Here is a 55,728-nt window from a genome sequence, read left to right on the forward strand (position 1 = left end):
AGCCCGGTGGTCAGCTCGTCCAGCACGACCACCCGCGGGTTGCCGACGAGGGCCAGCGCGATGAACAGCCGCTGCCGCTGCCCGCCGGACAGCCTGGCGAACCGGGTGCCGAGCTTGGCGGTGAGGCCGAGGCGCTCGGCGAGCGGCCGCCAGTCGGCGGCGTCCGGGTGGAAGGAGGCGTACAGCTCCAGCGCCTCGCGCACGGTCAGCTTGGGCTGCAGCTCGCTCTGCTGGAGCTGGGCGCCGAGGATCCTGGCGACCTCGTCGTGGTCGGCGACCGGGTCGAGACCGGCGACCCGGACCCGGCCGGCGTCGGGCACGCGCAGCCCCTCGACGCACTCCACGGTGGTGGTCTTGCCGGCGCCGTTCGGGCCGAGGATCCCGAAGACCTCGCCCTCCTCGACGGCGAAGGAGACGCCGTCGACGACGGCCCGGCCGCCGTACGCCTTGCGCAGATCGGTGACTTCGATGACGGATGGCATGCTCCGAGAATCCCGGGCGTCAGGGGCCCGGCACATCGGCCGCCTCGCTCGAAGCGGCATCGTCCGATCGGTTGATGCCGGCTACGACCTCCGTGTCCGGGTGCTCGAACAGGCAGGTCGTAGGACCAACGGCGGACCCGGGTCCGGCCGAAACTCAGTGGGCGATGTCAGTGCCGGTCCGTACGCTCGCGAGTGATGCCCACGACACGTGCAACCACCGAGGACCGTTCCGCCGTTCGTACCCTGCTGCGGCTGTGGCCGTACGTCCGCCCCGTGCGGGCACGGCTGTTCACGGCCGCGTTCGTCGCGATCGTCGCCTCCTGCACCGGCCTGGTGATCCCGCTCGTCCTGAAGTGGATCGTGGACGGACCGGTCGCCGACCGGGACCCGGCGGGAGTCTGGCTCGGGGCGCTGTATCTGCTCCTGCTCGGGATCGCCGAGGCGGTCCTGTTCGGCATACGGCGCTGGCTCGTGGCCCGTCCGCTGTCGCGCGTCGAGGCGGAGATGCGGGCAGGCCTCTACGGCCATCTGCAGCGGCTGCCCGTCGCCTTCCACGACCGCTGGGCCTCCGGCCAGCTGCTGTCGCGCGGCACGACCGACCTGATGCTGGTGCGCATGTTCCTCGCCTTCCCGCTGACCTTCCTGCTGGTCAACGCGGTCACCATCCTGGTCGGCGTGGTGATCATGCTGATCCAGGACTGGGTGCTCGGGCTGGTCATCCTCGGTCCGGCCATCCCCGTGATGTGGACCTGCGCGGTCTTCGAGCGGCGCTACGCCCTGGTGGCGCGGCGCGCGCAGGACCAGGTCGGCGACCTGACGACGGTGGTCGAGGAGAGCGTGCTCGGCATCCGCATCATCAAGGGCTTCGGCCGGCACCGCAGCCAGGCCCGGGCGTTCCGCGAGCTGGCGGTCACCCTGCGCGGCACCGAGCTGCGCAAGGCGCGGCTGCTGGCGGTGATCTGGGGTGTCATCGTGACGCTGCCGGAGCTGGCGATCGGGGCGGCGCTGGTGCTGGGTGCGGTACAGGTGGCCGACGGGGGGCTGTCGGCGGGCACGCTGGTCGCCTTTCTGAGTACGGCACTCGCGCTGCGGTGGCCCGTGGACTCGATCGGGTTCCTGCTGGCGATGAGCCAGGAGGCGGCGACGGCCACGGAACGGTACTTCGAGGTGATGGACGAGGTGCCGGAGGACCGGGGCACCCCCGCGGCCCGAGCGGCACGACGGCCCGCGGCCACGTACGGACTCCGGTTCGAGAACGTCTCCTTCCGCTACCCCGATGCACCCCCCGGCTCCCCGCCCCTCCTCCACGGCATCGACCTCCACATCCGCCCCGGCGAGTCCATGGCCCTGGTCGGAGCCACCGGCAGCGGGAAGACGACGCTCACCGCCCTCGTCCCCCGCCTGCACGAGGTCACCTCGGGCCGCATCACCCTCAACGGCGTCGACATCGCCGCGATGCCCCGCGAGGAACTGCGCGCCAAGGTCGCCGTCGCCTTCGAGGAACCCACGCTGTTCTCCACGAGCGTCGGCGGGAACGTGCTGATGGGAGCCCCGGACGGCGCCGCGAAGCCGGACCTCGACCGGGCCCTCGCCGTGGCCCAGGCCGACTTCGCGCACGCCCTCCCCCAGGGCACCGACACCCGCGTCGGCGAACAGGGCCTCAGTCTCTCCGGCGGCCAGCGGCAGCGCCTCGCGCTGGCCCGCGCGGTGGTCGGCAGACCGGAGTTCCTGGTGCTGGACGACCCGCTGTCCGCCCTGGACGTCCACACGGAGGCCGCCGTCGAGGCCGCGCTGCGGCAGGTCCTCGCCGACACCACCGCGCTGATCGTGGCCCACCGCCCGTCGACGGTGCTGCTCGCCGACCGGGTCGCCCTGCTCTCGGGCGGCCGGATCGCCGCCGTCGGCACCCACCAGGAACTGCTGCGCTCCAACCCCGAGTACGCGCATCTGATGTCCGGAGACTTCGAGGACACGGAGGACTCCCGTTGACCACCACCACCGCCTCCACGCCCACCGCCGAGGACGACGAACTCCCCGGCCCGCAGGGGCAGGGCACCGGCAACGACTCGGGCGACGTCTTCGACCGGGACGTACTGCCCGCCCCGCCCGGCGCCACGGCCGCCCTGCTGCGCTCCCTGCTCGCGCCCCTGAAGGCCCGGGCCGTGGTCACCACGCTCCTGCTGCTGTTCCAGCAGGCGGCGGTCCAGGTGGGCCCGCTGCTGGTGGCGTACGCCATCGACAACGCAGTACCGGCGTTCCGGGACCACCGGTACGGCCCGCTGACCGCGGTCGCCGTCGGCTATCTGCTGTGCGCCCTCGCCTCCGGCCTGCTGCAGTTCGCGTTCATCGAGGCCTCCGCCCGGGTCAGCCAGGACGTGCTGCTCGATCTGCGGGGCCGGATCTTCCGGCACGCTCAGGCACTGAGCATCGACTTCCACGAGCGGTACACCTCCGGGCGGCTGATCTCCCGCTCCACCACCGACGTGGAGTCGCTGCGCGAACTCCTCAACGACGGGCTCCAGGAGCTGGTGACCGTCGTGCTGTCCTTCGTCTACATCTCGGCGATGCTGCTGTGGCTGGACCTCTCGCTGGGCGCGGTCGCGGTGGCCTCGTTCGTGCCGCTGTACCTGCTCGTCCGCGTCTACCAGCGCCGGGCGGGGCGGGTGTACCGGGCGCGGTCGACGGCGATCGCGGCGGTGATCGTGAAGTTCGTGGAGACGATGAACGGCATCCGCCCGGTGCGCGCCTTCCGCCGGGAGGCGGCCAACGACGCCGAGTTCGCCGTGCTCAACAGACGGCACGAGCGGACGAACGGCGACGCGCTGCTGGAGATGGCCCGCTATGTGGTCGGCTCCCGGCTGGTCGCCAACACGGCGGTCGCGGGGATCGTGCTGTGGGGCGCCTACCGGGTGGCGTCCGGCTCTTTGGAGCTGGGGGTGCTGGCGGCGGCGGTGCTGTATCTGCGCCGGCTGTACGACCCGATCGACCGGCTGGGGATGTTCCTGAACTCCTACCAGTCGGCCGCCGCCTCGCTGGAGAAGGTCGCCGGGCTGCTGGCCCAGACCCCGTCCGTGCCGGAACCGGCGGCACCCCGTGAACTGCCGCCCGTCGAGAGCGGCTTCCCCGGCCGCGAGGTCGTCTTCGAGGGGGTCCGGTTCGGCTACCGCACCGGCGGCGAGGTGCTGCCCCGCTTCGATCTGACCCTGCCGGCCGGTCAGACGGTCGCCGTGGTCGGCTCCACGGGCGCCGGCAAGTCCACGCTCGCCAAGCTCCTGGCCCGCTTCTACGACCCCTCCGACGGCCGCGTGCTGCTGGACGGCGTGGACCTGCGCGAGCTGCCCGTGCCGGAACTGCGGCGCGGGGTGGTCATGGTGACCCAGGAGGCCTTTCTGTTCTCGGGCACGGTCGCCGACAACATCGCCATCGGCCGGCCCGACGCCACCCGGGAGGAGATCGAGCGGGCGGCGAAGGCGATCGGCGCGCACGAGTTCATCAGCGCCCTGCCCGACGGCTACGACACCGACGTCCGCAAGCGCGGCGGGCGCATCTCGGCGGGGCAGCGCCAACTGGTCTCCTTCGCCCGCGCGTTGCTTGCCGACCCGGCGGTGCTGATCCTGGACGAGGCGACCAGTTCGCTGGACATCCCGGGCGAGCGGGCCGTGCAGCGGGCGATGTCGACGGTGCTGCGGGGCCGTACGGCGGTGGTGATCGCACACCGGCTGTCGACTGTGGAGATCGCCGACCGGGTGCTGGTGATGGAGCACGGCAGGATCGTCGAGGACGGCCGACCGGAGGAACTGATCGGCGGCACGGGCCGGTTCGCGGATCTGCACAAGGCGTGGCGGGACAGCCTGGCGTAGGTGTGCGGTTCAGCTGGTGTTCACGCGGGCTGTGATGGGTAGTTGACGAGTGATCACGCCCGCGCCGGCGCCCGCCCGGGCCGCTCCGCCGGGTGCGTCGTCAAGCCCGCGTCAAGGGCTCGCCTCGCGCTGTCCTCACGTGGATAAACGTTCAATCAAAGGGGCTCTCGGTCGGGCAAAGGGGTCTACTCGCATAGACGATCCCGGTGCTGTCATGCTCACGACCGCCCGGACCTCTGCCGGGCACCGCACCGGGAGACCCCCACATGTCCCGAATACCGCGCCCCCTGGTGACCACCCTCTCCAGCCTCGTCCTCGCCGCCGCGGGCCTCACCGTCACCACCGGCTCCGCCCACGCCGCCGGCTGCAGCCAGGACTACCTCCCCCTGCCCGACCCGGTCTGCACACCCGGCGACCTCAACCCCGACGTCACCCAGGACACCATCGACTCGACCATCTGCGTCTCCGGCTGGACCGCGACCGTACGGCCGCCCAGCTCCTACACCACCGCGCTGAAGAAGCAGCAGATCGCCGAGTACGGCTACTCCGACACCAACCTCTCCGACTACGAGGAGGACCACTTCGTCCCGCTCGAACTCGGCGGCGCCCCGAGGAGCGAGGAGAACCTCTGGCCCGAGCCGCACTACGGCGACGGGACCTCCGCGGACAAGGACACCGTCGAGAACAAGCTGAAGAGGGCCGTGTGCGCCGGTGACATCGGCCTCGCCGACGCGCAGAACGCCATCATGACCGACTGGACGACCGCCCTGTCCAGCCTCGGCCTGAGCTGAGCCTCCCCTTCCCGCAGGGACCGGTGACCTTCTTCCCGGGCAGCCGGCCCCTGCGGGATCACGGCACCCCCAGCTCGAACAGGGCATACCCCGCGTACGACCCGGAGGCGAGCGCGGCGATGCCGAGCAGGGTGCACTGCACGGGCAGGCTCAGCCGGCGCATCGCGACCGCGAGCGGCAGGAACAGCGGGAAGCAGGGCAGCAGATACCGGGAGACGTTCGCGAAGATCTGCTGGCTGCCGAGGACCAGGGCGAGGGTGAGCACGGTGTGCACGACCAGCACCGCCGGCGGGCGCAGGCGCAGCAGCAGGGGGAGCAGGGCGAACGCGAGCAGGACCACACCGACGCCGATGACGTCCGCGAAGGGGTAGGCGAACAGATAGCCGCCGAAGTGGCCCACCGGTACGGACGTCAGCACCTCCAGGGTCTGTCTGCCGTAGTCGAACTCGTGCGCCCAGGCACCCGACTGCAGCTTGAAGTAGCCGCCCAGATCGCCCATGCGGTCGCCGACCCAGACCAGATAGCCGATCAGCCCGAGCGGGGCCAGGGCCGCCGCGAGCAGCGGGCGCAGGCTGTCGTCCGTCTGGCGGCGCAGGGAGAGCAGCGCGGCGACGCCGACCCCGGCGATCAGCGCGGCGGCCGTGGGCCGGTTGAGGCCGGCCGCGAAGGCGAGGACTCCGGCGGTCACCCAGCGGCGGGTCATGACGGCGTGACAGGTCCAGGCGGCCAGGGCCACATAGAGGGAGTCCGAGTAGACCGCCCACTCCACGCCCGAGCCCGGCCACACCGCCCACAGCCCGGCCGCGGCGAGTCCGGCCCGCCGCCCGCCGAACCGTTCGGCGACCGCGTACACGCCGAGCGCGGCGGCGAAGGAGGCGAGGACCGACACCAGCAGGCCGGCGCCGTACGGGCCGAGGCCGGTGACGGCCATGACCATCCGCATCAGCGCCGGGTACAGCGGGAAGAACGCCGCCGAGTTGCCCTCCAGCGTGATCAGCCCGGTGGCGCCCGGGACGTGGACGAGCCTCGGGTCGTAGCCGTGCAGGGCGATCTGCTGGTACCACCAGCCGTCCCAGGTGGCCAGCACGTCCCAGGCGTGCGCACCGCCCCCGAACCGGGGGTCCTTGGTGCGGTAGTCCCCGGCCGAGGACAGCAGGTACAGGAAGGAGAGGAAGCCCGTCAGCTTCAGCGCGCCGAACAGCGCGAGCACGGGGCCGTGCCGGCGGGCGGCGGCCCGCAGCCGGGAGCCGGGCGCGGGCGGTGCGGGGGAGGGCTGTATCCGGGGCAGGGTCACGGTCATGACGCGACCGGTCCGCTACGGCGACGGCGGCGGGCCGGGGTGCGCAGCATCCGGGCGATCCCGCGCAGGTCGGCCAGCGCGGTGGCGACGATGTCGACACTGCTGTCGGGGTCGTCGACCCAGTCCACCGGGACCTCGTGGATCCTGAGGCCCGCCCGCTCGGCCAGCACCAGCAGTTCGGTGTCGAAGAACCACTCCCCGTCCCGCACCTGGGGCAGCAGCCGCTCGGCGACCTCGCGGCGCACCGCCTTGAAGCCGCACTGCGCGTCGGAGAAGCCGACGGCGAGCGTGCAGCGCAGCAGGACGTTGTAACAGCGGGAGATGATCTCGCGCTTGGCGCCGCGCACCACCCGTGCGCCGGGCGCGAGCCGGGTGCCGATGGCCAGGTCGGAATGGCCGGATATCAGCGGTGCGACCAGCGGCAGCAGCGCGGCGAGTCCCGTGGACAGGTCCACGTCGAGGTAGGCCAGCACGGGCGCCCGGGAACCCGACCAGGCCGCCCTGAGTGCCCGGCCGCGGCCCTTCTCGGGCAGCCGCAGCGAGACCACCTCGGGCAGGTCGCCGGCGAGCCGGGCGGCGATGTCCGGGGTGCCGTCGGTGCTCGCGTTGTCGGCGACGGTGATCCGGAAGGGGTAGGGGAAGGTGTCCCGCAGATGCGAGTGCAGCCGCCGGACGTTCGGCTCCAGGTCCTTCTCCTCGTTGAACACCGGTACCACCAGGTCCAGGACGGGCTCGCCCACCTGCGACGGCAGGGGTGCGCCCTGGGGCGCCTGCGCCAGGGACGAAGGCCGGCTCCGTTGGAGTTTCATCACATTGTTCCCCGTTTGTGCTTGTTTGTCGGGCATGCCGAAGGCACGCGGGTGGGATGGGGTGGCGCGGATCAGTCGGTCGGGCTGACCACCGACGAGGGGGTGTACGACGGGTCGGCCGGGTGGCTCGCCGGAGCCGAGGCCGGCGCGGTGGTGGCGGTGCCCTGCGAGGTCGCGGTGGCCGTGGCGGACGGCGGAGGCCCACCGGTGGAGGCCGAACTCCCGCCGGTCACGGGCGCATTGGAGGTCGAGGAAGTCGAGTCCGGCGTCGGGGAGTCCGTCGTCGTGGGCGTGGACGTGGGCGTGGACGGGGGTCCGCTCGGCGGCTCCGACGAACTCGGTGACGTGCTGGGCGCGGTGGTCGGCAGGGGGGTCGGGCTGATCGCAGGCCGCGGGCGCGGAGCGGTGGGCCGGTCGTCGGTGTGGCCGTGCGGCCACAGGAACAGGCCGAGGCCGAGCCCGGCCGCCGCCAGCACGGCACCGGCCGCCCGGCGCGCCGCGCGCACCCGGCGCCGGGCCCGCACGCCCGCGTACAGCGCCTCCCGGTGCCGGGGTTCGTAGCGCGCCGGTTCCTGCGTGCCGTGCATGAGCCGCGTCAACTGTCGCTCGAAGTGATCCATGTGCTCGGTGTCGTCCAAGTGCTTCACGGGTCCCCCTCACCCCACCGACTCGATGACGTCGGCCAGCAGCCGGCGCAGCCGGGCCACCCCGCGCGCGGCATGGGACCGGGCGGTGCCCACCGGGCAGCCCAGAATCTGCGCGACCTGCCGGTCGGGCAGGTCCTGGTAGTAGCGCAGCACGACCGCGGCCCGCTGCTGCGGGCTCAGCTGGGCGAGCGCCGCCTCCAGCCGGGAGCGCTCGACCACGGTCGCCGACATGTCGCCGGCCGCCGCCACCTCGGGCAGCTCCTCCACGGGCCGCTCGCCCCACCAGCGCCGGCGGGCCGAACGGGCCGCGGCCCGCGCCAGCACCTTGCGCACATAGGCCTCCGGCGCCTCGTCGGCGACCTTCGGCCAGACGAACCACAGCTTGACCAAGGACTCCTGCAACAGATCCTCGGCCCGGTGCCGATCCCCTCCGGTGAGCAGACGGGCCAGATGGAACAACACCGACCAGCGGGCCGCCACGAACGCGTCGTACTCACCGGCCCGAGCCTGCTCCATCCTCACGGTCCCCGTTCTCGCCGGCAGTTTCTCCACCAGGAGAAAGACTCTGGAGGCCCGGGAACGCTGCACCGGCCGAACGTGATCCGCGTCACGCACAGCCGTCACACAGGGGCGACCCGCAGGAGCAGTACGGACCGGCCCGGCACGGTGATCTCCGCGCCCGCCGGGTGGACCGTGCCCGGAGGCTCGGTCTGGTCCTCCCGGGAGGTGTCCACGACGACCTCGTACCGGTCCGCCCAGGGCCGGCCCGGCAGCGCGAAGACCGCCGGGCCCTCGCCCGCGTGCAGGATCGCCAGGAAGCTGTCGTCCGCGACCGGTGCGCCCCGCTCGTCGCGGCCCGGGATGTCCCGGCCGGAGAGGTACATGCCGAGCGTGGCCGCGGGGGCGTACCAGTCGTCCTCGGTCATCTCGGTGCCCCGCGCGGTGAACCAGGCCAGATCCCGCAGCCCGTCCGCAGAGTGGGCGCGGCCGGAGAAGAAGGCGCGGCGGCGCAGCACCGGATGCCGGTGGCGCAGGGCGATCAGTCGCGAGGTGAGGTCGAACAGGGGCCGCCAGGCCGGGTCCTCCAGCAGCGACCAGTCCAGCCAGCTGATCTCGTTGTCCTGGCAGTAGGCGTTGTTGTTGCCGCGCTGGGTGCGGCCGAGTTCGTCGCCGGCCACCAGCATGGGCACGCCGGTGGACAGCAGGAGCGTCGTCAGCAGGTTGCGCAGCTGACGGCGGCGCAGGGCCCGTACCCGCTCGTCCGCCGTCTCGCCCTCGACCCCGCAGTTCCAGGAGCGGTTGTCGTCGGTGCCGTCGCGGTTGTCCTCGCCGTTGTCCTCGTTGTGCTTGCGCTCGTACGACACCAGGTCGCGCAGGGTGAACCCGTCGTGCGCGGTGACGAAGTTGACCGAGGCGTACGGGCGCCGGCCGCCCCAGGCGTACAGGTCGCTGGAGCCGGACAGGCGGTAGCCCATCTCCCGCACGTCCGGCAGGGCGTGCCGCCAGAAGTCGCGGACGGCGCCCCGGTAGCGGTCGTTCCACTCCGTCCACAGCGGCGGGAAGGCCCCCACCTGGTAGCCGCCCGAGCCGATGTCCCACGGCTCGGCGATCAGCTTGACGCGCCTGAGCACCGGGTCCTGGGCGATCACCGCCAGAAACGGGGACAGCATGTCGACGTCGTGCATCGAGCGGGCCAGCGCCGCCGCGAGGTCGAAGCGGAAGCCGTCCACGCCCATCTCGGTCACCCAGTAGCGCAGCGAGTCGGTGATCAGGCGCAGCACCTGGGGCTGGACGACGTGCAAAGTGTTGCCGCAGCCGGTGTAGTCGGCGTAGCGGCGGGCGTCGTCCTGCAGGCGGTAGTAACCGCGGTTGTCGATGCCCTTCAGGGACAGGGTCGGGCCCAGCTCGCCCGCCTCCGCCGTGTGGTTGTAGACCACGTCGAGGATGACCTCGATGCCGGCCGCGTGCAGCGCGCGCACCATCCGCTTGAACTCGCCGACCTGCTGGCCCGTCGTGCCGGAGGCCGCGTAGGCGGCGTGCGGGGCGAAATAGCCGATGGAGTTGTAGCCCCAGTAGTTGCGCAGGCCCCGGCGCAGCAGGTGGTCCTCGTGGGCGAACTGGTGCACGGGGAGCAGCTCGACGGCCGTGACGCCCAGCTTCACCAGGTGCTCGATCGCCGCCGGGTGCGCGAGGCCCGCGTAGGTGCCGCGCAGCTGTCGAGGGATGCCCGGGTGGAGCTTGGTGAAGCCGCGAACGTGCAGCTCGTAGATGACGGAGTCCGCCCAGGGCGTCTTGGGGCGCCGGTCGTCGGACCAGTCGTCGTCATCGTGCACGACGACGCCCTTCGGGACGTACGGCGCCGAGTCCCGGTCGTCGCGCACGGTGTCCGCCACCTGCTGCTCGGGCCAGTCCCGGACGTGCCCGTACACCTCCGGCGGCAGCCGGCTGTAGTCGTTCCCCGCGGCGCCGTCCACCGCGCGCGCGTACGGGTCCAGCAGCAGCTTGGCCGGGTTCCAGCGGGCGCCGGTCCACGGGTCCCAGCGGCCGTCCACCCGGTAGCCGTACCGCTGCCCCGGCATCACACCCGGCACGAAGCCGTGCCAGATCTCGTGCGTAAGTTCGGTCAGCCGGACCTGGGTCTCCCGGCCCCGCTCGTCGAACAGGCAGACCCGGACCGCCTCCGCCCCGGCCGCCCACAGCGCGAAGTTGGTGCCCGCGACCCCGTCCGGGCCGACCCGGAACCGGGCCCCCAGCGGTGTCGGGGCGCCCGGCCACACCACCGGGGCCGGCACCGCGGCGCGCCGGGCGCCGTTCACCACGGCCTGCTGCCCGGTCCCGGCGGCCGGCTCCCCGGCCGGTGCCCGCTGCTCGGCTGCGCTCGTCACCTGTCGGCCCCTCTTTCAGTGGCTCGCCCCGGGGCGGCGCGGCCGGCCGCACCGAAGGGCCGAGGCTGCCCCGCAGCACCCTCGGCCGCCCGGTACGGCTGCGCCCCGACGGCCGGGGGCGCCCCCTGGATCGCGCTTGACGTCCCTTTCAGCCGATCCGATCCAAGAGGGCGCCCCCCTCCGGCGCGGGCGCGGCGGCTCCCCAGCGTGTCGTCCTTCCCTCTGTTCTGCCCAGTGCGTGCGTCGCACTCACGTTTCCCCGGAGCGGGCCCGGTCGTTGAGCCCCGCGTGAGGCACGTACAAGGACGCGCGCGGCGCACGGGGGTCGCGCCGGCCGCCGTACTGACATGGGCGGCACTGCTGGCAGGGTGCTCCTTCGGGGGCTCCGGAACGACGGGGCCGGACGGAGCGCCCGGCAAACCCCCGGCACCCGAGGACGTCATCCACGTCACCCCCGACGACGACAGCAAGGCCGTCCGCCCCGGCCGGCCGCTGCGGGTCGACGTACCCGACGGACGGCTGCAGAAGGTGACCGTCGTCAGGTCGCAGGACGCGCAGGAATCCCCGGTGCCCGGGCACATCGGCGCCGACGGCCGGACCTGGCGGCCGGACGAGGACCGGCTGGCGCTCGCCGCCACGTACACCGTCGACGTCGTGGCGCTGGACTCCGACGGCCGCCGCTCCGCCCGGCACACGACCTTCACCACGTTCGTCCCCGGCCAGCGGTTCATCGGCTACGTCACCCCCGAGAACCGTGCCGTCGTCGGCACCGGCATGATCGTCTCGATCGACTTCGGCCGAAGGATCGCCGACCGGGCCGCCGTCGAACGTGCCGTCCGGGTCAGCGCGCGGCCCCCCGTCGAGATCCGCCCGCACTGGTTCGGCGCCGGCCGTCTCGACTTCCGCCCCGAGCGGTACTGGAAGCCCGGCACCGAGGTCACCGTCGACCTGAACCTGCGGGACGTCCAAGGGGCGCCCGGCGTCTACGGGTTGCAGGACAAGACGTTCGCCTTCACCGTCGGCCGCAGCCAGACCTCGCTGGTCGACGCCGCCACGCACACCATGCAGGTACGCCGGGACGGCCGGCTGCTCGCCACCGTGCCGATCACCGCGGGCTCCCCGCGGAACCCCACGTACAACGGCAAGATGGTGGTGATGGACATGCGGGACGTCACCCGCATGAACGGCCGCACGGTCGGCTTCGGCGGCGAGTACGACATCCCCGACGTGCCGCACGCCATGAAGCTCACCGACTCCGGCACCTTCGTGCACGGCAACTACTGGTCGCCGGACGCCCCCGGGCGGATCAACGTCAGCCACGGCTGCGTGGGCCTCAGGGACGTCAAGGGCGGCAGTCCGGCCACCCCCGCCGGCTGGTTCTTCGACCGCAGTCTCGTCGGCGACGTCATCGAAGTGGTGGGCAGCACGGAGAAGACCGTCGCACCCGACAACGGCCTCGGAGGATGGAACATGACCTGGAAGGAGTGGAAAGCCGGCAGCGCGGTGAAGTAACCAGGTGAGGGACCCGGGTTCGGGCGGCGGTGCGGGCGGAAGTTGCGACGGAACGGTGACATTCGCCTGACACCTCGCTCAAAACCAGGCGGTTAATATGCGCGCACCAGTGTGGCGGGGAGCGGGCCTGACCTGGCCCGGCGAGGGGAGAACAAATTGAATACGCGGCCTATATCGGGGGCGTCGGTGGCGGGGCGGCGAGGCCGCAGGGGGCCGGCACTCATAGCCGGCGCCCTGGTGCTCTCCCTCGCGGCGTGCGGCGGGGGCGGTGACAAGGTTTCGGAGGGCAAGGGCAAGGACTCCAGCACCCAGCAGGGCAAGCAGCAGTCCACCGCCGCCGTCACCGTCTCGCCGAAGTCCGGTGCCACCGGCGTCGACACCAGCGGCGCGCTCAAGGTGAGTGTCGCCAAGGGCAAGCTGACCGAGGTCACCGTCAAGGACGCCAAGGGCGCCACGGTCGACGGCACCATGACCGGCGGCGGCACCTCCTGGACGCCGTCGACCCACCTGGCCGCGTCCACCAAGTACACCGTGCACGCGGTCGCCAAGGACTCCCAGGGCCGCGAGGCCGCCGAGGACTCCACGTTCACCACCCTGACCCCGAAGAACACCTTCCTCGGCTACTTCACCCCCGAGGACGGCTCGACCGTCGGCGTCGGGATGCCGTTCTCCATCAACTTCACCCGGGGCATCACCCACCCCGACGCCGTCGAGAAGGCCGTCAGGATCAGGACCGAGCCCGCCGTCGACGTCGAGGGCCACTGGTTCGGCAACGACCGCCTGGACTTCCGCCCCCAGCAGTACTGGAAGGAAGGCACCAAGGTCACCGTGGACCTGAACCTCGACGGGGTCGAGGGCCGCGACGGCGTCTACGGCAAGCAGCACAAGACGATCAAGTTCACCATCGGCCGCAACCAGGTCTCCGTCGTGGACGCCAAGAAGCACACGATGAAGGTCACCCAGGACGGCAAGGTCATCAGGACCATCCCGGTCACCACCGGCAAGCCCGGTTACGACACCTGGAACGGCCAGATGGTCATCAGCGAGAAGCTGACCGTCACCCGCATGAACGGCGAGACGGTCGGCTACGGCGGCGAGTACGACATCAAGGACGTCCCGCACGCCATGCGCCTGACCACGTCCGGCACCTTCCTGCACGGCAACTACTGGGGCGGCGGCGCCTTCGGCAACTACAACGCCAGCCACGGCTGTGTCGGCCTGCGCGACGTGCGCGGCGGCTACGACAGCTCCACCCCGGCCGCCTGGATGTTCAACCACTCGATCATCGGCGACGTGGTGGTCGTGAAGAACTCCCACGACCGCACCGTGGACCCGGCCAACGGGTTCAACGGGTGGAACATGTCGTGGGCGGACTGGACGAAGTAGACCCTGACCGACGTACGGACCCGGTGCTGTGAGGTACGGCACCGGGTCCGTTGCCGTTAGTGCCCGTTAACCTGCCTCCATGACCGTGAATCTCGAAGTCGCCGAAGGCGTCGGAACCCTGCGCCTCGACCGCCCGCCGATGAACGCGCTGGACGTCGCCACCCAGGACCGGCTGAAGGAGCTCGCCGAGGAGGCCACGCGCCGCGACGACGTGCGCGCCGTGGTGATCTACGGCGGCGAGCGGGTGTTCGCGGCGGGCGCGGACATCAAGGAAATGCAGAACATGGACCACACCGCGATGGTCCTGCGCGCCCGCGCCCTGCAGGACTCCTTCACGGCCGTGGCCCGCATCCCCAAGCCGGTCGTCGCGGCCATCACCGGCTACGCCCTCGGCGGCGGCTGCGAGCTGGCCCTGTGTGCCGACTACCGCATCGCCGCCGACAACGCCAAGCTCGGCCAGCCCGAGATCCTGCTCGGCCTGATCCCGGGCGCCGGCGGCACCCAGCGGCTGCCCCGGCTGGTCGGACCGTCCAAGGCCAAGGACCTCATCTTCACGGGCCGTCAGGTCAAGGCCGACGAGGCCCTCGCCATCGGCCTGGTGGACCGGGTCGTCCCGGCCGCCGAGGTGTACGGGCAGGCGCACGCCTGGGCCGCGAAGCTCGCCCAGGGTCCGGCGATCGCCCTGCGCGCGGCGAAGGAGTCCGTCGACACCGGCCTGGAGACCGACATCGACACCGGCCTCGCCGTCGAACGGAACTGGTTCGCGGGCCTGTTCGCCACCGAGGACCGCGAGACCGGCATGCGCAGCTTCGTGGAGGAGGGCCCCGGCAAGGCCAAGTTCCGCTGAGTGTCAGCGGTGTGAACTTCCCCCTAACTCCCGTGGGGGCACCTGCAATTGACGCGTCGTCTCATCCGGGTCCCTCGATGGGGCGGTTTATGGGAGCCTTAAGGCAACCTTAAGCCTGCCTCGTCGAGGGAGCCTGACGATTGCCCCGAAGTGAGTCGTCTCCCCAGGTCAACCGGGCTGTACCGGCCAGTGACATGACGTCGGCATATGCCGGTCGATCGGTGGAGAACAGGGGCGTACAGGGGGCGTATTCCTCCGGAACGGCCCCCAAGACGGCTCCGGACCGCCATCATGGGGGCATGGCGGGGCTGGAGGGCATCGATCAGCCGCGGGGACACAGCCGTGCGGCCGCGGCTCGCTGGTCGCCCGCGGTCGAGGACGAACAGGCGCTCAAAGCGCTCGAACTGTTCGGCAACCCGACGGAGGCGGAGGTACCACTGCCGTCCCGCCCGGAATCCGCGGCGACCGCCCGCCGGCTCGCCCAGGTCGTGGTGCTGCGCACCTGGCGGCTCACCCCCAAACTCACCGAGGACGCCGTCTTACTCGTGTCCGAACTCGTCGGCAACGCCGTACGGCACACCGGCGCCCGGGTCTTCGGCCTCCGGATGCGCCGCCGCCCCGGCTGGATCCGGGTGGAGGTCCGCGACCCCTCGCGCGGCCTGCCCTGCCTGATGCCGGTCCAGGAGATGGACGTCAGCGGCCGGGGCCTCTTCCTCGTGGACAGGCTGTCAGACCGGTGGGGCGTGGACCTCCTGCCGAGGGGCAAGACGACGTGGTTCGAGATGCGGATCGTGGACCGCTAGCGACAGAACGGCATTCACCCGCGGCGACCCGAAATCGTACCCCTTTCGGGCCAATCGGAGGTTTTCTTACCTAACGCCCCTTAAATGGTGCGGGTGACCACGACCAACCGACGCGGGGTGCTGCGCGCGGGCGCCGGGCTCGTCGCCGGCGGTGCGCTCGCCGCCGGTTGCGGCGCAGGCCAGGCCGCCCCGCCCAACGCCCCGGACTCCGCGTCCCCGTCCGCGTCCCCGTCCGGCACCCGCCCGGCCCCCGCCCCCCGCGCCTACCCCGGTCAGCCCGCCCAGATCACCCACGGCCCGCGCACCCGCCCCCGGATCGCTCTCACCTTCCACGGCCAGGGCGACCCCGGCCTCGCCCACTCCCTGCTCGGCACGGCCGAGCGGCACGGCGCCCGCCTCACCGTGCTCGCCGTCGGCACCTGGCTGGACGAACACCCGGACATCGCCCGCCGGATCCTCGACGGCGGTCACGACCTCGGCAACCACACCCAGCGGCACATCTCCATCAACGGCATGGCCGAGGCCGACGCCCGCAAGGAGATCAGCGACTGCGCGTACCGGCTGGAGCGGCTCACCGGCTCCATCGGCACCTGGTTCCGCCCCTCCCGCTCGCCGACCGCCTCCCCGCTGGTCGCCCGGCTCGCCCGCGCCGCCGGCTACCCGCATGTGCTCTCGTACGACGTCGACTCGCTCGACTACACCCGCCCCGGCGCCGCCGCCGTCACCCGCAGGGTTCTCGCCGATGTGCGCAACGGGTCGGTCGTGAGCCTGCACTTCGGGTACCCGGACACGGCCGCCGCCCTGCCCGACCTCCTCCCCGAACTCGACCGTCGCGGACTGCGCGCGGTCACCACCACGGAGCTGCTGAGCTGATGCGAACCACGAAAGCCGCGCGCCTGCTGGCCGCCGGTGCCGCCCTCACCGCCCTGACGCTGCTCTCCGCGTGCAGTTCGGGACCTCGGCACGACCGGAACGAGGCCCTGGTCAGCAAGGCGCCGGCCCAGCCCGGCAACGGCAAGCGGCAGGTGAACGTGCTGCCCGGGATGCCCCCGGTCGAGAACCCCAAGGACCTCTACTCCGCCGACCGTCCGAACCAGCTCTCCCCGGTCGTCCGGGACTTCCCCTCCCGGGTGTACGTCCCCAACACCAACTCCGACACCGTCACCGTCATCGACCCGAAGACCTACCGGGTCATCGGCACGATCCCGGTCGGCCACCAGCCCCAGCACGTCGTGCCCTCCTGGGACCTGAAGACCCTCTGGGTCAACAACGATCTCGGCAACAGCCTCACCCCCATCGACCCGAAGACCGGCAAGGCCGGAAAGCCGGTCGCCGTGCACGACCCGTACAACCTGTACTTCACGCCCGACGGCAAGTACGCCGTCGTCATGGCCTCCAGGGACCGCCAACTGGTCTTCCGCGACGCGCACACCATGAAGGTCGTCAAGACCGTGCCGGTCAGCTGCTACGGCGTCAACCACGCCGACTTCTCCCCGGACGGACGGTACTTCATCGTCTCCTGCGAGTTCAGCGGCGAGATCCTCAAGGTCGACACCGCGAAGATGAAGGTCGTCCGCGAGGAACGGCTGCCGTACGAGGGCGCCATGCCGCAGGACGTCAAGATCTCCCCGGACGGCAAGCTGTTCTACATCGCCGACATGGTCGCGAACGGCGTGTGGATCCTCGACGGCGACAAGTTCACCAAGCCCCGCTTCCTCTACACCGGCAAGGGCGCCCACGGCCTCTACGTCAGCCGCGACTCCCGCGAGATGTACATCTCCAACCGGGGCGAGGGCACCATCTCCCTGTTCGACTTCACCAAGAAGAGGCTCACCAAGAAGTGGCACCTGCCCGGCGGCGGCAGCCCCGACATGGGCGGCGTCTCCGCCGACGGCAAGGTGCTGTGGCTGTCCGGCCGCTACAACGCCGAGGTGTACGCCATCGACACGCAGACCGGCAAGGAACTGGCCCGCATCAAGGTCGGCAACGGCCCGCACGGCCTCGCCGTCTACCCGCAGCCCGGCCGCTACTCGCTCGGCCACACCGGCATCTTCCGCTGAGGCCGGGGCGGTTGGCCACGCCGACGATCGGGCGGTGATCCACACGCCACGCGCCACGCCTGGTCAGCCTTCGTCGTGCGGCGCGTGACTGCTTGAGTCTCCACCCACTGGAAGGCCCAGACTCGTCGACATGACCGAAGACGGCACCGGACTTCTCACCATCGGCGAGCTGGCCCGGGCCACCGGGCTGACCGTGCGCACCATCCGCTACTGGTCCGACGAGGGCGTCCTCACCCCGGTGACCCGGTCCTCCGGCGGTTACCGGCTCTACGACAGCGCCGCCGTGGCCCGCCTGGAGCTGATCCGCACCCTGCGCGAGCTGGGGCTCGGCCTGGACGACGTACGCAAGGTGCAGGCCGGGGAACGGACGGTCGCCGAGGTCGCGGCCACGCACGTCGCGGCCCTGGACGCGCAGATCCGGTCCCTGAGGGTGACCCGCGCGGTGCTGTCGACGGTCGCCCGACGAGGCTCGACGGCGGAGGAGATGACCCTGATGAACAAACTGGCGCGGCTGTCGGCCGCGGAGCGGCAGCGGATCGTGGACGACTTCGTGGAGGAGATCTTCCACGGGCTCGACACGGCCGACCCCTGGATCCGCGAGCGAACTCGCGGCATCGGCGTGAGCCTGCCGGACGACCCCACCCCGGAGCAGGTCGACGCCTGGGTGGAGCTGGCGGAACTGCTGCAGAACCCGGACTTCCGGGCCGCGATGCGCCGGATGATCGAGTTCAACGCCGCCGACCGTACCCCGGACACCCCGGCGGGCGCCTCGGCGATGTTCTTCAAGCGGCTGGTGGAGCTGGTCGGCGCCGCGCGGGAACGCGGGGTGTCCCCGCAGTCTCCCGAGGGTGACGCCGTACTGACCGAACTGCTCGGCGCGGACACCGACCGCGCGGCCGTGCTCCGGCGTATCAACCTCGGTAACGAGGTCGCCCGCTACCGGGAGTTGGCCGCCGCGATCAAGGGCGAGCAGGAGCCCCCGAGGTTCCAGGAGGAGTTCGGCTGGGTGGTCGCGGCACTGAAGGCCTGGCCGGGCCGTTAATCTGACCAGCGTCAGTACGCCAGCACGGCATGAGAAACACGACCAAAAGGGGCGGATCGGTGGCGGACATCGAGGAAGCACGCAAGCAGTTCCAGCGGATCGACGCGGACGGTGACGGATTCATCACCGCCGCCGAGTTCAAGTCCGCGCTGGCTCAGGAGGGTGACTGGAACGTCACGGAGTCGGTCGCCGAGGCCATCATCAAACAGCGCGACCTCAACGGCGACAAGGTTCTGTCCTTCGACGAGTTCTGGACCTACCTGAACAAGTGACGTGCTGAGAGGGGCCCTCACACCGGTGAGGGCCCCTATTTTTCACAGCTGGAGGAGAGTCCCCGGAGTCGCTGCGGGGCAGCCGCCGGCTCAGCGGACACCCCGTCGGTACCGGCCCGGCGCCACCCCGTACTCCCGCTTGAAGGCCTTGGCGAAGGCGAACTCCGAGACGTAGCCGACGCGCCCGGAGATCTCCCGCAGGGAGAGGTCGTCGTGGCGCAGCAGCCGGCCCGCCGTCGTCATCCGCCACCAGGTCAGATACGTCAGCGGCGGCTCGCCCACGAGCGCCGTGAACCGGCGCGCGAACGCCGCCCGGGACAGCCCGCCGCGCGCGCCCAGCTCCGCCACCGTCCAGGCGCGCGCCGGATCGCCGTGGATCGCGCGCAGCGCCGCCGCGACCGCCGGGTCGGCCAGCGCCGCCGCCCAGCCCCGCGCCCGCCCCGCCGCCCGCTCGCTCTCCCACCAGGCCCGCAGGATGTACAGCAGCAGGGTGTCCAGCAGCGAGGTGACGATCGCGTCGGTGCCCGGCCGCTGCTCCTCCAGCTCCATCCCGAGCAGTTCCACCGCCGCCCGCAGCGAGCGGTGACCGCCGACGGTGGCGGGCAGATGCACGATCTCCGGCAGCTCGGCCAGCAGCCGGTGCGCCCGGTCCCGGTCCAGCCGGTAGGTCCCGCATAGCGTGATGGTGTCCGGGCAGCCCTCCCTCGGCTCCTCGGGCGGCGCCCCGCTCCAGGTGCCGTCGGGCTGCAGCCGTACCTCGTGCGTGGCCACGCCGGGCGCGCTGACCAGGGAGTGCCCGGCCCCGTGCGCGAGGAAGACGACGTCACCCGGCGCCAGCGCGAACGGCTCACCGTCCTGCGGGATCAGCCAGGCCGAGCCGCGCAGCACCACATGGAACCCGGCCTCGTCGGAGTCGGCCCACCGCATCCCCCAGGGCGCGTACTTGTACCGGCGCGCGGAGTGCGGGCGCCCGGTGCGCATCGCGGCGACGACGTCGCTGAGCACGTCCATGCGGACACCGTAGCGCCCGGCCCATCGTGCGAGACGATCGGACATGAATTGGAGATCAGTGGGCATGGAGCGTCTCGCACCTGCCGCATAGCGTCGACGGCATGACGACAACGTCCGCACGCACAGTGCTCTTTCACGAAATCGGCGGCCCCGACATCCTCACGGTCGAGGAGGTGGAACTGCCCGCGCCCGGGCCCGAAGAGGTGCTGGTGAAGGTCGAGGCGCTGGGCCTCAACCGGGCCGAGGCGATGCTCCGGTCCGGCACGTACTACTACCAGCCGACCCTGCCCGGCTCCCGCATCGGCTACGAGGCGGCCGGCGAGGTCGAGGCCGTCGGCGCGGGCGTGACCGGCTTCGCCCCCGGCGACAAGGTGCTGTCCGCCGCCAACTTCCCGCTCAGCAGTCACGGCGTCCACGCCGAGCGGGTCGTCCTGCCCGAGGGCTCCCTCGTCCCGCGCCCGTCCGGAGTGGACGCGGTCACCGGCGCCGCCGCCTGGCTGACCTACACCACCGCCTACGGCGCCCTCGTCGAGCGGGCCGGGCTGGTGCCGGGCCACCGGGTGCTGATCACCGGCGCGTCCAGCGGGGTCGGCACGGCCGCGATCCAGGTGGTGCGGCGGGCCGGAGCCGTCCCCATCGTCACCACGCGCACCGAGGGCAAACGGCAGCGGCTGCTGGAGCTGGGCGCCGAGCACGTGATCGTCAGCGACAGCGAGGACGTGGTCAAGGAGGCCCGCGGGCTGACCGGCGGCCGGGGCGTGGACATCGTCCTGGACGCGATCGGCGGGCCCGCCTTCGCCGAACTGGGCGGGGCGGTCGTCCCCGACGGCACCCTGGTCGTCTACGGCTGGCTCGACGACCAGCAGCCCATCCTGCTGCCCCGCCAGTGGCCGCTGACCGTCCACGGCTACGCCAACATCACCGCGCTCACCGGCACGCCGGAGGGCCGCCACCGCGCCGCCCACTACCTGGGCTCCGGCCTCACGGACGGCACGCTGCGCCCGGTGATCGCCGAGGTGTACGACGGCCTGGACCGCATCCGGGACGCGCACCGCCTGATGGAGTCGAACCGGCACACCGGCAAGATCGTCGTACGGCTCTGAGCGCATTCACCCGATTGCCGCGGTGACGGAATAGCGCCCGCCGCCACGGGGTTGTCGCCCACGACAGACGCATGCACATGCATACAAGGATCCCGGAGGGCCTGTCATGAAGATCGGCATCATCGGCGCGGGCAACATCGGCGGCAACCTCACTCGGCGGCTCACCGCCCTCGGTCACGAGGTCTCCGTGGCCAACTCCCGCGGCCCCGAGACGCTCAAGGAGCTGGCCGAGGAGACCGGAGCGACCGCGGTCCGCGCCGAGGACGCGGCCGATGGCGCCGAGGTGGTGGTCGTCACCGTCCCGCTGAAGGCGGTCCCGAACCTCCCCTCCGGCCTGCTGGACGGCGCGGCCGAGGGCGTGGCGGTGATCGACACCAACAACTACTACCCGCGGCAGCGCGACGGCCGGATCGCGGCCATCGAGGACGAGGGCCTGACCGAGAGCCGCTGGACCGAGCGGCACCTCGGCCACCCGGTGATCAAGGCCTTCAACGGCACCTACGCCCAGGACATCCTGGACCGCCCCCGCCCCGCGGGCGACCCCGAGCGCATCGCCCTGCCCATCGCCGGCGACGACGAGGCGGCCAAGGCGAAGGTCCGCGCCCTGATCGACGAACTCGGCTTCGACACGGTCGACGCGGGCGGCCTCGACGACTCCTGGCGCCAGCAGCCCGGCACCCCTGTCTACGGCCTCCGCGCGGACGTGGAAGGCGTGCAGAAGGCCCTCACGGCGGCCTCCCCGGAACGCCCGGCGGACTTCCGGGGCTGACGCCAACCGTTTTCCGCTCCCCGCGTATCGCCCAGTACGGCTGATTCAGCGTTATGCCCCGTCAGCCCAGTCCTTGAGCGCTGCCTTACTCGCGAAGGCGGCCACGTCCTTGTCGTGGGGCTCGCTGGTGTACTGGTGGAAGAGCCACTTCGCCTTGATGCGGGGCTTGCCCGCGGTGACGTAGTCGGCGATCCAGAGGCCGTCGCCAGCGTAGGAGGTCGTGTCGACGGTCAACCAGAAGTCCCTGTTCGCGTAGAGCACGACCCGGTGGTGTGGCCGCAGATGCTTCACCTTCTTGATGAAGGTGTCCTTCTCCGCGTTGCTCGCGTGGGTGCCCTCGCCGGTGGTCTCCCAGTCGACCGCGAGGATGTCGCCCGCCCTGGACGGGGCGGCGGTCACGAAGTGCTCCGCCTGGGCGGTGAGGTGGCCCGGCCACAGAAAGTGGTAGAAGCCCACGACCAGGCCGGCGTCACGCGCGGTCTTCGCCTGGGCGGTGGCGTGGGGGTTGACGTAGGAACGGCCCTCCGTCGCCTTGATGAAGGCGAAGGAGAGGCCGCTCGTGTCGTACGAGGACGACTGGTACGCGCTGACGTCGATGCCGCGGAGCATGTGGGGACTCCTCGAGGTGCCGGTGGGGGGAAGGGAGTTGCTGGTTGAGTGATGCCCCACGATGGCACTCCCGATCCGTCACGGACGGGGGAACGTCAGCTCCGGGTGACCACCGAACTGAGTACCGACGCCGGCTTCGCCGACCAGTCGGAGGTGATGAGGCTCGCGTGGTTCTTCGCCAACAGGTCCAGACGGGCGGCGACTTCGGCGTCCGTGGGGTTGGTGGAGGAGATCGCGGGGGAGACGTTGTAGGCGTCGGTCATGATCGAGATGTAGTGGTTCGTGGAGTAGAACGACGTGTCGTAGCCGTTGTTGACGTACGTCGCCGCGTCACCGTCGAAGAACACGAACCAGGGGCGGATCGAGGTGTCGGAGGCCCAGCGGGTCGAGCGCGGGTCGCCGCCCGCCGCGCCCAGCACCGCCGGGAAGGCCTCGGCCTGTGCGATGTTCCCGGCCGTGTACAGGTCGCGCAGGTGGTCGCCGTACTCCTGGTCCGTCCAGTAGTGGTCGAAGGGGTTGTTCATCTCCACGGTGCCGGGGATCACCTCGAAGAGGAACTTGCCCTTGAGGGAGTCACGGCTGGGCCAGGCGTTGGCCTTGGCCGCCGCATCCAGCGTGGAGTACGACGAACCCAGCAGGTCGGACGGCTTGTAGACGCTGCTGCCGAGCTTCTGGCGGACGAGCGTGTCGAACTCGTCCGGACCGAGCCCGGCGTTGTTGTTGAAGCCGACCTTCATCTCGATCTTGAAGACGATCGGCGGGTGGTCGGGGTGGAGCTGGTTCCAGGCGGCGATGTTGTCCAGGCAGCTGCCGAAGTCCTGGTTGCGGCTCTTGCTGTACAGCTCGCCCGGGGTCTTCGCCGCCTCGCAGTTGTTGTCGTTGCCCAGCGGATTGCTGTGGCTGACCCGCCAGCGGTGACTGATGCTGTCCACGTACACGTCCAGCTCCAGCAGTGAGGCGCCGGAGTCCAGCGCCTGTGCGAAGTAGGTGTACTTGGCCTTGTCGTACGCGTTGTGCGTCCCGATCGCCGTCGTCTCGGAGAACTTCGGCGCCGCCGCGTGGGCGTTGCCCGGCACCATGATCAGCAGAGCGCCGGCGCCCACGAGCGCCGCCAGCCGTCTCACCACATCCATTGCTCAACTCCCCTTTGCTGTCGCTGAGTTGGCGGCAGCGTAGGAGTGAGCGGTTACTGCGCGGTAGCCCCCGGAGGAACATCAGCCGCTTTCCGGCCGTCGAGCGGTCCGTCGTCGCTGGCGGCTAGTTTGCTAGCATGCTAGCCTCGAAGGGTGGGTGATGAGGATGTCAAGCAGTTCAACGTGTACCTGCCGATCGGACTGATCAAGCAGGTCAAGTACCGCGCCATCGAGTCGGGCATGTCCTTGTCGGCGCTGGTCGCAGAAGCGCTGCGCGCCTACCTCGACGACGCCCATGGACAGGAACAGCAGTCGACCGAGAAGGAGAGCTGACATGGCATCGAGGCCGTGTTCCTGGAGACCCACAACTGGGGCAGGGCGGCGAAGTTCTTCCAGGCGCTCGGTTACGAGCTGGAGTTCGCGACCGACCACAACTCCGGCCAGTTCCGCATCGGTGACGGGCCGTACGTGTTCATCGCCGAGGTCCCCGAGGACCGCGAGCCGCAGACACAGATCGTGCTGAAGGTGCCGGACGCGGACGCGTTCCGCGCCGATCCCGCCGTCGAGGTGGTCACGCCGTTCGAGGACACGCACTTCGGGACCCGGATGATGACGGTCCGCGACCCCGACGGGCGGCTGTGGAGCCTCCAGGCCCCCGCGGCGAAGTGACGGGGACGGTAAGCGCCGTGACCGACGAGCGAACCGGGGCCCCGGACAACACCGCCGTGCGGTGCGCCCTGTGGCGGGCGATGCACGTCCAGATCGATCCGCCGCCGCACGTCCTTGAGGACGAGGTCGGTCTGCGGCTCGTGGACCCCGGCGACGGCTGGCGCGACCGCCCGGACATGGACCCGGAGGCCACCCGCGGATTCCGGGCCGCCATGGTGGCCCGCGCCCGCTTCATCGAGGACCTGGTCGCCGTGGAGGCGGACCGGGGCGTCGACCAGTACGTCCTGCTCGGCGCCGGCCTCGACACCTTCGCCCAGCGCAGACCGGAGACCGCGTCCCGGCTCCACGTCTTCGAGGTCGACCGGCCCGGCACGCAGAACTTCAAGCGCCGGCGCCTCGCCGAACTCGGCTACGGCGTCCCCGACCGGCTGCACCTGGTGCCGGTCGACTTCGAGACGAGCGCGGGGAGCCGGCCGGAGCGGCTCGCCGCGGCCGGATTCGACCATTGCCGGCCGGCGGTGGTCGCCTCCACCGGCGTCACCATGTACCTCACCAAGGAGGCCACGGCGGCCACCCTGCGCCGGCTCGCCCGGCTGGCACCCGGTTCGACCCTGGCCCTGACCTTCCTGCTCCCGGAACACCTCGTGGACGAGCGCGACCGCGCCGGTCTCAGGGCGAGCGAGGCGGGCGCCCGGGCGTCCGGCACGCCGTTCCTCAGCTTCTACACCCCCGACGAGATGCTGACCCTGGCCCGGGAGGCCGGCTTCAAGGAGGCCCACCACATCCCGGGCGCCTCCCACGCCGAGCGCTACTTCACCGGCCGCACCGACGGCCTGCGCCCGTCAACCGGGGAGGACGTGCTGCTGGCCCGGACCTGACGGCGTCAGCACTCGATGATGTTCACCGCCAGCCCGCCCCGCGCCGTCTCCTTGTACTTCACGGACATGTCCGCGCCGGTGTCCTTCATGGTCTTGATGACCTTGTCCAGGGACACCTTGTGGGAGCCGTCGCCGCGCATGGCCATCTTCGCCGCGGTGACCGCCTTGACCGCGGCCATGCCGTTGCGCTCGATGCACGGGATCTGGACCAGGCCGCCGACCGGGTCGCAGGTCAGGCCGAGGTTGTGCTCCATGCCGATCTCGGCCGCGTTCTCGACCTGCTCCGGGGAGCCGCCGAGGACCTCGGCCAGCGCGCCCGCGGCCATCGAGCAGGCGGAGCCGACCTCGCCCTGGCAGCCGACCTCGGCGCCGGAGATGGAGGCGTTCTCCTTGAAGAGCATGCCGATCGCGCCGGCGGCGAGGAGGAAGCGGACCACTCCGTCCTCGTCGGCGCCGGGGACGAAGTTGATGTAGTAGTGCAGGACCGCCGGGATGATGCCGGCCGCGCCGTTCGTCGGGGCGGTCACCACCCGGCCGCCGGCCGCGTTCTCCTCGTTGACGGCCATCGCGTAGAGGGTGATCCACTCCATGGCGTGGGCCAGTGCGTCGCCCTCGGCGCGCAGCTGGCGGGCGGAGACGGCCGCGCGGCGGCGCACCTTCAGGCCGCCGGGCAGTATGCCCTCGCGGGACATGCCGCGCCCGACGCACTCGCGCATCACCCGCCAGATCTCCAGCAGGCCCGCGCGGATCTCCTCCTCCGTGCGCCAGGCCCGCTCGTTCTCCAGCATCAGGGAGGAGATCGACAGACCCGTCTCCTTCGTCAGGCGCAGGAGCTCGTCGCCGGTGCGGAAGGAGTACTTCAGGACCGTGTCGTCCAGCTTGATCCGGTCCGCGCCGACCGCGTCCTCGTCCACGACGAAGCCGCCGCCGACCGAGTAGTACGTCTTCGACAGCAGCTCCGCGCCCGAGGCGTCGTACGCCCACAGCGTCATGCCGTTGGCGTGGTACGGCAGGGCCTTGCGGCGGTGCAGCACGAGATCCTTGTCGAAGGAGAAGGGGATCTCGTGCTCGCCGAGGAGGCTGATCCGGCCCGCGGCCTTGATCGCCTCCACGCGCGCGTCCGCCGTCTCCACGTCCACCGTGCGCGGCGAGTCGCCGGTCAGGCCGAGCAGGACGGCCTTCGGGGTGCCGTGGCCGTGCCCGGTCGCGCCCAGGGAGCCGTACAGCTCCGTCCGGACGGTGGCGGTCTTTTCCAGCAGCCCTTCGTTGCGCAGGCGGCGGGCGAACATCCGCGCCGCGCGCATCGGGCCGACCGTGTGGGAGCTGGACGGGCCGATGCCGATCGAGAACAGGTCGAAGACCGAGATGGCCACGGTCACTCCTCAAGACGGGGGGTGGCGGGGCACCCTCCGGCGGTCTGCCGTCGGGTACCCCACCGGGGACTTACTTGTCCGGACCTACTTGTTCAGGCCCGGGTACAGCGGGTGCTTGTCGGCGAGCGCCTTCACGCGCGCCTTGAGGGCCTCGGCGTCGTAGGACGGCTTCAGCGCCTCGGCGATCACGTCCGCGACCTCGGCGAAGTCCTCGGCCGTGAAGCCGCGGGTGGCGAGGGCGGGCGTACCGATCCTGAGGCCCGAGGTGACCATCGGCGGGCGAGGGTCGTTCGGGACCGCGTTGCGGTTGACCGTGATGCCGACCTCGTGGAGGCGGTCCTCGGCCTGCTGCCCGTCCAGCTCGGACTCGCGCAGGTCCACCAGGATCAGGTGCACGTCCGTGCCGCCGGACAGGACGTTCACGCCGGCCTCGCGGGCGTCGGCCGCCGTCAGACGCTCGGCCAGGATGCGGGCGCCCTCCACTGTACGACGCTGGCGCTCCTTGAAGTCCTCGCTCGCGGCGACCTTGAAGGAGACGGCCTTGGCCGCGATCACGTGCTCCAGGGGGCCGCCCTGGAAGCCCGGGAAGACGGCGGAGTTCAGCTTCTTCGCGAAGTCCTTGCCGCGGGCGAGGATGATGCCGCCGCGCGGACCGCCCAGCGTCTTGTGCGTGGTCGAGGTGACCACGTCGGCGTACGGCACGGGGTTGGCGTGCAGACCGGCCGCGACCAGGCCCGCGAAGTGCGCCATGTCGACCCACAGGTAGGCCTCGACCTCGTCCGCGATCCGGCGGAAGGCGGCGAAGTCCAGCTCACGCGGGTACGCCGACCAGCCGGCGATGATCACCTTGGGGCGGTGTTCCTTGGCGAGCCGCTCGACCTCGGCCATGTCGACCAGGCCGGTGGCGGCGTCCACGTGGTAGGCGACCACGTTGAACTGCTTGCCGGAGAAGTTCAGGCGCATGCCGTGGGTCAGGTGGCCGCCGTGTGCCAGGTCCAGGCCGAGGATGGTGTCCCCGGGCTGGGCCAGCGCGAACAGGGCCGCCTGGTTGGCGGAGGCGCCGGAGTGGGGCTGGACGTTGGCGTACTCGGCGCCGAACAGCTCCTTGACCCGGTCGATGGCGATCTGCTCGGCGACGTCGACGTGCTCGCAGCCGCCGTAGTAGCGGCGGCCCGGGTAGCCCTCGGCGTACTTGTTGGTGAGGACGGAGCCCTGCGCCTCCATCACCGCGAGCGGCGCGAAGTTCTCGGAGGCGATCATCTCCAGCGTGGACTGCTGGCGGCCGAGCTCGGCGTCGACCGCGGCGGCGATCTCCGGGTCCAGCTCGTGCAGGGACGTGTTCAGGACGGTCATACGGCTACGACTCCTCAGCCGGCGGTCTCGGCGGTGTACTCGTCGGCGGAGAGCAGGTCGGCCGGCTCCTCCGCGACGCGCACCTTGAACAGCCAGCCGCCCTCGAAGGGGGCGGAGTTCACCAGCGACGGGTCGTTGACGACGTCCTCGTTGATCTCGGTGACCTCACCGGTGACCGGCGAGTACAGGTCGGAGACCGACTTGGTGGACTCCAGCTCGCCGCAGGTCTCGCCCGCGGTCACCGTGGAGCCGACCTCGGGGAGCTGGGCGTAGACGACATCGCCGAGCGCGTTGGCCGCGAACTCGGTGATGCCGACCGTCGAGACGCCGTCCTCGGCGGCCGACAGCCACTCGTGCTCCTTGCTGTAGCGCAGCTGCTGGGGGTTGCTCATGGCCTGAATTCTCCTGTACGCGCGGGAGTGCTGATGAAGGGGGGACTGCGGAAGCCGCTGTGAGCAGCGGAAACGTGCGCGGGGTCACACAGTGACCGCGCCCAGTGTCTACTTCTGGCGCTTGTAGAACGGCAGCGCCACGACCTCGTACGGCTCATGGCTGCCCCGGATGTCCACGCCGACGCCCTCGGTGCCCGGCGCCGCGTGCGCCGCGTCGACGTAGGCCATGGCGATCGGCTTGCCCAGGGTGGGGGAGGGGGCGCCGGAGGTGACCTCGCCGATCACCTCGCCGCCGGCGACGACGGCGTACCCGGCACGCGGCACCCGGCGGCCCTCGGCGATCAGGCCGACGAGGACGCGCGGCGGGTTCTGCTCGGCCCTGGCGGCGGCCTCGGTGAGCGCCTCGCGCCCGACGAAGTCGCCTTCCTTCTCGAACTTCACCACCCGGCCGAGCCCGGCGTCGAAGGGGGTGAGCGAGGTGGTCAGCTCGTGCCCGTACAGCGGCATGCCCGCCTCCAGGCGCAGGGTGTCCCGGCAGGACAGGCCGCACGGGACCAGGCCTGCGCCCTCGCCGGCCTTGGTCAGCGCCTGCCACAGCTCGACCGCGTGCTCGGGCTTCACGAACAGCTCGAAGCCGTCCTCGCCGGTGTATCCGGTGCGGGCGATCAGGGCCGGGACGCCGGCGACCGTGCCGGGCAGGCCGGCGTAGTACTTCAGGCCGTCCAGGTCGGCGTCGGTGAGGGACTTCAGGATGCCGGGGGACTCCGGGCCCTGGACGGCGATCAGCGCGTAGGCGTCCCGGTCGTCGCGCACCTCGGCGTCGAAGCCGGCGGCGCGCTCGGTCAGCGCGTCCAGCACCACCTGGGCGTTGGAGGCGTTGGCGACGACCATGTACTCGGTCTCGGCGAGCCGGTAGACGATCAGGTCGTCCAGGATGCCGCCGTCGGCCTGGCAGATCATGGTGTAGCGGGCGCGGCCCACGCCGACGGTGGCGATGTTGCCGACCAGGGCGTAGTCGAGGAGGGCGGCGGCCTCCGCGCCGGTGACGGTGATCTCGCCCATGTGGGAGAGGTCGAAGAGACCCGCCTTCGTCCGCACGGCGAGGTGCTCGTCGCGCTCGGAGCCGTAGCGCAGCGGCATGTCCCAGCCGGCGAAGTCGGTCATCGTCGCACCGAGCGAGCGATGCACGGCATCGAGCGCGGTGTGACGGAGTTCGGTACTGCTCATCGGTCGGTCGTCTCCCAGGACGCAGCGGGACGGGCGAGGAACGTTCCTCCCCATCTGTCATCGGAACCTGAGAGGTTCGCCACGACCGCCACCGGGACGATCACGGCTTGCACCTTGGGTGGAGCCACTGACGCAGCGGCCCGCTTTTCAGATGTGCCTCGCCCGCGCGGTAACGGGGCCTGAGAGATTCAAGGGAGGGACTTGCTCCTTCGGCGCCCCAGCGAAGGCTGCTGGGGACTCTCCCGCGCGGATTCAAGCGGCCGGTATGCAGTTGGCGGCCACATCATTGCACGGCGAGCGCCCTTTTGTAACCGACCTGTGGCACGACCCGGACCCTGCAGGCGACATCCTCCATTACCTTCTCTTTGCGTACGGCGGGAACGAATATTACCGAGCAGGCAGGGGAGGACGACCACGGTGAACAGGACTCCGGTGTACGCCACCGTCACCACCGGCATCGCGGTGCCGGGGCAGCGCCCTGCCCCGGCCGCGGTCGTCCGGGACCTGCGCGACCGGGCCGGCCACGGCCCGCGCGCCCTGCTCTTCGGCCCCCGCGACCTGGTCGTGATCACCGGCCTGCCCGGCAGCGGCAAGTCCACCCTGATGCACCGCGCGGTCGCCGGCCGCCGCGTCGACTCCCAGGACACCCGCGACCGCTGGGACGCCCGCGCCCCCCGCCTCCTCCCCTACGCCCTCTACCGCCCCCTGGTCCGCCTCGCCCACTACGCCGGCCTGCGCCGCGCCCTGCGCACCGGCGAGGGCGTCGTCGTGCACGACTGCGGCACCCAGCCCTGGGTGCGCGCCTGGCTCGCCCGCGAGGCCCGCCGCCGGGGCGGCACCCTCCATCTGCTCCTGCTCGACGTCACCCCCGAGACCGCGCGCAAGGGCCAGCGCGAGCGCGGCCGGGGCGTCTCGGCCTACGCCTTCCGCCGTCACCGCCGGACGACCGCCCGGCTGCTCGCGGCGGTCGAGCGCGGTGAGCTGCCCGCGGGCTGCGGCGCGGCGGTGCTGCTGGACCGGCCGGCGGCGGACGCCCTCCAGCGGATCGCCTTCGTGGGACGAGGCTTCACAAGGTGAGGCCCTGTCACAGCCACCCGCTAGCCTTCATGGACACAGCAGTGGTTCCCAGCAGGCGGTAGGCAGATGGACTTCCCGGCGGACATTCCCGCGGACTTCCCGGCACAGGCGCACCCCCAGCCGCACGGCGGCTGGCCCGGCAACGAGCTGGAGGAGGTGCTCTCGGCCTCCCTCGGCATACCCGCGGCGGCCGGCCGGATCATCGAGGTGCTGGGCCGCAGCCTGCTCTGGATCCCGCTGCCCAACGGCGGCGGTCCGGACAGCGGCCCGCTCGACCTGCCCTCGCTGGACATCGAGGGCCAGGCGTACGTCCCGGTGTTCAGCTCCGAGGAGCAGCTGCGCCAGGCGGCCGGCCCCCACATGCCGTACACCATCGCCCCCGCCGTGGAGTTCGCCCGCGGCCTGCCCCCGCAGATCGGCCTCGCGGTGAACCCCGACGCGCTGGTCGGCATCCCGCTCCCGCCCGCGGCGGTGGCCGAGCTGTGCCGGATCGGCCGTACCCCGCTGGACGGCCCGAACACCGGCGCCCGGGTCCGCCTCTTCGAGCCCGACTGGCAGGACGACCCGGTCGACTTCCTCTCCGCCGCGTCCGCCGAGTTCGCCGGGACCGGCGTGGTCCGCACCGCCCGCCGCTGCCTGGCCGCCATCGAGACGGACGACCCGGTCATGTTCGTGGGCGTCGAGCTCTCCCAGTGGGAGGGCGACCTGCGCAGCCTCCCCCTGCAGGCCCTCGGCAAAGCTCTCGGAAAGATCCCGGTGCAGTGGCCGGTCAACCTGGTCCTTCTGGACGTGACGGACGACCCGGTGGCCGAGTGGCTGAAGGCGAACGTCCGCCCCTTCTATCAGTACGGCCACTGAAACACCTCGAGGGGCGCACACACCCAGGGCCCCGGGCCGGTAGGCGCATAAGCTGTCTCCCGACACCGGGGCACAAAAAGAAGGGCACGACAGGTGAGCGCGAGCCACAGCGGCAGCGTCAGCGTGGAACATGCGCTGCGCCAGGTCACCCCCGGCCGCTACGACGCCTACGAGGCCCTGCTCCGCGCCCTCGCCACCCCCTCCTCCGGCCAGATCTGGATGCTCCTGTGGCACGGCCAGGCCGGCTCCCCGGACGCCCAGTACGGGAACATGGAGGTCGACGGCTTCCAGTACGCCCCCTGCGTCACCTCCGCCCAGGAGCTCTCGGCCAGCGGCTGGAACCGCTCGTACGAGGTCGTCGACGGCCTTGACGTGGCCCGCACCCTCTACCCCGACCACTACGGCCTCTGGCTCAACCCGCACGCCCCGGGCGGCGGCGTCGGCATCCCCTGGCTGGATCTGCGCCGCATCGCCACCGGCCTGGACCGCCAGCCCGCGGGCCCCCTCCGGCTGACCGAACCCGGCATCGAGATCCCCCAGTTCTACGCCCTCCTCACGCAGAACGCCCACCGCACCCCGGCCCTGCGCTCCCTGCGCCGCGCCTGGGTGCAGCCGGCGCTCGGCGCGCCGTACCTCGCCATCGGCCTGGACGTGTACGACACCTCCCCGGCCGCGGTCGACTCGGTGCGCGCGATGATGCAGCAGTCCATCGGGGCGGTCCCGGAGGGCCTGCCGGTGTCGACGGTCGCGATGACCGACGACTATGACCCGGTCGTGATGTGGATGCGGGCCGGCGCCCGCCCGTTCTACGACCGCGAGGCCCACGCGGCCCCGCCCCAGCTCCAGACCTCGCCCCAGCCGCCGGCCGCGGGCTACGGCTATCCACCGGTGCACGGCGGCTACTGACGCTGCTGACCTGGGGATATCGCCCGTAAAGGCCTCCGGCGCACCCGTATGTCCGGCCCGGCTTCGTCCGGTCCCCGCGACTTCCTGTCCGCATAACAGGAAACGCCAGCTTGCATCACGGTTGCGCATCCATTCCCCGTCAAGGCTGGCGGCTGATCGCGCAAGCGTTGAAGACTCCCCCTTCAAGGGGTTCGCCCCTGTGTACGACGGACTGATTGAGGCCGCTACCAGCGGCAAGCGCGGGCCGGCCACCGCCGGTTGAGAGGGGTCCCTGCCAGATGACGGCACCATTGCACGAGCCGACTGCGGAAACGGCCCCGAGCGCGGCCGAAGAAGCCGCGGCTGTCGCTGCCGGAGAGAAGGCCGTACAGGGGCGTTCCCTGGGCCGGATCGCCTGGGAGCGTCTCAAGCGGGACAAGCTCGCCCTCACGGGTGGCGTCGTCGTGCTCGTCCTCATCCTGGTCGCGTTGCTCGCGCCGGTGATCACCAATCTGCTCGGGCAGGACCCGGACGTCTTCCACGAGGACATGATCGACCCGCTGTTCGGCACCCCCAAGGGGTCGCTGGGCGGTGTCAGCGGCGACCACCTGCTGGGCGTCGAGCCGGTCAACGGACGGGACATCTTCGCCCGCGTCCTCTACGGTGCCCGGATCTCGCTCCTGGTCGGCTTCCTGTCCGCCATGGTCGCCGTGGTCCTCGGCACCGTCCTGGGTATCCTGGCCGGCTTCTTCGGCGGCTGGGTGGACTCCGTCATCAGCCGCGTCATGGACGGTCTGCTGGCCTTCCCACAGCTCCTCTTCACCATCGCCCTGGTCTCTGTCATGCCGAACGACCTGCTCGGCCTGACCGGCTCCAACGTGCGGGTGTTCGTGATGATCCTGGTCATCGGATTCTTCGGCTGGCCGTACATCGGACGCGTGGTGCGCGGACAGACCCTCTCGATGCGTGAGCGCGAGTACGTCGAGGCCGCCCGGTCGCTGGGCGCCGGGCGGTTCTACATCCTCTTCAAGGAACTGCTGCCCAACCTCGTCGCGCCCATCGTCGTGTACACGACGATGATGATCCCGACCAACATCCTCACCGAGGCGGCACTCAGCTTCCTGGGCGTAGGCGTCAAGCCGCCTACGGCCTCCTGGGGGCAGATGCTTTCGAGCGCGATCGACTACTACGACTCGGACCCCATGTACATGGTGGTCCCGGGTGTGGCGATCTTCGTGACCGTTCTTGCCTTCAACCTCTTCGGCGACGGCGTGCGGGACGCGCTCGACCCGAAGGGCTCCCGCTGAACCGTCTTACCCCAAGCGTCCCGTGGCATTGGCACGGGGTCTCTCATCAATATCCGGAGGATCCGAGATCGTGACTACCCAACGCACCTCAGGGCGGCGGAAGCAGGCGTTGGCCGCTGCTGCCGCGGTCGCCGCGCTGCTGACCACGGCGGCGTGCGGCGGCGGCGACAGCGACAACGGCGACAAGGGCTCGAAGACCGGCGCGGCCGGCTTCGACGCGGCCAACAACAAGGTCGCTCAGGCCTCCCTGGCCAAGAAGGGCGGCACGCTGCGCTTCGGTGGTGCCCAGGACGCCGACTCGTGGGACACCACGCGTGGTTACTACGGCTTCATGTGGAACTTCGCGCGCTACTACAGCCGTCAGCTCGTCACGGGCAAGACGGAGCCCGGCAAGGCCGGCGCCGAGCTCACTCCGGACCTCGCCACCGGACTCGCCAAGGTCACCGACGGCGGCAAGACCTACACGTACACCCTGCGTGACGGCGTGACGTGGGAAGACGGCAAGGCGATCACGTCCAAGGACATCAAGTACGGCATCGAGCGTGTCTGGGCGCAGGACGTGCTGTCCGGCGGCCCGGTCTACCTGAAGGACATCCTCGACCCCAAGGGCGAGTACAAGGGCCCGTACAAGGACTCCTCCAAGGACAAGCTGGGTCTGAAGGCGATCGACACGCCCGACGACAAGACCATCGTCTTCCACCTCCCGAAGGCCAACTCGGACTTCGAGGAGATGCTGGCCCTTGTCTCGGCGTCCCCGGTCCGCCAGGACAAGGACACCAAGTCCAAGTACGGTCTGCACCCGTTCTCCTCCGGCCCGTACAAGTTCGAGTCGTACAGCCCGGGCAAGGACCTCACCCTGGTCCGTAACGACAAGTGGAGCCAGGCCTCGGACCCGATCCGCAAGGCCTACCCGGACAAGATCACCGTCAAGTTCTTCTCGGACGCCAACCAGCTCGACCAGCGTCTGATCAACGGTGACCTGGACCTGGACATCAACCAGACCGGCATGTCGCCGCAGGGCCGTACCACCGCCCTGAAGGAGCACAAGGCCAACCTGGACAACCCGGTCTCCGGCTACATCCGTTACGCGGTCTTCCCGCAGAGCGTGAAGCCGTTCGACAACCTCGAGTGCCGCAAGGCCGTCATCCTGGGCGCCGACCACGTGTCCCTGCAGACCGCCCGCGGTGGCCCGGTCGCCGGTGGTGACATCGGCACCAACATGCTCCCGCCGTCCATCCCGGGCGCCGAGGGCCAGCAGTACGACCCGTACAAGCTCGCCGGCGCCAACAAGACCGGCAACGAGGCCGAGGCCAAGGCGGCGCTGAAGGCCTGCGGCAAGCCGAACGGCTTCAAGACCACCATCGCCGTCCGCAACAACAAGCCGGTCGAGGTGGCCACCGCCCAGTCCCTGCAGGCGTCGCTGAAGAAGATCGGCATCACCGCCGAGATCGACCAGTACGACGGTTCGCAGACCACCGGCATCATCGGCAGCCCCTCGAACGTGAAGAAGAAGGGCTACGGCATCATCATCATGGGCTGGGGTCCGGACTTCCCGTCCGTCCAGGGCTTCGGTCTGCCGCTGTGGGACAGCAAGTACATCCTTGAGAGCGGTAACTCCAACTACGCGCTGATCAAGGACAAGGCGATCGACGGCCTGTTCGACCAGTACAACAAGACGCTGGACGACGCGGGCAAGACCAAGATCTCCACGGAGATCAACCACAAGGTCATGGAGGGCGCGTACTACCTGCCCTTCGTCTTCGAGAAGTTCATCAACTGGCGCGGGGACAACCTGGCGAACGTGTACACCACCGACGGCTACAGCGGTATGTACGACTTCGTCAACCTCGGCCTGAAGTCCGCGAAGTAAACCCGGCACACCCGCCGAACAGCACGAAAGGCAGGTGAAGGCCGGCGACGCGTGATCGCGGGCCACCTGGGGGCACCTCCCACGCCCATAAGGCAGTGGGGGAGACCGTAGGTGGCCCGCGATCCGCGGCGGGCCGAGAGCTGTGCTCGCTTACCTCATCAGGCGGTTGTTCGCCGCCGCAGTGATGCTCGTGGTCATCGTCATGGTGGTCTTCGGCATCTTCTTCCTCATCCCCAAGTGGGCGGGGGTGGACATCGCCTCGAGCTTCGTGGGCAAGCAGGCCGACCCGGCCGCCGTCGAAGCGGTGCGGGTGAAGCTGGGACTCGGCGACCCGATCTACACCCAGGTCTGGCATTTCTTCAAGGGCATCTTCGTGGGCCGCACCTACGCGGCCGGCGGTGACGTCACCCGATGTGCCGCGCCGTGCTTCGGCTACTCCTTCCGCAGTGAGCAGGCCATCTGGCCGCTGCTGACCGACCGCTTCCCGGTGACCCTGGGACTCGCGCTCGGTGCGGCCGTGCTGTGGCTGGTCTTCGGTGTGGCGGCGGGCGTGCTCTCCGCGCTCAAGCGGGGCAGCCTCTGGGACCGCGGCGCGATGCTCGTGGCGCTGTCGGGTGTCTCCCTTCCCATCTACTTCACCGGCATGCTCGCCTCGGCGGTCTTCGTCTTCGGCCTGCACTGGATCGACGCGCAGTACGTCCCCCTGGACAAGAGCTTCAGCGGCTGGTTCGGTGCCATGATCCTGCCCTGGATCACCCTCGCGTTCCTGTACGCGGCGATGTACGCCCGGATCACCCGCGCCACCATGATGGAGATCCTCGGCGAGGACTACATCCGCACGGCGCGCGCGAAGGGCCTCAAGGAGCAGACCGTCATCGGCAAGCACGCCATGCGCTCCACGATGACGCCCATCCTCACCATGCTCGGCATGGACCTCGGCGCCCTCATCGGCGGCGCCATCCTGACGGAGTCGACGTTCAACCTGCCCGGTCTGGGCCAGGCGGTACTCGGCGCCATCAAGAACCAGGACCTGCCCATCATCCTGGGCGTCACCCTGATCACTTCTCTCGCGGTTCTGCTCGCCAACCTCGTGGTGGACATCCTGTACGCCGTGATCGACCCCCGAGTGAGGCTGTCATGACCGAACTCAGCAAGACCGGAGCCGCCGTGGGCGAGCCGACTGCCACACACACGCCGTCCGCCTTCCTCGAAGTGCGCGACCTGAAGGTGCACTTCCCGACCGACGACGGCCTGGTCAAGTCCGTGGACGGGCTCAGTTTCCAGCTGGAGAAGGGCAAGACCCTCGGCATCGTCGGCGAGTCCGGCTCCGGCAAGTCGGTGACCTCGCTCGGCATCATGGGCCTGCACACCGCCGGCCAGTACGGCAAGCGCAAGGCGCAGATCTCGGGTGAGATCTGGCTGGACGGCACCGAGCTGCTGTCCGCGGATCCCGACCATGTGCGCAAGCTGCGCGGCCGCGAGATGGCGATGATCTTCCAGGATCCGCTGTCCGCCCTGCACCCGTACTACACGATCGGCCAGCAGATCGTGGAGGCGTACCGGATCCACCACAACGTCGACAAGAAGACCGCTCGCAGGCGAGCGGTCGAGATGCTCGACCGGGTGGGCATTCCGCAGCCCGACAAGCGCGTCGACAACTACCCGCACGAGTTCTCCGGCGGTATGCGTCAGCGTGCGATGATCGCGATGTCGCTGGTCAACAACCCCGAACTGCTCATCGCGGACGAGCCGACGACCGCCCTCGACGTGACCGTCCAGGCACAGATCCTCGATCTGATCCGCGATCTGCAGAAGGAGTTCGGCTCCGCGGTCATCGTCATCACCCACGACCTGGGCGTCGTCGCCGAACTGGCCGACGACATCCTGGTGATGTACGGCGGTCGCTGCGTCGAGCGGGGACCGGCGGAAAAGGTGTTCTACGAGCCCCGGCACCCCTACACCTGGGGCCTGCTCGGCTCGATGCCGCGCCTCGACCGTGAGCAGCAGGACCGCCTGATCCCGGTCAAGGGCTCCCCGCCCTCATTGATCAACATCCCGTCCGGCTGTGCCTTCAACCCCCGCTGCCCGTACGCGGACATCCCGAAGGACAACGTCACCCGCACGGTCCGCCCCGAGCTGACCGAGGTCGGCAGCAAGCACTGGGCCGCCTGCCACATGAGCAAGGAGCAGCGGGAGCGTATCTGGACCGAAGAGATTGCGCCGAAGCTGTGAGTGACGAGAAAGCAGTGACGATTCCTGCGCAGGGCAAAGGCGCCGACCGCGCCGACGGCGAGGTGCTGCTGAAGGTCACCGGCCTGCAGAAGCACTTCCCGATCAAGAAGGGGCTGCTTCAGCGTCAGGTCGGCGCGGTGCACGCGGTCGACGGCATCGACTTCGAGGTCCGGGCCGGCGAGACGCTGGGCGTCGTGGGCGAGTCCGGCTGCGGCAAGTCCACGATGGGCCGGCTGATCACCCGGCTGCTCGAACCGACCGGCGGCAAGGTCGAGTTCGAGGGTGAGGACATCACGCACCTCGGTGTGGGGGGCATGCGCCCGCTGCGCCGGGACGTGCAGATGATCTTCCAGGACCCGTACTCGTCGCTGAACCCGCGCCACACCATCGGCACGATCATCGGCGCTCCCTTCCGGCTGCAGGGCGTCGAGCCCGAGGGCGGCATCAAGAAGGAGGTCCAGCGGCTGCTGTCGGTGGTCGGTCTCAACCCCGAGCACTACAACCGCTACCCGCACGAGTTCTCCGGCGGTCAGCGCCAGCGCATCGGCATCGCACGTGCGCTGGCCCTGAAGCCGAAGCTGGTGGTCGCCGACGAGCCGGTCTCCGCCCTGGACGTGTCGATCCAGGCCCAGGTCGTCAACCTCATGGACGACCTCCAGGAGGAGCTCGGCCTGACGTACGTGATCATCGCGCACGACCTCTCGGTCGTCCGGCACGTCTCGGACCGGATCGCGGTCATGTACCTCGGCAAGATCGTCGAGCTGGCCGACCGGGACTTGCTGTACAAGGCGCCGATGCACCCGTACACCAAGGCGCTGATGTCGGCGGTGCCGATCCCGGACCCGAAGCGGAAGAACGCGAAGAGCGAGCGCATCCTGCTCCAGGGCGATGTGCCGTCCCCGATCGCGCCTCCTTCCGGCTGCCGTTTCCACACGCGCTGCTGGAAGGCGACGCAGATCTGCAAGACGACCGAGCCGCCGCTCATCGAGCTGAAGCCCGGCCAGCAGGTCGCCTGTCACCACCCCGAGAACTTCGAGGACCAGGCCCCGCAGGACACGGTCCTGCTCTCCGCCGCCAAGGAGGCGTCGGAGCTGGTCCCGGACGCGGTCCTCGAGGAGTCGGCGGAGACGTCGGCGGCGGTGGCGGCAGCGGTCGCGGCCGAGGCTGACGCCGAGGACACGGCGGCGGAGGAGCCCACGGCTGAGGCCGAGGCGTCGGTGAGCGAGACCGAGGCCACTGCCGAGGGCGACACGGCGGAGGCCGACGCCGAGGCTCCGGCGGAGGAGCCCGAGGCCGACGCCGCCGAGCCCGCGGCGGCCGACTCCCAGGAGTCAACCGACAAGTAACGCATGACAACTGGGCAAAGTCATGTACATGCCTGAACGGGGGAGTGCAGAGTCGACCGTGTCCGTCTACTGACCGGCACACGCTCGAAAGGGACGACTCATGGCACTCTCCCGTTCGGCACGCTTAGGGGCCGTCGCCACCGCGGCGGCCTCCTTCCTTGTGGTCGCAGCCTCCTCCGCCCCCACTCCGGGCGCCGCAGGCATCGGTGACCCGTACTTCCCGCAGCTCGGCAACGGCGGCTTCGACGCCCGCCATTACGACCTGGACATCGCCTACGCCCCGGACACCGGCCGCCTGGACGGCCGGACCACCCTCACTGCGATCGCCACCCAGAACCTCTCCTCCTTCGACCTCGACCTCCAGAAGCTGGAGATCACCCGGGTCGAGGTCGACGGCAGACGCGCCCGGTTCACGCGCGACGGCGACGAGATCACCGTCATCCCGCGCGGCACCCTCTCCAAGGGCCGCGAGTTCACCGTGTCCGTCACCTACGGCGGCATACCCGAGCCCCTCGGCGGTCCCATCGTCTTCGGCTCCAAGTACGGCTGGATGAAGACCTCCGACGGGGTCTTCGTCGCCTGTGAGCCCAACGCCGCCTCCACCTGGTTCCCGTCCAGCGACCACCCCGCCGACAAGGCCACCTACGACATCCGGATCAAGGCGCCGAAGGGCCTGACCGGCGTCTCCAACGGCCGGCTGGTGTCGACGTACGACAAGGGCGGTTCGACGTACACCCATTGGCGCGAGTCGAGGCCGATGGCGAGCTACCTCGCCACGGCCACCGTCGGGAAGTTCGACGTGCGCACCGGACGGACCCCCGGCGGCATCCCGGTCTACGTCGCGATCGACCCGGTGCTGAAGGACGGCAACAGCGTCGACGTGTACGCCGTCACCGCCGCCGCCACCGACTACTGGTCGCAGGTCTTCGGGCCGTACCCGTTCGAGGAGACCGGCGCGATCGTGGACGACATGCCCGAGGCCGGGTTCTCGCTGGAGGTGCAGAGCAAGCCCGCCTACTCGGCCGTGCGCAGCGAGACGACGATCGTGCACGAACTGGCCCATCAGTGGTTCGGCGACTCGGTGAGCGTGGCGCGGTGGAAGGACATCTGGCTCAACGAGGGCTTCGCCACCTACGCCCAGTGGCTTTGGGCGGAGCACCAGGGGACCAGGTCGGCGCACGACTCCTTCCGCGCCGCCTACGACGCCCGCCCCGCCGACTCGTCCTTCTGGCAGATCGAGGTCGCCGACCCGCAGCGCGACACGATGTTCGCCTCCGCGGTCTACCAGCGCGGCGCGATGACGCTGCAGATGCTCCGGGAGCGGATCGGCGACCGGGCCTTCTTCCGGCTGCTGCCAGCCTGGACCAGGCTCCACCGGTACGGCAACGCGGACACCGCCGACTTCATCCGTCTCGCCGAGCGCGTCAGCGGACGGAAGCTGGGCGACCTCTTCCACACCTGGCTGTTCACCACAGGGAAACCCGCCCTGTGACCTGTCTTTGTAAGGTTCACACCCTTCGACAGGTGAGAATGTAGGGGTGCAGCTCCAGCAACTCTTCAGTCCCTCCGTCCAGCACACGCTCGATGTCATCGGCATCTTCGTGTTCGCGATCTCCGGCGCGCTGCTGGCCGTCCGGAAGAACTTCGACATCTTCGGCATCGCCGTGCTCGCCGAAGTCACCGCGCTGGGCGGGGGACTGTTCCGCGACGTGGTCATCGGGGCCGTACCCCCGGCCGCCTTCACCGACCTCGGGTACTTCCTGACCCCGCTGCTCGCCGCGCTCGTCGTCTTCTTCCTGCACCCGCACGTGGAACGCATCCAGGCGGCGGTGCTGGTCTTCGACGCGGCCGGCCTCGGCCTGTTCTGTGTCAGCGGTACGACGAAGGCGTACAGCTACGGCCTCAACCTGACCGCGTCGGCGACCCTGGGCCTCGCCACCGCCGTCGGCGGCGGCGTCCTGCGGGACGTGCTGGCCAACGAGGTGCCCTCACTGCTGCGCTGGGACCGCGACCTGTACGCGGTCCCGGCGATCGTCGGCGCCACGATGGTGGTGCTGTGCATCCGCTACGACGTCCTGACCCCCCTCACCAGTGGGCTCGCGGCCGTTACCGCTTTTGTGCTGCGCCTGCTCGCGATGCGGTTCCACTGGCGAGCGCCGCGCGCGTGGAACCGCCGGTCAACGGTGACCGAGGAGTAGTCCCGGTGGTTCCGGTTCCGGTGGTTCCGGCGGCGTCGCCGGTAAGAGCACCGGTGGCTCCGGTAAGAGACCGGTCCCGACCCCTGGCGTGGTTCTGGCCCATCTGCAGGGTCAGCCAGCGGAACACCGTGTCGACCTGGGGCCGCCACAGCGCCATGTTGTGGCCGCCCGCGCTGCGCGGCAGGAACACCACGTGCACGGTCGTGGGCGCCTTGGCGACGGCCTGCAGGGCCACGCCCGCCTGATAGCCGTCACCGGACTCACCGGAGATGTAGAGCGCGATCCGGGGCGGCACCGCGGCCTTCTTCAGCAGCAGGTAGGGGTTGTTCTCGCTGCGCAGGACCGGGGTCTGCGAGGCGAGGGAGTTGCGCTCGCCGATCGGGTCGTTGTAGCCGGACAGGCTCACGGCGGCCCGGTAGCGGTCCGGGTGGGCCACGGCCAGCTTGACCGCGCAGTGCGCCCCCGCCGAGTAGCCGGCGACGGCCCAGCCCTGCGGCGCCGGCTGGGCCCGGAAGTTGTCCATGACCATCTTCGGCACGTCGATGCTGAGCCAGGTGTCGGCGTTGACCTGTCCGGGGATGTTCGCGCAGCCGGTGTCCACGCCGGCCAGCAGGTTGGTGCGCGGGGCGACCAGGATGAAGGGCGCCACCTGCCCGCTCCTCATCAGCGGCAGCAGCTGCTCATGGGCCTTCATCGCCCCGAACCACGCCTTCGCCGAACCGGGATAGCCGGGCAGCAGCTCCACCACCGGGAACTTCTTGTTGCGGTAGGCCGGCTCGTCGTACTGCGGCGGCAGCCAGACGTAGACCTCGGCGTTCACCCCGGAGACGCGGCCCCTGAGCTGGGTGACGCGCACTCCGCCGGCCGCGCGCATGCCCGGACCGTCGGCCGCCGTGAAGGTCTGCCTGACCTTGGGCAACCGTTTCACCGCTATTCCGCCGGTTCCGTCGCTGCCCAGGTCCTGGGCCTGCTGGACGTGGTTGCCGGTGCCGAGCAGGTCGGCCCAGTTGTCGTACAGGTTGTTCTGGTTGTTGACCAGCACGAAGATCAGCGTGACGGCGGTGCCCTGGGCGAACAGGAGCATCAGCAGCCGGACCGAGGTACGCAGGGGCTTGGGCCCGCGCACCCGCGACCACAGGACGAGCGGCAGTATCAGTGCGACCACGGCCAGCACGATGGTCGTGTAGAGGAACGGAGTCCCGGTGAGGCTCATGTCCCCATAGAGGGAAAACCGCGGCCCGGGGTTGTGGACGTGTCCGGACACTTACTTAGAAATTGCCGGAACCTCACCCAGGAGGCGGAGCCGTCCCGGCGGAACGGCCGATGAAAACAGGAAAGCTACCGCTTAGTAGTTTCCTGTTGTACCGTTCATCCATGCCAGAAGCAGCTTCCGCACCCTCCCCGTCGCGGGCCGTGATCGGCGACAGCGAGTTCGACCGCGACACCGCGGTCAGCCGGCGCGAACCCGGTGTCTACGACATCGACCTCTCCGCCGGCTGGACCATCATCAACGCCGTCAACGGCGGGTATCTGCTGGCCGTGCTGGGCCGGGCCCTCGCGGACACGCTCCCGCACCCGGACCCCTTCACCATCTCTGCGCACTACCTGACCGCCTCCCAGCCCGGCCCGGCGGTCGTCCGCACCGAGACGGTCCGCACCGGCCGCACCCTGTCCACCGGCCAGGCGTCCCTGTACCAGTACGACGACGAGGGCAACGAGGTCGAACGCATCCGCGTCCTCGCCTCCTACGGCGACCTCACCGCCCTCCCCGACGACGTCCGTACGACGGCGACACCGCCGCCGATCCCTCCCGTGGACCAGTGCTTCGGACCCGAGGACGGCCCCGCCCCGGTCGACGGCAGCTCGGCCATCGCCGGCCGCCTGATGCTCAAGCTGGACCCGGCCACCCTCGGCTGGGCCCTCGGCGCCCCCTCCGGCAAGGGTGAGATGCGCGCCTGGTTCGGCCTGGCCGACGGCCGCGACCCCGACCCCCTGTCCCTGCTGCTGGCGGTGGACGCCCTGCCGCCCACGGCCTTCGAACTCGGCCTCAAGGGCTGGGTCCCCACCGTGGAACTCACCGTCCACGTCCGCCGCCGCCCGGCCCCCGGCCCGCTGCGGGTGTCCATCACCACCCGCAACCTGGCCGGCGGCTTCCTGGAGGAGGACGCCGAGGTCTGGGACAGCGACGACCACCTGGTCGCCCAGTCCCGCCAGCTGGCCAGGGTGCGGCTCGGCTGACGCACGTCACCGGTGGTTCGGCCGGATCGGGCCCGGGTCGGCGCCGGGCGGCCGCAGGCGCCGGCGCGAAGGCGCGTGCGGCCGCCGGCCGCCTTCCGGGTGCCGGGCGCGTTGTGGCTGGGCGCGCCCGCGCGGCGGGGCCACACAGCGATACGCCCCTGCGCCCGCGACGCCGGCGGCGCGGGGCCTTACTCAGACTCGGCTGAGCGGGGTGCGTCCCAGCCAGGCCGCCAGTTCCCGGTAGGCGTCGGCGCCCGTGGGGGCCTCGCGGCGGGCGGCGAAGGGCGTGTCGGCGTCCCGCGGCCGGGAGTCCGGCAGGACCTTGCGGGCGGTGGCGAGGGCGAACTCGGCGAGCTCCGGGTCGAGTTCGAGCGGCTGGCCGAGGGCCTCGGCGAGGTCCCAGGTGTGGGTCACGAGCTCCATGACATAGCCGGAGAGCGCCCCGTGGCCCGGCACCTCGCCCCACGGCACCCGCACCGGGGACGTCATCCGCTCGTCGCCCGCCCAGGCCCTCAGGACGCGGACGCGTACCTCGTCGTAGGCCGCCGCCCAGCCGTCGTCCGGGACCCCGGGAGCGGTCGGCTTCACCGCCATTCCGTCGCCGCCTTCCCCGACCACCGCGATCCGCCGGGTGCCGCCGACGATGTGGCCCAGCAGGGCCCGTACGTCGAACTCGGAACAGGGGGTCGCACCGGTGAGGTCTTCAGGACGCACGGTCTTGATGAGGGCCGCCGCCTGCTCGGTGGCACGGGCGTAGACGGGGCGCGGGTCGGTGAAAGCGGTGGTGGTCATGGCGTGCCTCTCTGTGTATGACGCGACTCGGGAGGGCGTCCTCGCGAGCCGGTGGGGACAGGATCGCGGGATAACCTGACATCCCCCGTCAACATTTGCGAGCGGCTCGCCGAGGGCGCGATCCTGGGCGCGTGAAGTCCGACCGGCTGCTGTCGATCCTGCTGCTCCTGCAGACCCGGGGCCGCGTCCCCGCGCACGAACTCGCCGACCGGCTGGAGGTGTCGGTCCGCACCATCTACCGGGACATCGAGGCACTGTCCGCCTCCGGCGTCCCGGTGTACGCCGAGCGCGGCCGGCACGGCGGCATCGAACTGCTCGCCGGCTTCCGCACCGACGTCACCGGGCTGACCGCCGACGAGTCCCGCGCCCTGTTCATCCTGGCCGCCCAGGGCGCCCACGCCGCGCTCGGCCTCGACGCGGCCCTCGGCTCCGCCCTGCGCAAGGTGATGGCCGCGCTGCCCGCGCCGCACCGGCCCGCCGCCGAGGTGACCAGCCGCCGCATCCTGGTCGACGCCACCCGCTGGAAGAGCGGCCCCCAGCAGGCCGTCGACCTGGAGGTCCTGCAGGACGCGGTCTTCGCCGACCGGCGCCTGAGGCTGCGCTACCGGCACAGCGGGGATCGGGAGCCGCGGACGTACACCGTGGACCCGTACGGCCTGGTCGCCAAGGCCGGGGTCTGGTACCTGGTCGCCGACCGGCGGGGAGCGCCCCGGCTGTTCCGGGCCGACCGGATCCGTTCGGCCCGGCCGCTCGACGAGCCGGTGCGGCGCCGGCCGGGCGTCGAACTCGCGGACGTCTGGGAGGTGTTGCGCCGCCAGGTGGAGGACCGGCCCGAGGACGGGATCGACGTCACGGTCCGGGTGCGGCGGGCGCGCCTCGACATGTTCCAGCGCGTGATGGCGGCGCAGCTCACCGAACTCCCCGACGACGACGGCGAGAGCGACTGGGTCACCGCCCGGCTGACCTTCCCGGTGCCGCGCGCGGTCCGCCAACTCCTTGCCTTCTCGGACCAGGTGGAGCTGCTGGACCCGCCCGAGGCCCGCGCGGAGCTGCTGGCGGCGGCCCGTTCCGTCACGGCCTTGTACCAGGAGGGCCCCTCGACCCGGGATTGACAGCCGGCGGACAGGACGGGCCCAAGTACCGCCAAGGCGGCGTTGGTTGAGTGCGGCTCCTCAGGACTTCCGCATCCTCATCGGAGCTGACCCTCATGAAGCGTGCCCGTCTCGTCCCGGCCGTCGCCCTGCTGGCGCTGTCCCCGCTGCTGCTGACCGCCTGCGGCTCGGGCGACTCGTCCACCTCCTCCGGTGGCAACTCCGGTCGGCAGCACGCCTGTCAGGTGCCGTCCGGCATGCTCACGGGCGGCGCCGGCCGCCGACCGAGCGGGATGCCGTCCGGTGCGCCGTCGGGTGCGCCGTCGGGCGCGCCCACCGTGCGGCCGACCGGCACGCCCAGCGGTGTGCCCTCGGGCATGCCGAGCGGCGCGCCCGGTGGCCCGGGCGGCCAGGGCGGTCCCGGCGGCGGCCAGGGTGGGGGCTGTGGTGGGCCTGCCGGGGGACAGGCCGGAGGACCGGCCGCGGGGCAGTCCGGCGGGCAGGTCCAGCAGGGCTGAGTCAGGGCGGGGGTGTACGGCGAAAGGGGCGGTGCGCGCCGGGCGTGCCGTCCCTGCCCTCTGCCCGGGGCGGCTCAGTCCAGCCAGTGGCCGCGGCCGATGGAGATGAGCCGCAGCTGCCGGGTGGCGAGCTGGGTGACGCGCTCCCGTTCCTCCGCCGGCGCCTCCAGGGCCTCCAGGAACAGCGAGGCCGTGATCAGCATCTGGTCGACGTAGAGGTGCGCCAGCATCAGCAGGTCGTCGTCGCTCCAGCCCGCGGCCTCGGTGTCCTTGGCCAGCTCGGCCTTCACCTCCTCGGCGAACCGGACCAGTTGGGCCCGGATGGCCTCCCGCACCGGCTGCACGCCGCCATGCCGTTCCCGCGCGATGAACCGGACGTGTGCGGGGTACTCGTCCACATGACGGGCGATCAGCTCGATCGCGCGCGTGATGCGCTCCTCGCTGCCGCCCGCCGTGGACACCGTCGTCCGCACCATCGGGTGCAGGCTGCCCAGCGCCTCGTCGACCAGCGCCACACCGAGGTCGGCGGTCGAGCGGAAGTGCCGGTAGAACGCGGTCGGCGCGACGCCGACGGCCCGGGTGACCTCACGCAGACCCAGGCTGCTCAGGCTCTGCTCCTCCAGCAGCGCGAGCGCGGCGTCGAGGAACGCCTGCCGGGTCTTCTGCTTCTGCGCCTGCCGGATGCCGAGGGTGTGACTCATGTCATCCAGTTAACAACTGTTCTCTGGAATTGGGAAGCCGGGGAGCGCGCTACAGTAGAAGTCAGTGAACAATTGTTACTACAACTGTTCACCGAAATTTCACACCGGCCCGATACGAGGTATCTCGGAGGGGGGATCTGATCCCATGCTGTTCCTCGTCGCCGCTCTCATGCTGCTCGGTGTCGTGCTGGGCACCGTGGCCCACGCACCGCTGACCGTCACCGCCGCCATCGCCGCCGTCATCGCCGTCTGGCTCGGCGTCTTCGCGATCCGCGAGCGCCTCGGCCGCCGGCGCCGTACGCCGGCCAACTGACCGTCCGCCACGACTTCCAGGAGCTGAGCACCATGCAACTCACCGCACCGGTCACGAGCGGCAACGACACCCGCCCGGCCGCGCGCGACGCCGACGGCATGGCCGTGGCGTCCTTCATCCTGGGCCTTCTCGGCCTGCTCGTCCTCAACATCTTCCTCGGCCCGATCGCCATCGTCCTGGCCGCCGTCGCCCTCTGGCGCGGCACCACCCGCCGCGGCCGGGCCCTGCTGGGCCTGACCCTGGGCGTGGCCGACCTGGCCGTCCTGGCGATCGCCATGCAGGTCTCCCACACCCTGTCGTGGAGCCTGTGACCCACCGAACCACCCCCTGACCGGCCAGGGCCCCGAGGACGACGGGGCCACCGGCCGAACCACGAACACCACACGGTTCACACCGCCAGTCAGCGACCAGCCACCACGCCACGCCGGAAGCAGCCGCCCCCGCCACCACTGATGCAGCCGTGGGGCAGCCCGCCCCGTTCCCGCTACCGCCTTCCCGCCGTGGGGGACTGGGCCCGCCGCCAGTGGCACCGTCGCCATCGCCGTGGGGCAGCCGCCCCGCCCCGGCCCCCGCCGTTCTCGCCGCGGAGCCCATCACCGCGGCCACCGCCGTGTGACAGCGGCCGCCACCACCGGTACCGCCGCCCCCCGCCGTGGGCAGTCGTTCCGCTGGGGCGGAACGGGTGGGCACGGCCGACAGCACGGGGTGCCTCGCCACCAAGCTCAGGTGCAGCGCGGGCAGGGCGCACGGCGAGGCCAGCGCAGGGCACCGAGGCCCGGGTGCGGTCGGCGAAAGGCGCACCGCCGAAGTCGACTGCGAGGGGGCCGTAGAATCAGGGCACCATGGCTTACCTCGACCACGCCGCGACAACCCCGATGCTCCCGGAGGCGGCAGAGGCCCTGACCGCCCAGTTGAGCATCACGGGCAACGCCTCCTCACTCCACGCATCCGGCCGGCAGGCGCGCCGCACGGTCGAGGAATCCCGCGAAACCCTCGCCGAAGCGCTCGGCGCCCGCCCCAGCGAGGTGGTGTTCACCTCGGGCGGCACCGAGGCCGACAACCTCGCGGTGAAGGGCCTGTACTGGTCCCGCCGCGACGCCCACCCGGCCCGCACCCGCGTCCTGGCCAGCCCCGTCGAACACCACGCCGTCCTCGACGCCGTGCACTGGCTCGGCGAGCGCGAGGGCGCGACGATCGAGTACCTCCCCGTCGACTCCTACGGCCGCGTCCACCCCGACGCCCTGCGCGAGGCCATCGCCCGCAACCCCGACGACGTCGCCCTGGTCACCGTGATGTGGGCCAACAACGAGATCGGCACGATCCTGCCGGTCCGTGAACTCGCAGAGGTGGCCGCCGAGTTCGGCATCCCGATGCATGCCGACGCGGTCCAGGCCTTCGGTCAGGTCCCGGTCGACTTCGCCGCCTCAGGCCTCGCCGCGATGACCGTCTCCGGCCACAAGATCGGCGGCCCGTACGGCATCGGCGCCCTGCTGCTGGGCCGCGACCAGACCCCCGTACCCGTCCTGCACGGCGGCGGCCAGGAGCGGCACGTCCGCTCCGGCACCCTCGACGTGCCCGCCATCGCCTCCTTCGCCGTCGCCGGACGGCTCGCCGCCGAGCGGCGGGAGTGGTTCGCCAGGGAGATCGGCGCGCTGCGCGACCAGTTGATCGCGGCCGTCCGCGGTGCCGTCCCCGACGCGATCCTCGGCGGCGACCCGGCGGCGGAGGGCCGCCTGCCGGCCAACGCGCACTTCACCTTCCCCGGCTGCGAGGGCGACTCCCTGCTGCTTCTGCTGGACGCCCAGGGCATCGAGTGCTCGACAGGTTCCGCCTGCACCGCGGGCGTCGCCCAGCCCAGCCATGTCCTGCTCGCCACAGGCACCGACCCGGACCTGGCCCGCGGCACGCTGCGCTTCTCCCTCGGCCACACCTCCACGGAGGCGGACGTCGAAGCGGTCGCCAAGGCGATCGGCCCGGCGGTGGAGCGTGCCCGGGCGGCGGGGCTCAGCTGAGGACGCGAGCGAGGCACCGGGACACGAAAGCGACCTACGAGGCGGGTTCCCTTCGCCGGCATTGTCCGGATCAGGTTCTGGGGGTCGCCTTCCGGTCCAGTCGCAGTGACTGTTCCTTCCGGCCTCTCAGCCCGAGCGTCGATGTCGGCACCAGCGGAGATGGTGTACCTCTCCTTGAAGAGAACAGATATCTCGCGCTGAAGTCGGCTACTCCGCTTGGGCTCCCTCACTCGTCTCGTAGGTCTTGCCTTCAGCATAGAACCGCCCATACCAGACAAAAAAGGGCCTAGTCCTTGATTTTTTCCAGATATCTCTTCCAGTCCCAGTGCGGCCCCGGATCGGTGTGGTCCGTCCCCGGCACCTCCGCATGCCCGACGATGTGCTCACGGTCCACGGGTATGCCGTACCGCCCGCATATCGCCGCCGTCAGCCGCGCCGAGGACGCGTACATGGCGTCCGTGAAGGAGGACGCGTCCTCCACGAAGCCCTCGTGCTCGATGCCGACACTGCGCTCGTTGTACTCCCGGTTGCCCGCGTGGAAGGCCACGTCCAGCTCCCGTATCAGCTGGGTGATCCGTCCGTCCTTGCGCACGATGTAGTGCGCCGCCGCGCCGTGCGCAGGGTCCTGGAAGACCTTCACCGCGCTCGCGTAGCCGCCCTGCGTGACATGGATGACGACCCGGTCGACCGGGTAGTCGTCCGGCCGGTCCGCCCGCCGGTAGTTGGCCGGGGAGGCCGGCACCCAGCGCGCGCCCCGGAAGTCCACGGCCCCCGCCACCCTGGGCCTCTCCACGCCGGGCAGCCGCCACCACAGGTGCGTCAGCTCCTCGCGGGCCAGCGCGGCCGCGCCGACGGCGGCCGCCGCACCGCCGACGAGCAGGGCCCGCCGCCCCAGCCGCCGGTCGGTGTCGCCCTCGAGCCGCCGATCCGCAGCACTCACGCCCGCCCCCTCCACGGTCCGTCCTGCCCGGCCCGTCCGTCCCGGCCGCCCTGTTCCTGTTCCACCCTGTTCCGCCCCTCGTGATCGTCAACGGATATCCGGCGGTCCCGGTTCCCACGGCCCCGTACCCTGGAAGAGTTATGACTGAGACCCCGCAGCGCCCCCTCCGCGTCCTCGCCGCCATGTCCGGTGGAGTCGACTCCGCCGTCGCCGCCGCGCGCGCCGCGGAAGCCGGCCACGACGTCACCGGCGTCCACCTCGCGCTCTCCGCGAACCCGCAGTCGTTCCGGACCGGCGCGCGGGGCTGTTGCACCATCGAGGACTCGCGTGACGCCCGCCGCGCGGCCGACGTCATCGGCATCCCCTTCTACGTCTGGGACCTCGCCGACCGCTTCCGCGAGGACGTGGTCGAGGACTTCATCGCCGAGTACGAGGCCGGCCGCACCCCGAACCCGTGCCTGCGCTGCAACGAGAAGATCAAGTTCGCCGCGCTGCTCGACAAGGCGCTGGCCCTCGGCTTCGACGCGGTCTGCACCGGTCACTACGCCAAGGTGATCGTCCGTGAGGACGGCTCCCGCGAGCTGCACCGCGCCTCCGACATGGCGAAGGACCAGTCGTACGTCCTCGGTGTGCTGGACGAGAAGCAGCTCGCCCACGCGATGTTCCCGCTCGGCGACACGGTCACCACCAAGGAGGAGATCCGCGCCGAGGCCGAGCGCCGCGGTCTCGCGGTCGCCAAGAAGCCCGACTCGCACGACATCTGCTTCATCGCCGACGGCGACACCCAGGGCTTCCTCGCCCAGCGCCTCGGCAAGGCGGAGGGCGACATCGTCGACGAGTCCGGCGCCAAGCTGGGCACGCACGAGGGCGCGTACGGCTTCACCATCGGCCAGCGCAAGGGCCTCAGGATCGGCACCCCGGCCCCCGACGGCAAGCCCCGCTACGTCCTCGACATCTCGCCGGTCAGCAACACCGTCACCGTCGGCCCCGCCGCCGCCCTGGACGTCACCGCCCTCACCGCGATCAAGCCCCGCTGGTGCGGCACCGCCCCCACCGGCCCGGCGACCTACACGGCCCAGCTGCGCGCCCACGGCGGCGAGACCGAGGTCACCGCGGAGCCGGTCGACGGCGAGCTGCGCGTCACCTTCACCGAAGCGGTCCGCGGCGTCGCCCCCGGACAGGCGATCGTCCTGTACGACGGCACGCGCGTCGTCGGCTCGGCGACGATCGCGTCGACCACGCGCGCGGCGGCCGCGACGGTGTAGTCGGCACGGCGACGGCCGCCTAGCCCGCGAAGAACTCCGCCAGCACCGGCCCCAGGACGTCCGGCTCCACCATGTGCGTCTGACCCGCCAGCTCGCGGTAGACACCGTCGGGCACCGCCCTGGAGACCTCCCGGGACGCCTCACGCATCCACTCCGGGCTCGCGCCGCCCGCGACCGCCAGCACCGGCACGGAGATCGCGGCGAGCCGGTCCCGGGGGAGCAGGCCGTCGCCCATGACCGTGTCGTCGTAGGCGAGACTCGGCGCGACCGCCTCCATGCCGGCCCACATCGGCGACTGGCGGGCGCGCTGGATCATCTCCTCGGCCAGACCCGTAAGCCGCAGGAACAGCTCCACCGCGTCCCCGCGCCGGTCCTCCGAGAGCGCCTTGTTCAGCTGCTCCTTGTACGTGGCCTCCCGCTCGGCGCCTCCCTGAAGGAAGTCGGCGTAGGGCACCTCGTACACGGCGGCCCGGCCGGCCGGCAGCCCGCTCGCCACCGCCCGCAGTACCAGCGCGCCGCCCGAGGAGACCCCGAACAGCGCCGCGTCGCCTCCCACGGCGTCGATCAGCGCGGCCAGGTCCTCGACCTCGCGCTCGACCGCGTACGGCTTCGTGTCACCGCTCTCGCCGCGGCCCCGGCGGTCGTAGACGACGGCCGTGCAGCGGCCCGCGAGCCGCTGCGCCAGGGGCGCCACGGTGCCACCGGTGGACATCGCGCCGCTCACCAGGATCACCGTCGGCCCCTGACCGGTCACTTGGTACGCGAGGGCCGTTCCGTCCCGCGAAGTCGTCTTCTTGTCCATGTCGGTGCAGACTGCCGTACCGGCACGGGCTCATCGCTCACGACACGTCGACGTCGTAGAAGCAGAAGTGATCCTTGATCTCCGCCACCCCCGGCTTCGGCTCCGGGTACGCCCACACCAGGTCCGGCGCGTCCGGCAGGGACCAGTAGGACGCCGTGCCCTTGAAGGGGCACACGGTGTGCGTCTCGGAGGGGGTCAGCAGATCGAGGCGTACGTCCTCGGCGGGGATGTAGTACCGCACCGGGGAGCCCGTCTCGCGCAGGACCAGCGGTCGGTCGGTTTCCGCGAGCACCTGGTCTCCGTGCACCACGCGCACGTGCTGCTCGCTCTTGTCGATGGTGATCGTGTGTCCTTCTGCCATACAGGGACAGCACCGGCGGGCCCGTGATTCTTCCCGCCCGGTGCGCCCGACCGGCAGGGCTTGCCCGGCACGCCCGCCCGGCACGGACGGTGCGGCAGAGCCGTACGGTAGGGGCCATGAACATCTGCGTCTTCCTGTCCGCCGCCGACCTCGACGAGCGCTACACGCGCCCCGCGCGCGAGTTCGCGGAACTGATCGGCAAGGCCGGCCACACCCTGGTGTGGGGCGGTTCCAACGTCGGTCTGATGAAGGTCGTCGCGGACGGGGTGCACCAGGCGGGCGGCAGGCTGCTGGGCGTGTCCGTGGAGTTCCTCGCCGCCAAGGCGCGGCCCGGCGCCGACGAGATGGTCATCGCCGCCGACCTCGCCGAACGCAAGAAGCTGCTGCTGGAGAAGGCCGACGCCGTGGTGATCATGGTGGGCGGGACCGGCACGCTGGACGAGGCCACCGAGATCCTGGAGCTGAAGAAGCACGGCCGCACCGACAAGCCCGTCGTCCTGCTGAACACCGCGGGCTTCTACGACGGCCTCAAGCAGCAGTTCCGCCGCATGGAGGACGAGGGCTTCCTGCCGCGGCCGCTGTCCGAGCTGGTGTTCTTCGCCGAGGAGCCGGTCGGCGCGCTGGCCTACCTGGAGGAGTCGTTCGGCATCCGCTGATGCGAGCATGGCGGGCATGGCTACTCATGTGATCACCGGGGCCGGGTCCGGCATCGGCGCGGCCGTCGCCCGCAGGCTGCACGCGCGCGGGGACGAACTCTTCCTGCACGCGCGTGACGCGGGCCGCGCGAAGGAACTCACGGCGGACTTCCCCGGCGCCCGCACCCTGGTGGGAGACCTCGCGGACCCGGACAAGCTGTCCTGGGCGTTCTCCCACCAGACCCTCCCGGACCGTGTGGACTCGCTGCTGCACATCGCCGGGGTCGTCGACCTGGGCGAGGTCGGCGACCTGACCCCCAGGTCCTGGCACCACCAGCTCAACGTCAACCTGGTCGCCCCCGCGGAGCTGACCCGGCACTTCCTGCCCCAGCTGCGTGCGGCCCGCGGCCATGTGATCTTCGTCAACTCCGGCGCCGGCCTGAGCGCCCACGCCGGCTGGTCCGCGTACGCCGCCTCCAAGCACGGCCTGAAGGCCCTCGCCGACTCCCTGCGCCACGAGGAGCACGCCAACGGCGTCCGGGTCACCTCGGTCTACCCCGGCCGCACGGCCAGCCCGATGCAGGCCAAGGTCCACCGGCAGGAGGGCAAGGACTACGACGCCTCGAAGTGGATCGACCCCGAGTCGGTCGCCACGACGATCCTGATGGCCCTGGACCTGCCCGGGGACGCGGAAGTCAACGACCTGACGGTGCGCCCGGGGCGCTGACCCCGGCCGAAGGGTTCCGTAGGCTTCCGGGGTGAGCGAAAACAGCCAGTTGAAGTTCCCCGGCGCCACCGGAATCGGATCCATGCCCGGCGGCGACGCCAGGGAGGCCGCCAAGACCGTCACCGGCAGCTTCGAGGACTTTCCGTATCTGGCGGAGCTGCCCGCGCGCGGACCCGGTGCCGACATGATCGGCCGCACCGCCGGGATGCTCGTCGAGCTGTACGCGCGCGTGGAGCCCAGCGGCTGGCGCATCGGGGACCGGCCGGGCCGGGACACCAAACGGGCGCGGTCCTGGCTGGGGGAGGACCTGGACGCCCTGGAGGAGTTCACCCAGGGGTACGAGGGCGACCTGAAGGTGCAGGCGGTCGGGCCCTGGACCCTGGCCGCCGCCCTGGAGCTGAAGAACGGCGAGGCCGCGCTCTCCGACCCCGGTGCCTGCCGTGATCTCGCCGGCTCCCTCGTCGAGGGGCTGCGGCTGCACCTGGCCGAGGTCGGCCGCCGCATCCCCGGCGCCCGGCTCGTGCTCCAGCTCGACGAGCCCTCCCTGACCGCCGTCCTGCGCGGACAGGTCCGCACCGCGAGCGGCTACCGCACGCACCGGGCCGTGGACCGGCAGATCGTGGAGGCCACCCTGCGCGACGTGATCGGGGCCCACGACGGCGGGCCCGTGATCGTGCACTCCTGCGCCCCCGACGTGCCGTTCGCCCTCCTGCGGCGGGCCGGCGTCGCAGGCGTCTCCTTCGACTTCTCGCTGCTCACCGAACGTGACGACGACGCGATCGGCGAAGCCGTCGAGGGCGGCACCCGGCTGTTCGCCGGTGTCGTGCCGGGCACGGACGGCCCATTGTCAGACCCTGCCGGTAGCGTCATGGGTGTCAGGACGCTGTGGCGCAGGCTGGGACTGCATCCGGGGCTGCTCGCCCAGGCGGTCACGGTCACCCCGGCGTGCGGTCTGGCGGGCGCTTCCCCCGCCTACGCACGGCAGGCGCTCGCCCACTGCGTCCGGGCGGCGAGATCCCTCGCGGACAACCCAGAGTAACGGGAGGACAACACGGTGGCCGGCGACAAGCAGCAGGCGGAGACGGCAGTGCCCGCCGAGGCACGTGACAAGCACGCGCAGCTCGCTGAGCAGATCGAGGAGCACCGCTTCCGGTACTACGTGAAGGACGCTCCCGTCATCAGCGACGCGGAGTTCGACGAGCTCCTGAAGACTCTTCAGGCCCTGGAGGAGCAGTATCCGGAGCTGCGCACCCCGGACTCGCCGACCCAGAAGGTCGCGGGGTCGTACGAGACGGAGTTCACCGCGGTCGAGCACCGCCAGCGGATGCTGTCCCTCGACAACACCTTCAACGACGAGGAACTGGCCGCCTGGGCCGACCGCATCGTGCGCGAACTCGGCGACCAGAAGTACCACTTCCTGTGCGAGCTGAAGGTGGACGGCCTCGCGGTCAACCTCACCTACGAGCACGGCCGGCTCACGCGCGCGGCGACGCGCGGCGACGGCCGCACCGGCGAGGACATCACGCCCAACGTCCGTACGATCGCCGAGATCCCGGACCGTCTGGGGGGCGACGAGGTGCCCGAGCTCGTGGAGATCCGCGGCGAGGTCTACTTCCCGATGGAGAAGTTCCTCGAACTGAACGAACGCCTGGTCGCCGCCGGTGACAAGCCGTTCGCCAATCCCCGTAACGCCGCCGCCGGTTCGCTGCGCCAGAAGGACCCGCGCGTCACCGCCACCCGCCCGCTGCACATGGTCGTCCACGGCATCGGCGCCCTGGAGGGCTTCACCGGCCTGACCCGCCTGTCCCAGGCCTACGACCTGCTGAAGACCTGGGGCCTGCCCACCTCCCCGCACAACCGCGTGGTCGACGACCTCGACGGCGTACGCGAGTTCATCGCCCACTACGGCGAGAACCGCCACTCCGTGGAGCACGAGATCGACGGTGTCGTCGTCAAGCTGGACGAGATCCGCCTGCAGGGCCGGCTCGGCTCCACCGCGCGTGCCCCGCGCTGGGCGATCGCCTACAAGTACGCGCCGGAAGAGGTCAACACCAAGCTCGTCGACATCAAGGTGGGCGTCGGCCGTACCGGCCGGGTCACGCCGTACGCCCAGGTCGAGCCGGTCACGGTCGCCGGCAGCGAGGTCGAGTTCGCCACCCTGCACAACCAGGAGGTCGTCAAGGCCAAGGGCGTCCTCATCGGGGACACGGTCGTCCTGCGCAAGGCCGGTGACGTCATCCCGGAGATCCTCGGCCCGGTGGTCGACCTGCGCGACGGCAGCGAGCGGGAGTTCGTGATGCCGGGCGAGTGCCCCGAGTGCGGCACCCCGCTCAGGCCCATGAAGGAG

Annotated in this window: 55 protein-coding genes, 1 pseudogene and 2 riboswitches (2 of these 58 running past the window's edge); of the genes and pseudogenes, 37 read left to right on the forward strand and 19 right to left on the reverse strand. The window is 71.0% G+C overall.

Translation table 11 applies throughout. From position 1 onward, the window contains the following. On the reverse strand, window positions 1-482 hold the 5' portion of the coding sequence (locus ACQPXS_RS31460; RefSeq protein WP_433452645.1) for an ATP-binding cassette domain-containing protein. It extends 427 nt beyond the left edge of the window; the window shows 482 of its 909 coding nt (coding positions 1-482); its start codon is at window positions 480-482; its stop codon lies off the left edge, out of view. 195 nt (window positions 483-677) lie between these two features. On the opposite strand from ACQPXS_RS31460, the gene ACQPXS_RS31465 reads away from it, so the two are divergent. From ACQPXS_RS31465 to ACQPXS_RS31475, 3 genes are all read left to right on the forward strand, one after another. Next, window positions 678-2,471 (forward strand): ABC transporter ATP-binding protein, encoded by a 1,794-nt coding sequence (locus ACQPXS_RS31465; RefSeq protein ID WP_433452647.1) that lies wholly within the window; start codon window positions 678-680, stop codon window positions 2,469-2,471. Beyond that, window positions 2,468-4,342: an ABC transporter ATP-binding protein gene (locus ACQPXS_RS31470; RefSeq protein WP_433452648.1), complete on the forward strand. Its 1,875-nt coding sequence runs from the start codon at window positions 2,468-2,470 to the stop codon at window positions 4,340-4,342. The genes ACQPXS_RS31465 and ACQPXS_RS31470 overlap by 4 nt, the downstream gene beginning before the upstream one ends. Before the next feature lie 266 nt (window positions 4,343-4,608). Further along, the gene (locus tag ACQPXS_RS31475; protein WP_433452650.1) at window positions 4,609-5,133 is read left to right on the forward strand and encodes a hypothetical protein; all 525 of its coding nucleotides are present in this window, start codon (window positions 4,609-4,611) and stop codon (window positions 5,131-5,133) included. A 58-nt stretch (window positions 5,134-5,191) separates the two neighbouring features. Here ACQPXS_RS31475 and ACQPXS_RS31480 read toward each other — a convergent pair whose 3' ends face one another. From ACQPXS_RS31480 to glgX, 5 genes and pseudogenes are all read right to left on the reverse strand, one after another. Further along, window positions 5,192-6,433 (reverse strand): hypothetical protein, encoded by a 1,242-nt coding sequence (locus tag ACQPXS_RS31480; RefSeq protein WP_433452651.1) that lies wholly within the window; start codon window positions 6,431-6,433, stop codon window positions 5,192-5,194. A 29-nt stretch (window positions 6,434-6,462) separates the two neighbouring features. Then, window positions 6,463-7,242 (reverse strand): annotated as a pseudogene (locus tag ACQPXS_RS31485) (dolichyl-phosphate beta-glucosyltransferase); the annotation flags it as partial. A gap of 71 nt (window positions 7,243-7,313) precedes the next feature. Beyond that, window positions 7,314-7,889: a hypothetical protein gene (locus tag ACQPXS_RS31490; protein WP_433452653.1), complete on the reverse strand. Its 576-nt coding sequence runs from the start codon at window positions 7,887-7,889 to the stop codon at window positions 7,314-7,316. A 9-nt stretch (window positions 7,890-7,898) separates the two neighbouring features. Then, entirely contained in the window at window positions 7,899-8,405 is a 507-nt protein-coding gene (locus tag ACQPXS_RS31495; protein WP_351810441.1) for a SigE family RNA polymerase sigma factor, read from the reverse strand. Window positions 8,406-8,509: 104 nt separating this feature from the next. Continuing rightward, entirely contained in the window at window positions 8,510-10,774 is a 2,265-nt protein-coding gene (gene glgX / locus ACQPXS_RS31500) for a glycogen debranching protein GlgX (RefSeq protein ID WP_433452654.1), read from the reverse strand. 288 nt (window positions 10,775-11,062) lie between these two features. On the opposite strand from glgX, the gene ACQPXS_RS31505 reads away from it, so the two are divergent. The 8 genes from ACQPXS_RS31505 (at window position 11,063) to ACQPXS_RS31540 (ending at window position 18,696) form a co-directional block, all read left to right on the forward strand. After that, window positions 11,063-12,286 carry a L,D-transpeptidase gene (locus ACQPXS_RS31505; protein ID WP_433452656.1) on the forward strand — a complete coding sequence of 408 codons (1,224 nt, stop codon included), beginning with the start codon at window positions 11,063-11,065 and terminating at the stop codon, window positions 12,284-12,286. Between the two features lie 156 nt (window positions 12,287-12,442). Continuing rightward, window positions 12,443-13,672, forward strand: coding sequence for a L,D-transpeptidase (locus ACQPXS_RS31510; protein WP_433452658.1), 1,230 nt, complete (start codon window positions 12,443-12,445; stop codon window positions 13,670-13,672). 79 nt (window positions 13,673-13,751) lie between these two features. Further along, on the forward strand, window positions 13,752-14,519 hold the full coding sequence (locus tag ACQPXS_RS31515; protein WP_433452659.1) for an enoyl-CoA hydratase/isomerase family protein: 768 nt from the start codon (window positions 13,752-13,754) through the stop codon (window positions 14,517-14,519). A 299-nt stretch (window positions 14,520-14,818) separates the two neighbouring features. Continuing rightward, window positions 14,819-15,322: an ATP-binding protein gene (locus tag ACQPXS_RS31520; RefSeq protein ID WP_433452660.1), complete on the forward strand. Its 504-nt coding sequence runs from the start codon at window positions 14,819-14,821 to the stop codon at window positions 15,320-15,322. A gap of 84 nt (window positions 15,323-15,406) precedes the next feature. Then, a complete protein-coding gene (locus ACQPXS_RS31525) occupies window positions 15,407-16,195 on the forward strand; it encodes a polysaccharide deacetylase family protein (RefSeq protein ID WP_433452661.1) in 789 nt (262 codons plus the stop codon). Next, entirely contained in the window at window positions 16,195-17,382 is a 1,188-nt protein-coding gene (locus ACQPXS_RS31530; RefSeq protein ID WP_433452663.1) for a hypothetical protein, read from the forward strand. The genes ACQPXS_RS31525 and ACQPXS_RS31530 overlap by 1 nt, the downstream gene beginning before the upstream one ends. Window positions 17,383-17,512: 130 nt before the next feature. Next, window positions 17,513-18,424, forward strand: a complete 912-nt coding sequence (locus tag ACQPXS_RS31535) for a MerR family transcriptional regulator (protein WP_433452664.1) — start codon at window positions 17,513-17,515, stop codon at window positions 18,422-18,424. A gap of 59 nt (window positions 18,425-18,483) precedes the next feature. Next, complete coding sequence (locus ACQPXS_RS31540) at window positions 18,484-18,696, forward strand: EF-hand domain-containing protein (RefSeq protein WP_351810494.1); 213 nt, start codon at window positions 18,484-18,486, stop codon at window positions 18,694-18,696. A gap of 90 nt (window positions 18,697-18,786) precedes the next feature. Here the strand turns inward: ACQPXS_RS31540 and ACQPXS_RS31545 are convergent, their stop codons facing one another. After that, the gene (locus tag ACQPXS_RS31545) at window positions 18,787-19,707 is read right to left on the reverse strand and encodes an AraC family transcriptional regulator (RefSeq protein WP_365333276.1); all 921 of its coding nucleotides are present in this window, start codon (window positions 19,705-19,707) and stop codon (window positions 18,787-18,789) included. A gap of 101 nt (window positions 19,708-19,808) precedes the next feature. Here ACQPXS_RS31545 and ACQPXS_RS31550 point away from each other — a divergent pair, with 101 nt between their 5' ends. Continuing rightward, entirely contained in the window at window positions 19,809-20,810 is a 1,002-nt protein-coding gene (locus ACQPXS_RS31550; RefSeq protein ID WP_433452665.1) for a zinc-dependent alcohol dehydrogenase family protein, read from the forward strand. Window positions 20,811-20,916: 106 nt separating this feature from the next. Further along, window positions 20,917-21,579 (forward strand): NADPH-dependent F420 reductase, encoded by a 663-nt coding sequence (locus ACQPXS_RS31555; RefSeq protein WP_433452667.1) that lies wholly within the window; start codon window positions 20,917-20,919, stop codon window positions 21,577-21,579. A 51-nt stretch (window positions 21,580-21,630) separates the two neighbouring features. Here the strand turns inward: ACQPXS_RS31555 and ACQPXS_RS31560 are convergent, their stop codons facing one another. Together ACQPXS_RS31560 and ACQPXS_RS31565 are read right to left on the reverse strand one after the other, a co-directional pair. Next, window positions 21,631-22,188: a GH25 family lysozyme gene (locus tag ACQPXS_RS31560; RefSeq protein ID WP_433452669.1), complete on the reverse strand. Its 558-nt coding sequence runs from the start codon at window positions 22,186-22,188 to the stop codon at window positions 21,631-21,633. 95 nt (window positions 22,189-22,283) lie between these two features. After that, the gene (locus tag ACQPXS_RS31565; RefSeq protein WP_433452670.1) at window positions 22,284-23,321 is read right to left on the reverse strand and encodes a phosphatidylinositol-specific phospholipase C domain-containing protein; all 1,038 of its coding nucleotides are present in this window, start codon (window positions 23,319-23,321) and stop codon (window positions 22,284-22,286) included. A gap of 153 nt (window positions 23,322-23,474) precedes the next feature. Between ACQPXS_RS31565 and ACQPXS_RS31570 the strand changes: the two genes are divergently transcribed. Genes ACQPXS_RS31570 through ACQPXS_RS31580 form a run of 3 tightly spaced genes read left to right on the forward strand, consistent with a single transcriptional unit; the run spans window position 23,475 to window position 24,868 of the window. Then, complete coding sequence (locus ACQPXS_RS31570; RefSeq protein WP_351810396.1) at window positions 23,475-23,654, forward strand: CopG family transcriptional regulator; 180 nt, start codon at window positions 23,475-23,477, stop codon at window positions 23,652-23,654. A gap of 15 nt (window positions 23,655-23,669) precedes the next feature. Further along, window positions 23,670-23,990, forward strand: a complete 321-nt coding sequence (locus tag ACQPXS_RS31575) for a VOC family protein (RefSeq protein WP_433452671.1) — start codon at window positions 23,670-23,672, stop codon at window positions 23,988-23,990. A gap of 17 nt (window positions 23,991-24,007) precedes the next feature. Continuing rightward, window positions 24,008-24,868, forward strand: a complete 861-nt coding sequence (locus ACQPXS_RS31580; RefSeq protein ID WP_433452672.1) for a class I SAM-dependent methyltransferase — start codon at window positions 24,008-24,010, stop codon at window positions 24,866-24,868. Between the two features lie 5 nt (window positions 24,869-24,873). On the opposite strand, the gene ACQPXS_RS31585 is transcribed toward ACQPXS_RS31580, so the two are convergent. From ACQPXS_RS31585 to gcvT, 4 genes are all read right to left on the reverse strand, one after another. Further along, a complete protein-coding gene (locus tag ACQPXS_RS31585) occupies window positions 24,874-26,241 on the reverse strand; it encodes an L-serine ammonia-lyase (protein WP_433452674.1) in 1,368 nt (455 codons plus the stop codon). A gap of 84 nt (window positions 26,242-26,325) precedes the next feature. Further along, window positions 26,326-27,594 (reverse strand): serine hydroxymethyltransferase, encoded by a 1,269-nt coding sequence (gene glyA / locus ACQPXS_RS31590; RefSeq protein WP_433452676.1) that lies wholly within the window; start codon window positions 27,592-27,594, stop codon window positions 26,326-26,328. A 14-nt stretch (window positions 27,595-27,608) separates the two neighbouring features. Beyond that, window positions 27,609-27,986 (reverse strand): glycine cleavage system protein GcvH, encoded by a 378-nt coding sequence (gcvH, locus tag ACQPXS_RS31595; RefSeq protein WP_351810381.1) that lies wholly within the window; start codon window positions 27,984-27,986, stop codon window positions 27,609-27,611. A gap of 108 nt (window positions 27,987-28,094) precedes the next feature. Further along, on the reverse strand, window positions 28,095-29,213 hold the full coding sequence (gcvT, locus tag ACQPXS_RS31600; RefSeq protein WP_433452678.1) for a glycine cleavage system aminomethyltransferase GcvT: 1,119 nt from the start codon (window positions 29,211-29,213) through the stop codon (window positions 28,095-28,097). Between the two features lie 44 nt (window positions 29,214-29,257). Beyond that, window positions 29,258-29,370, reverse strand: a riboswitch (glycine riboswitch). After that, a riboswitch (glycine riboswitch) is annotated at window positions 29,371-29,468 on the reverse strand. It abuts the riboswitch before it with no gap. Between the two features lie 162 nt (window positions 29,469-29,630). Between gcvT and ACQPXS_RS31605 the strand changes: the two genes are divergently transcribed. The 10 genes from ACQPXS_RS31605 (at window position 29,631) to ACQPXS_RS31650 (ending at window position 40,986) form a co-directional block, all read left to right on the forward strand. Further along, on the forward strand, window positions 29,631-30,290 hold the full coding sequence (locus ACQPXS_RS31605; RefSeq protein ID WP_433452679.1) for an AAA family ATPase: 660 nt from the start codon (window positions 29,631-29,633) through the stop codon (window positions 30,288-30,290). A 66-nt stretch (window positions 30,291-30,356) separates the two neighbouring features. After that, window positions 30,357-31,148: an enhanced serine sensitivity protein SseB gene (locus ACQPXS_RS31610; protein ID WP_351810373.1), complete on the forward strand. Its 792-nt coding sequence runs from the start codon at window positions 30,357-30,359 to the stop codon at window positions 31,146-31,148. Window positions 31,149-31,241: 93 nt separating this feature from the next. Further along, window positions 31,242-32,054: an enhanced serine sensitivity protein SseB C-terminal domain-containing protein gene (locus tag ACQPXS_RS31615; RefSeq protein ID WP_433452680.1), complete on the forward strand. Its 813-nt coding sequence runs from the start codon at window positions 31,242-31,244 to the stop codon at window positions 32,052-32,054. Between the two features lie 278 nt (window positions 32,055-32,332). Beyond that, complete coding sequence (locus ACQPXS_RS31620; protein WP_433452681.1) at window positions 32,333-33,340, forward strand: ABC transporter permease; 1,008 nt, start codon at window positions 32,333-32,335, stop codon at window positions 33,338-33,340. 70 nt (window positions 33,341-33,410) lie between these two features. Next, window positions 33,411-35,210: an ABC transporter substrate-binding protein gene (locus ACQPXS_RS31625; protein WP_433452683.1), complete on the forward strand. Its 1,800-nt coding sequence runs from the start codon at window positions 33,411-33,413 to the stop codon at window positions 35,208-35,210. Window positions 35,211-35,352: 142 nt separating this feature from the next. After that, complete coding sequence (locus ACQPXS_RS31630; protein WP_433452685.1) at window positions 35,353-36,351, forward strand: ABC transporter permease; 999 nt, start codon at window positions 35,353-35,355, stop codon at window positions 36,349-36,351. Further along, window positions 36,348-37,442 carry an ABC transporter ATP-binding protein gene (locus ACQPXS_RS31635; RefSeq protein WP_356315349.1) on the forward strand — a complete coding sequence of 365 codons (1,095 nt, stop codon included), beginning with the start codon at window positions 36,348-36,350 and terminating at the stop codon, window positions 37,440-37,442. The genes ACQPXS_RS31630 and ACQPXS_RS31635 overlap by 4 nt, the downstream gene beginning before the upstream one ends. 14 nt (window positions 37,443-37,456) lie before the next feature. Beyond that, window positions 37,457-38,788, forward strand: a complete 1,332-nt coding sequence (locus ACQPXS_RS31640) for an ABC transporter ATP-binding protein (protein ID WP_433452688.1) — start codon at window positions 37,457-37,459, stop codon at window positions 38,786-38,788. 100 nt (window positions 38,789-38,888) lie between these two features. After that, a complete protein-coding gene (locus ACQPXS_RS31645; RefSeq protein ID WP_433452689.1) occupies window positions 38,889-40,280 on the forward strand; it encodes a M1 family metallopeptidase in 1,392 nt (463 codons plus the stop codon). 46 nt (window positions 40,281-40,326) lie between these two features. Continuing rightward, a complete protein-coding gene (locus ACQPXS_RS31650; RefSeq protein WP_356315340.1) occupies window positions 40,327-40,986 on the forward strand; it encodes a trimeric intracellular cation channel family protein in 660 nt (219 codons plus the stop codon). On the opposite strand, the gene ACQPXS_RS31655 is transcribed toward ACQPXS_RS31650, so the two are convergent. After that, window positions 40,895-42,199, reverse strand: a complete 1,305-nt coding sequence (locus ACQPXS_RS31655; protein WP_433452691.1) for an alpha/beta hydrolase — start codon at window positions 42,197-42,199, stop codon at window positions 40,895-40,897. The genes ACQPXS_RS31650 and ACQPXS_RS31655 overlap by 92 nt on opposite strands. Window positions 42,200-42,360: 161 nt before the next feature. Here ACQPXS_RS31655 and ACQPXS_RS31660 point away from each other — a divergent pair, with 161 nt between their 5' ends. Beyond that, window positions 42,361-43,224, forward strand: a complete 864-nt coding sequence (locus tag ACQPXS_RS31660) for a thioesterase family protein (RefSeq protein ID WP_433452693.1) — start codon at window positions 42,361-42,363, stop codon at window positions 43,222-43,224. Between the two features lie 192 nt (window positions 43,225-43,416). Here ACQPXS_RS31660 and ACQPXS_RS31665 read toward each other — a convergent pair whose 3' ends face one another. Then, entirely contained in the window at window positions 43,417-44,016 is a 600-nt protein-coding gene (locus ACQPXS_RS31665; protein WP_433452694.1) for a TIGR03086 family metal-binding protein, read from the reverse strand. Between the two features lie 131 nt (window positions 44,017-44,147). Here ACQPXS_RS31665 and ACQPXS_RS31670 point away from each other — a divergent pair, with 131 nt between their 5' ends. Beyond that, a complete protein-coding gene (locus ACQPXS_RS31670; RefSeq protein ID WP_433452695.1) occupies window positions 44,148-45,128 on the forward strand; it encodes a helix-turn-helix transcriptional regulator in 981 nt (326 codons plus the stop codon). Between the two features lie 95 nt (window positions 45,129-45,223). Further along, window positions 45,224-45,625, forward strand: coding sequence for a hypothetical protein (locus tag ACQPXS_RS31675; RefSeq protein ID WP_433452697.1), 402 nt, complete (start codon window positions 45,224-45,226; stop codon window positions 45,623-45,625). Between the two features lie 74 nt (window positions 45,626-45,699). On the opposite strand, the gene ACQPXS_RS31680 is transcribed toward ACQPXS_RS31675, so the two are convergent. Continuing rightward, window positions 45,700-46,326, reverse strand: a complete 627-nt coding sequence (locus ACQPXS_RS31680; RefSeq protein WP_356315322.1) for a TetR family transcriptional regulator — start codon at window positions 46,324-46,326, stop codon at window positions 45,700-45,702. Between the two features lie 145 nt (window positions 46,327-46,471). On the opposite strand from ACQPXS_RS31680, the gene ACQPXS_RS31685 reads away from it, so the two are divergent. From ACQPXS_RS31685 to ACQPXS_RS31695, 3 genes are all read left to right on the forward strand, one after another. Further along, window positions 46,472-46,639, forward strand: a complete 168-nt coding sequence (locus tag ACQPXS_RS31685; RefSeq protein ID WP_351810329.1) for a hypothetical protein — start codon at window positions 46,472-46,474, stop codon at window positions 46,637-46,639. Between the two features lie 32 nt (window positions 46,640-46,671). Continuing rightward, window positions 46,672-46,950 carry a DUF4190 domain-containing protein gene (locus ACQPXS_RS31690; protein ID WP_351810326.1) on the forward strand — a complete coding sequence of 93 codons (279 nt, stop codon included), beginning with the start codon at window positions 46,672-46,674 and terminating at the stop codon, window positions 46,948-46,950. A gap of 531 nt (window positions 46,951-47,481) precedes the next feature. Then, window positions 47,482-48,651 (forward strand): cysteine desulfurase family protein, encoded by a 1,170-nt coding sequence (locus tag ACQPXS_RS31695; RefSeq protein WP_390683217.1) that lies wholly within the window; start codon window positions 47,482-47,484, stop codon window positions 48,649-48,651. Between the two features lie 286 nt (window positions 48,652-48,937). Here the strand turns inward: ACQPXS_RS31695 and ACQPXS_RS31700 are convergent, their stop codons facing one another. After that, window positions 48,938-49,591: an N-acetylmuramoyl-L-alanine amidase gene (locus ACQPXS_RS31700; protein ID WP_433452701.1), complete on the reverse strand. Its 654-nt coding sequence runs from the start codon at window positions 49,589-49,591 to the stop codon at window positions 48,938-48,940. A gap of 140 nt (window positions 49,592-49,731) precedes the next feature. On the opposite strand from ACQPXS_RS31700, the gene mnmA reads away from it, so the two are divergent. Beyond that, window positions 49,732-50,856, forward strand: a complete 1,125-nt coding sequence (gene mnmA, locus ACQPXS_RS31705) for a tRNA 2-thiouridine(34) synthase MnmA (RefSeq protein ID WP_433452702.1) — start codon at window positions 49,732-49,734, stop codon at window positions 50,854-50,856. 19 nt (window positions 50,857-50,875) lie between these two features. On the opposite strand, the gene ACQPXS_RS31710 is transcribed toward mnmA, so the two are convergent. After that, complete coding sequence (locus ACQPXS_RS31710) at window positions 50,876-51,658, reverse strand: alpha/beta fold hydrolase (RefSeq protein ID WP_433452704.1); 783 nt, start codon at window positions 51,656-51,658, stop codon at window positions 50,876-50,878. Window positions 51,659-51,695: 37 nt separating this feature from the next. Beyond that, on the reverse strand, window positions 51,696-52,019 hold the full coding sequence (locus ACQPXS_RS31715) for a DUF427 domain-containing protein (RefSeq protein ID WP_433452706.1): 324 nt from the start codon (window positions 52,017-52,019) through the stop codon (window positions 51,696-51,698). 116 nt (window positions 52,020-52,135) lie between these two features. On the opposite strand from ACQPXS_RS31715, the gene ACQPXS_RS31720 reads away from it, so the two are divergent. The 4 genes in view from ACQPXS_RS31720 to ligA are tightly spaced (at most 31 nt apart) and all read left to right on the forward strand, a layout consistent with a single transcriptional unit that may run on beyond the window. After that, window positions 52,136-52,675 carry a TIGR00730 family Rossman fold protein gene (locus ACQPXS_RS31720; protein WP_351810308.1) on the forward strand — a complete coding sequence of 180 codons (540 nt, stop codon included), beginning with the start codon at window positions 52,136-52,138 and terminating at the stop codon, window positions 52,673-52,675. 7 nt (window positions 52,676-52,682) lie between these two features. Beyond that, window positions 52,683-53,381, forward strand: coding sequence for an SDR family oxidoreductase (locus ACQPXS_RS31725; protein ID WP_433452709.1), 699 nt, complete (start codon window positions 52,683-52,685; stop codon window positions 53,379-53,381). Window positions 53,382-53,412: 31 nt separating this feature from the next. Continuing rightward, window positions 53,413-54,420, forward strand: coding sequence for a methionine synthase (locus ACQPXS_RS31730; protein WP_433452711.1), 1,008 nt, complete (start codon window positions 53,413-53,415; stop codon window positions 54,418-54,420). 15 nt (window positions 54,421-54,435) lie between these two features. Further along, window positions 54,436-55,728 carry the 5' portion of an NAD-dependent DNA ligase LigA gene (gene ligA / locus ACQPXS_RS31735; RefSeq protein ID WP_351810300.1) on the forward strand. 900 nt of this gene lie beyond the right edge of the window, so 1,293 of the gene's 2,193 nt are visible here — the first part of the coding sequence; it begins with the start codon at window positions 54,436-54,438; its stop codon lies beyond the right edge, outside the window.

It is taken from the genome of Streptomyces sp. CA-142005 (assembly GCF_050942335.1).
GTDB lineage: Bacteria > Actinomycetota > Actinomycetes > Streptomycetales > Streptomycetaceae > Streptomyces.

Excerpts from the sequence above, each read along its gene's own strand:
- ACQPXS_RS31465 (WP_433452647.1), top strand. The coding sequence starts at position 678 with ATGCCCACGACACGTGCAACCACCGAGGACCGTTCCGCCGTTCGTACC.
- ACQPXS_RS31475 (WP_433452650.1), top strand. The coding sequence starts at position 4,609 with ATGTCCCGAATACCGCGCCCCCTGGTGACCACCCTCTCCAGCCTCGTC.
- ACQPXS_RS31480 (WP_433452651.1), bottom strand. The coding sequence starts at position 6,433 with ATGACCGTGACCCTGCCCCGGATACAGCCCTCCCCCGCACCGCCCGCG.
- ACQPXS_RS31495 (WP_351810441.1), bottom strand. The coding sequence starts at position 8,405 with ATGGAGCAGGCTCGGGCCGGTGAGTACGACGCGTTCGTGGCGGCCCGC.
- ACQPXS_RS31515 (WP_433452659.1), top strand. The coding sequence starts at position 13,752 with ATGACCGTGAATCTCGAAGTCGCCGAAGGCGTCGGAACCCTGCGCCTC.
- ACQPXS_RS31520 (WP_433452660.1), top strand. The coding sequence starts at position 14,819 with ATGGCGGGGCTGGAGGGCATCGATCAGCCGCGGGGACACAGCCGTGCG.
- ACQPXS_RS31525 (WP_433452661.1), top strand. The coding sequence starts at position 15,407 with ATGGTGCGGGTGACCACGACCAACCGACGCGGGGTGCTGCGCGCGGGC.
- ACQPXS_RS31530 (WP_433452663.1), top strand. The coding sequence starts at position 16,195 with ATGCGAACCACGAAAGCCGCGCGCCTGCTGGCCGCCGGTGCCGCCCTC.
- ACQPXS_RS31535 (WP_433452664.1), top strand. The coding sequence starts at position 17,513 with ATGACCGAAGACGGCACCGGACTTCTCACCATCGGCGAGCTGGCCCGG.
- ACQPXS_RS31545 (WP_365333276.1), bottom strand. The coding sequence starts at position 19,707 with ATGGACGTGCTCAGCGACGTCGTCGCCGCGATGCGCACCGGGCGCCCG.
- ACQPXS_RS31550 (WP_433452665.1), top strand. The coding sequence starts at position 19,809 with ATGACGACAACGTCCGCACGCACAGTGCTCTTTCACGAAATCGGCGGC.
- ACQPXS_RS31555 (WP_433452667.1), top strand. The coding sequence starts at position 20,917 with ATGAAGATCGGCATCATCGGCGCGGGCAACATCGGCGGCAACCTCACT.
- ACQPXS_RS31560 (WP_433452669.1), bottom strand. The coding sequence starts at position 22,188 with ATGCTCCGCGGCATCGACGTCAGCGCGTACCAGTCGTCCTCGTACGAC.
- ACQPXS_RS31565 (WP_433452670.1), bottom strand. The coding sequence starts at position 23,321 with ATGGATGTGGTGAGACGGCTGGCGGCGCTCGTGGGCGCCGGCGCTCTG.
- glyA (WP_433452676.1), bottom strand. The coding sequence starts at position 27,594 with ATGACCGTCCTGAACACGTCCCTGCACGAGCTGGACCCGGAGATCGCC.
- gcvH (WP_351810381.1), bottom strand. The coding sequence starts at position 27,986 with ATGAGCAACCCCCAGCAGCTGCGCTACAGCAAGGAGCACGAGTGGCTG.
- gcvT (WP_433452678.1), bottom strand. The coding sequence starts at position 29,213 with ATGAGCAGTACCGAACTCCGTCACACCGCGCTCGATGCCGTGCATCGC.
- ACQPXS_RS31610 (WP_351810373.1), top strand. The coding sequence starts at position 30,357 with ATGGACTTCCCGGCGGACATTCCCGCGGACTTCCCGGCACAGGCGCAC.
- ACQPXS_RS31620 (WP_433452681.1), top strand. The coding sequence starts at position 32,333 with ATGACGGCACCATTGCACGAGCCGACTGCGGAAACGGCCCCGAGCGCG.
- ACQPXS_RS31635 (WP_356315349.1), top strand. The coding sequence starts at position 36,348 with ATGACCGAACTCAGCAAGACCGGAGCCGCCGTGGGCGAGCCGACTGCC.
- ACQPXS_RS31645 (WP_433452689.1), top strand. The coding sequence starts at position 38,889 with ATGGCACTCTCCCGTTCGGCACGCTTAGGGGCCGTCGCCACCGCGGCG.
- ACQPXS_RS31655 (WP_433452691.1), bottom strand. The coding sequence starts at position 42,199 with ATGAGCCTCACCGGGACTCCGTTCCTCTACACGACCATCGTGCTGGCC.
- ACQPXS_RS31660 (WP_433452693.1), top strand. The coding sequence starts at position 42,361 with ATGCCAGAAGCAGCTTCCGCACCCTCCCCGTCGCGGGCCGTGATCGGC.
- ACQPXS_RS31665 (WP_433452694.1), bottom strand. The coding sequence starts at position 44,016 with ATGACCACCACCGCTTTCACCGACCCGCGCCCCGTCTACGCCCGTGCC.
- ACQPXS_RS31675 (WP_433452697.1), top strand. The coding sequence starts at position 45,224 with ATGAAGCGTGCCCGTCTCGTCCCGGCCGTCGCCCTGCTGGCGCTGTCC.
- ACQPXS_RS31680 (WP_356315322.1), bottom strand. The coding sequence starts at position 46,326 with ATGAGTCACACCCTCGGCATCCGGCAGGCGCAGAAGCAGAAGACCCGG.
- ACQPXS_RS31685 (WP_351810329.1), top strand. The coding sequence starts at position 46,472 with ATGCTGTTCCTCGTCGCCGCTCTCATGCTGCTCGGTGTCGTGCTGGGC.
- ACQPXS_RS31690 (WP_351810326.1), top strand. The coding sequence starts at position 46,672 with ATGCAACTCACCGCACCGGTCACGAGCGGCAACGACACCCGCCCGGCC.
- ACQPXS_RS31695 (WP_390683217.1), top strand. The coding sequence starts at position 47,482 with ATGGCTTACCTCGACCACGCCGCGACAACCCCGATGCTCCCGGAGGCG.
- mnmA (WP_433452702.1), top strand. The coding sequence starts at position 49,732 with ATGACTGAGACCCCGCAGCGCCCCCTCCGCGTCCTCGCCGCCATGTCC.
- ACQPXS_RS31710 (WP_433452704.1), bottom strand. The coding sequence starts at position 51,658 with ATGGACAAGAAGACGACTTCGCGGGACGGAACGGCCCTCGCGTACCAA.
- ACQPXS_RS31715 (WP_433452706.1), bottom strand. The coding sequence starts at position 52,019 with ATGGCAGAAGGACACACGATCACCATCGACAAGAGCGAGCAGCACGTG.
- ACQPXS_RS31720 (WP_351810308.1), top strand. The coding sequence starts at position 52,136 with ATGAACATCTGCGTCTTCCTGTCCGCCGCCGACCTCGACGAGCGCTAC.
- ACQPXS_RS31725 (WP_433452709.1), top strand. The coding sequence starts at position 52,683 with ATGGCGGGCATGGCTACTCATGTGATCACCGGGGCCGGGTCCGGCATC.